Source organism: Streptomyces sp. NPDC048751 (genome assembly GCF_043198595.1).
Classification (GTDB): Bacteria; Actinomycetota; Actinomycetes; order Streptomycetales; family Streptomycetaceae; genus Streptomyces.
Genome location: NZ_JBICUX010000031.1, coordinates 1 through 43,311 on the forward strand (window position 1 = coordinate 1; position 43,311 = coordinate 43,311).

The following is a 43,311-nucleotide window of genomic DNA, read 5'->3' on the forward strand; positions in this document are numbered from 1 at the left end:
GCGTCAGATGCGGTGCATCGCAAGGCGGAGGGACGTCCGCATACTGGATGTATGCGGACGTCCCGACAACGCGGCGAGGTGCCGTAGCTGTCGTCAGCTGTCGTCGCGCGCCCGCCAGGGATTACGGGACAGCCCTTAGGTACAGGAGAATCGCGGGTGGTGTTTCAGGCATGACGTGAGAATTGTTGATGCAGGCATCTGAGAATTGCCTGCTCATTCCACAGAGAATCGCAATATGAAGACGGCTGTGACCTGCTGTTTCGCTCTGAACTGCGAAAACACCGACCAAGTTCGAGCCGCGTTCGACGCCGGACTTGTGAACTTGACGCTCTGCATGGGCGGTTCTTGCAGCGGTTCAACCGGGAGAAGCCGCGTCAGTCGGCGTCTGGGCGACCAGCAGCGCCACCGACGCTTCCTGACCCAAGGCGGACACACCGAGAGGAGCGGCGTCCAGGAGTGCCTCGCTCGTCGCTGTCGACACCCAGCCGCTCAGGGGACGAGAGGGTCTTCCCGGGTCAGTTCGATGGTGTGCATTTGGTCCAACAGCCGTTTGGGGAGCCTGGGCAGGTCGTTGTCGACAGACTGGCGCCGTACGGTGCTACCGGGACCACCACGGTTTCTTGAGCGTGTGCAGGTGCTCCCGGACGGCAGCGATGTAGGCGGTCTCCAGCGTCTGTAGCGCGCTGAGGTCGATCTGCGCCGGCGGGATGTTCATGGCCGTGTCGCTCTCGATCGGAGACGCTTCCCACGCTGCGTGCATGGCCGCTCCAGCCGTCTTGCGCAGCTCTTGGACGAGGTTGGCGTAGGCACGGCCCACCGCTTCGGATTCGATCTTCGTCCAGGCAAGGTGGTAGGAGAGGTTGCCCTGGATCTCCCGCAACGTCTCCGACAGCCGCACGCGTTCCTCGGCCGCGGCGTCGAACCGGCGCCGCCTGATGGCGTAGGGCATCTCCTTGTAGGCGCTGTGGGCGGCGAAGGCCTCGGCGAAGGCGATCCGGAGCCTGCTGATCTCCTCTTCCCGGCTCTTTCGCCGTGCGAGCCAGATGTTTATGGCCGCGGTGAGCGCGGCGGCGAGGAAAGCCCCGGACACCACGGCCGGCCACACCGAGATGGCATCGGCCGCAGCAGGAGCCGCAGGCGGCGCGGAAGGAACCACGGTGGCCGTCGACACCGCCGGGACCGGCACGGAAGGGGCCGCAGGCGTCGCGGAAGGTACCGTTGCGGTCGCCGACACAGAGGGAGCCGGCGGCGCAACCGCCGTCTGCACGGGCGTCATGACGACCTCCAAACTGACACCGGGCACGCCGCTCACGTGCCGTGGGGAGCTTCCTGGCCGGGCCACTCGCCCGTGCTCCGCCACCATTGTTCACGCAGCAGATGGGCCACCACATGCCCCAGCAAGGCCTCCGGCCCGTCCGCGCGGACCCAGCGCTGCTCGGGCGCATCGTACGGGTACCACATGCACAAAGCGCCATCGGAATACCGGTGAGGCGACTTGGACGGCCCGTCGGTGTACACGTGCGGCACGTCGGGGGACCCTGGGCCGAACACGATCGAGACCGTCTGCTCGACGACGTCCGCGACCCGCAGCTGGATGGCCAACGCGAAGCCACCCCGGAAGCGGCGCGGAGGCGGGATGACCCTGACCGCCTGTCCGCAGGCGGCCAGACGGCGCTGGAAGGCGATGCGGGCCGCCGGCCTGGCGAACCAGGCCGGCGCACGCCAGGCAGGACGGCGTCTCACGCGTCATGCCCGGCGCCGTAGGCCCGGGTGGGCCGTACGTCGGCCGCCGGCCCGCTCAACCCCAGCGCCACCGTCGTGACAGGCGTGCGCTGCCGCAGCGCCGCGATCTTGCCCGCGAAACTGTCGGACACCGGGGCCTGCACGTACCGGTAGAACACCCCCGACAGCGCCGACAGCACCGCCTCGCGGTCGTCGTCCATCGCCAGAGCCTCGGCCACGCCGTCCGCCGCCCCGCGCAGCTGGCGGGCCGCAGCCTCGCGCCCCACCAGCAGCTTCACGTTCGGCGAGACCCCCAGCGGGTCCTTGGTAGCCGTCCCGGCCTCCACCCGGGCCGCAGCCTCGGACAGTACCGCGGCCAGCGCCTTCGCCACGCCCATCCCCGGCTCGATGAACTCCCACGCCCAGACCGTCAGGTTGTGCGAGGAGAAGCCCGGCTGGGAGTACTGCTTGTTCCACGCCTTCAGCAGACGCACCACCCTGCGGCGGGTACGGCGCATCGACTGCGTCCCGCTGGTGAAGAGCGCGACGTGTCCCTCCGGGTCGGATGCCTCCCACCGGTCGGTCTCCAGGTTCGGGATCCACAGCCCGCCCCCCTCCTTCCGGGTGAGGGCCACGACCAGGTCCACCGTCGGGTCCTGGCCGTCGACCGGCTCCCCGAAGGTGATCTTCGGGCCGCGCTTGGAGGTGCCGCACCGGGCCTTCGGGTACACCTTGCGTACCGCGGGGCCCAGCAGCGCGCACAGCTCGCCGGTGATCGCCGTCGGCGTCTCGCCGCCTCCGTCCGGCCCGAGCCGCGGATACACGCGCCGGTCCAGGACGACTCCGCCGTCACCGTCGCCGACCGGGTGGATGAAGGTGTGCTGGGGCAGCGAACCACTGCGGTAGGTCCGCAGCGCGCCCGTGAAGCCGATCGCGCTCGAGCAGACCAGGTCCAGCCGCGTCCGGGCCTGCGCCAGCGGCCCGGGGTGGGCGTCGATCTGGCCGCGGATGTCGTTGAGGATGTCCTCGGTGTATCCCATGAAGATGTGTCCGTTCAGGTGAGGGGCGCCGAGCGCCGCACATCGCCCGGGACCTTCCCCGGGCGGAGCCGTCACTCGGCGGCTCACCCTCCTCTGACGTCACACCGCCGAGATCGTCCGGGCACCCCTGGCCCTCGCTGCGATCAGATCAGGAACAGTCCCGGCAGATGGTGCTCGCACCCTCGAACCGGGACGGGGCCAGGACCATGAAGCACTCCTCGCAGGCACGATCGCTCTGCCTCCTGGCGGCCGTGCAGCCACAGTGCTCCTGCCCGCACGAAGGCTCCCCGCACTCCGCACACTCCGGCTCGATGATCTTGAACCACTCCCCGCACGTTTCGCACTCCCACCAGGAACCGAACCGGGAGCTCCCTGTCCGCGGCCGCGGCGCTGTGAAGGTACGCCAGGCCACGCTGTCCTCGGCGAGCACCGCGATCAGATAGTTCTCGTCACACCAGGCCGCCTGCCCGTACAGCAGATCGCTCTGCTGGCCGGACCGGTAGAGCACGAACGTCTTGTCGCGCTCGACCGTGGCGCGGGTCCCCAGAGCCGCGGCCAGGAGCGGGGTGCTCGACTGGTCGGAGCCCTGAGCCGGCGGAATCATGCCGTGAGCCGCGGCGAACCGCACTCGGCCCGCGGCGTCGAACAGGACGACCGCGCCCCCGCCGGCCAGGTACTGCGCCGCACGGACACAGCACGCCTCGCGCGAGGCCCGGGAGGTGCGGAACATGGCGACTACATCGTCGGCGCAGGGCCCGCGGCGACGTACATCCGCGGCAATCTGCGCATCCGGCACGAGGATGCGCGCGGCGAAGGCGTCACATGCGGCTTCCTCGAACGCCTCAGAGTCCTCCCAGTCGAACAGGCGCTGCCCCAGCTCGGGGTCGGTCTGCTGGAGATGGTGGCCCAACTCGTGCAGGCCGGTGAATCCGCGGCGCCGATGTGAGCGGGCCGCCCCGACCACCAGCGTGGGGGGATCGGTCTGGGACCGGTAGCTGCCGGCGACCGAGCACCGGCCACCGCCGTCCGACGCGGCCTCCAGCGACACCTGGAGGTCCGTCCAGCGGCCCAGCTCGGCCAGCGGATCGGCGCGCAGCGCTTCCACGGCGCCGGGGTGCAGCCGCTCAAGAGCCGAGATCATCGCCTCCGCCTGACGCGGAGCCTCTTGGTCGAACCGGCGCCGTGTCACGCGCCGCCCTTCGTAGTGTCCTTGCCGCCGAGGAACTGCCGCAGACGGGCGTCCCAGTCGGCCGCGCCACCGCCTGTTTCGCGAGCGGCCAAGGCGAAGGCGCCGTAACTGCCCAAAAGACGTGCCTGGGCTTCACTGATCTGTAGCTGCTGGGCGCGGCGTACCCATACTGAGCGCCACCGCGGGTGCTCTATGGCCTGGACGAGATCGGCGGGCAGGGGACGGACCGTCCGGGCGATCTGCTCTGTGCTCAGCCCGGTCGCCGAGGCGATAGCGTCGATCCGGTCGGCAGGCAGCGGGGCCTTGCCGCGAAGCAGTTTCATGACCTCGGGCTGCGGCATCTCCAAGGCAGAGCACAGCGTCCTCAAGTCCAACCGGTCGCCGAGCAGCGACGCCAAGGTTCCGGGAGGCCGTCCGTTCTCCTGAACCGGCAGACCGGGCGCATGTTGCAGATGCTCCAGATCATCAGCGAGACCGGCTCGCGTCTCGGCGTCCGGCTCCAGGGCGGAACGGATCATCTGTCCCTGGCGTACCCCTGCAGCGGCGGACGCCGGCCGGCCCTGGGCCCGGGCCGCCGCACACCCCACGATGTCCTCGTCCCAGGCATCGACCACGCGCTCCAGCACGCGCATGGGGACACAGGAGGCCAGTCCTGCCCACACGGTGGCCTCGACGCCGAACGCGGTACGTACCCCGTCCACGACCACGCTGGTCTCATCCTCACCGGGCGGGTCGATTGTAACGGGGACGGCGTTCACCTCATGGGACTCCACCTCCAGGATCAGCACAAGCATGCTGACCTCGTCCCAGCGTGCCCGCCATACCTGACCAGCCTTGATCTCCGCCTGAGCCGGATCACCGAAGCGCTCTCTCAGCCCTGCCTCCGACAGAGCATGCGGCCCACGCCTCTTTCGGGCCAGGTCCAGGAACCGCTGCGGCACTTTCGAGTCACTCATGGTGTCCTCCCGCATCCATCGACTGAGCAGGCCTCCACCATCGACTGACGTCATACCGGCCAGGACGTCCGGCCCCGGCCGCGCTCATCGTGTCTGCGCCGCTTCGCTGCACAGCCGGATCACCTCCGCCCCCACCGAACGTACCTGGTGCCCGTCTTCGTTCCCTACGAGCTGCTGCAGTTTCTCCTTCAGACGTGTTCTGTGGAGATACGCCTGGGACCGGCCGCAGCCCAAATGCGCCTGGAGCTCCCCCGGGCGTTCCAGATACGCGACCATGCCCCGCTCCTGAGGGCTGAGCATGGCCACGATTCGTGCCGCGGCAGACGCCGCACCGGCCTCGTCGTCGCGAGCAAGCACGATCTCCTCTGGGGAGGAATGCGCACTGGCGGTGATCTGCGATCCCGCATCGTCGGGGAGCGGGAGAACTCTCGGATCCAGCGCCACGGGAAAACGAGCGATGAACACCTCGACGAGTTGCGCGACCTCCATCGATCCGGCGGCGGTGGCCAAAACCGCACGGATTACAGCTTCCAGCGACTTCCTGTCAGCGAGAGGGGCACGACGCGTTTCACTGGTCCACTTCGGGATCTTGATGTTCGGCACGGCGTACGCGGCGTCGACGAGCGGGTCGGGGGGACCGGACCAAGGCTGCACCGCCGTGCCGGACAAGCGCCATCTACCGGCCCCCGCCTCGCCCGGCTGCACCGCCTCGAAGGCGCTGCAGTCCGTCAGCACCTCTTCCAGCGAGCGCCTGACCGAACCGAGCGCGGTTTTGCGGGCCTGGTCGATCAACCAGCGCCGGATCGATGTCCGCAGCAATCGTCCGACACTGTCATCGTCGTCGGCCTGAGCCAGGAGATTGGCGGTGACCGCCTGGAGGCGGTCTGCCAGGAACTCATACAGCAGATCCTCCTCGTCGGCCTTCTGCCAGCCGGCCAGCGGAGCCAGAACGGGAAAGCGCCGTGCTTCCTGCCGCACCAGCTTGCCGGTCAGCGTCAGACACGCGGGGCCGAAGCACCCGAGTTCGTGCAATTCGTCGAATACGGAAATAACCGGTACCTCCCCTTGATGGGCGAACCGTACGCCAAGGAGCCCTTCCGGCACAGGGAGTTGCACATTCAGGCTTGCACCGCAACCACGCCCGAGGGCTACATCCACCCCCACACCCGAGGGTTAAATCCAACCTGAGCCAACCCCAGCCGAGCCGGCCCCGCCCGGGTGTTACTCCCAGCGCATTCCGAGCTCGGTCAGTTCTGCGACCCGCTCGGGCGCTAGGTTCTGTCTCTCTGGTCAGCGTCGGGTCCAGATGAGGATGCCCGCGAGGTGGAGTGCGGCCTGGTAGGCGATCGCGAGCTTGTCGGTCCGTGTGGCCAGGCCGCGCCACTGTTTGAGGCGGTTGATGCATCGCTCCACGGTGTTCCGCTGTTTGTAGGCCGCTGCGTCGAAGGTGGGCGGACGGCCGCCGAGCCGGCCTCGCCGCAGGCGGTGGCCGATTTGGTCGGAGGGCTGCGGGATGACCGCACGGATGCCCCGGCGCCGCAGGTGGTCGCGGATGGCGCGGGAGGAATACGCGCGGTCGGCCAGGACGAGGAGAGGCCGGGTCTGTGGCCTGCCCGGCCCGATTCGAGGAACGCGGATGCGGGACATCACCGTCTCGAAGGCGGGTGCATCACCTGCCTGGCCTGCGGTGACGGTGAAAGCGAGGGGCCGTGCGCGGCCGTCTGCGGCCAGGTGGACCTTGGTGCTCAGCCCGCCGCGGGAGCGTCCGAGCGCGTGATCGGCGGGCTCGTGGAGGTGGACCGCCCCTCATTTGAGTGCACCGGCGGCGTGCTGGTGGGCCCGGACGACCGTGGAGTCCACCGACACCGTCCAGTCGATGTCGTCGTCGGCGTCCGCTGCCGCCAGGACCGCGGCGAGGAGCATCTCCCAGGTGCCGTCGACGGCCCATCTGATCAGCCGCTTGTGAGCGGTCCGGAACGAGCCGAGCTCGTCGGGAAGGTCTCGCCAGGGCGAGTTGGTGCGGTACTTCCACCCGATGGCCTCAAGAGTGCGCCGGTGGTCGGCCCATCGCCGCCCGCGGACCGGATCCGCCGGCATCAGAGGCTCGATCCGGGGTCCCACATCGCATCAGTGATCACTAATCGGACAGGCACATCCGATCAACTCACCAATCCATCAAAGAGACACGCGCTAGGCGTGCCTGGCGAGAGCGGCTGTTCGCGATGGACACCCGAGTGCGTGCTCGTCCCCTCTGACCTTCTCGATATGCCGGTGGGGCACCTCCAGGTGCCCTTCCCGCTCCCGGTACTGGCGGGCAGCAACCAGATTCGCTGCCCACACCTGCGCCCGCGTATGCCGCAGCTGCGCCCCGCCCCGCTCACCGTCCTGCACGGGGCCGAACCCGAGAGTTTCCCGCAGCAGCGACTGCTGCGCCACCTCGAGACTGTCCCACTGGCGCAGCTGCCGGCTGGCCCACCGTCCCAGGTCCTCTCCTTGGGCCACCACCTGTCCCGGCTCCTCGGCCAGCGCCTGACTCTCCTGGACGTGCAGCCGGGCCCGCTCTCGCCCGCTGAGTGTGGAGAACCCCGCTCGCGCGGGCTCTACCAAGGCGAGTACAAGTCCCCCATCCGCGACGGCGCGTCACTCCCGCTCGCGCGGGCTCTACACCGTGCGCTGGGACGGCGAGGAGTTGTCGATCGAGTCACTCCCGCTCGGCGCGGGCTCCACGCGTCGGAGACGAAGTTGAAGTAGGCTAGGACCGCGTCATTCCCGCTCGCGCGGGCTCTGCGCCTGTGCGCGGGCCCGGATGATGTCCGCCGCCGCGTCACTCCCGCTCGTGCGGGCTCTGCTGCGCCCCTGGACCACGAATCGCTGGCAGAGTCATTCCTGTTCGCGCGGGCTCTACGCGAGGAGAAAAGGTCCGAGCGGCTGGGCCGTCGCGCCATTCCCGCTCGCGCGGACTCTACGAGCGGGTCCGCACCGAGGTTTTCAACCTGATCGGGTCACTCCCGCTCGCGCGGGCTCCACCTGCTCGAGGCCGTGCAGGGGCGACGGGACACCGGATCATTCCCGCTCGCGCAGGCTCTACATCCGCAACTCATTGTCGGTCAGGCTGCCGTCCGGGTCGTTCCCGCTCGCGCGGGCTCTACGCCGCGGGTGTGAGCTTGTTCCGCTTTGACGACCACACCAATGGTGTCCGTCAAAGCGGACCAAGCTCACGTCCACCGCAACCCCCACGACGTCCGCCAGATCGAGTCACTCCCGCTCGCGCGGGCTACGTCTCAAGCGTGAACCGATGCTGGCGCCACGGATCGAGTCATTCCCGCTTGCGCGGGCTCTACCGCAGAACGGTATGGTCCGGACCGCGAGTGAACGGGTCACTCCTGCTTGTGCAGGCTTGCTTGATCAAGGCCCCGCCGCATCCGCGGTGAGGATCTGGTCGAGCAGGTCACTCCTGCTCGCGCGGGCTCTATGCCCACCTTGACCCTCACGACGTCCGCCAGATCGAGTCGCTCCCGCTCGCGCAGGTTCCAATTTAGCCCCAACTCAGGGGGACTTGCTTCCGGCCGAGCCATTCTGCTCGTGCGGGTTCCGCAACGCGGCGGTTACCGTCCTGGACGGGAAGTCTGGGTCACTCCCGCTCGTGCGGGCTCAGGAACGTGCGGGGCTGTTCGGCCAGGGCGGTCGGGTCACTCCTGCTCGCGCAGGCTTTACGGCGCGGGTGTTGCTAGCCGGGTCTCGGCCCTGAGACCACTCCAGCCCATCGCGGGCCGTGCCCCCTGCGTCTGAACACAGAGGACCGGGAGACGGAGTTACTCCCGCTTGCGCGGACTGTGTAACCCGGTATGGCCGACGGAGTGGCAGCGGCACGGGTCACTCCCGCTCGCGCGGGCTCTAGGAGCTGTTCATCGTACAGGCGTGCCGCCGGGACGGGTCACTCCTGCTCGCGCGGGCTTTACGCCCAGGATATCGACGCCAACCGGGCGCTGAACGCGCCACTCCCGCTCGCGCGGGCTCTACCCGTGCTGGGACTTGTCCAGTCCGCGCAGCAGCGCGTCATTCCCGCTCGCGCGGGCTCTACCGTAGTCGACGCCGTGTATCGCATCGGGGTGGCGGGTCACTCCCGCTCGCGCGGGCTCCACGCCTCCCGTCCCGCGGTCGGATATCTGCCGAGCGGGTCATTCCCGCTCGCGCGGGCTCCACGCGTCGGAGACGAGGTTGAAGTAGACCAGGACCGCATCATTCCCGCTCGCGCGGGCTCCACCCTTCTTGACCTGGGATCTCTGGGGCACTTTGCCAGTCGTTTGCTCGCGACCGGTTAGGGAAATGATGCCACATCAGAGGTTAGGCCCGTACGAGATGTACGGGTAGAGGGTGGATTGTAGCGGGCGCGAGGCTGATTGCTCTGCTTTTGCGTGATCATGTCGTTGTGGGTTCCGCGAGGTGGCAGTGTGTGGAGATGGGAGCTGTTGAGGACGCCCGATACGACGGTGTTAATCGTCGGCCCTGCGGGAAGTTCGATCGTGCGACGCGGAGGGTGTATTCGCTGCTGTTCCACTTGATCGATGTGGGTGCGGTGGCCGCAGTGCTGTGGGACCGGTTCCTGACCCCGAGCCAACGTAAAGTCATCAGCGCCGGGCTCAACGTCTCCCAAGGGCATGCGCGTTCGCTGGTGTCTTTCCTGGCTGCCATGCATGGCATCGGAAAGCTGATTCCGAGTTTCCAGTCCTTTGAGCCCTCAGTGCGCATACGACTGGGGGAGGACCTGCTGGCAGACATGGGCCCGGTGGTGCACGTGCCGCACGCGCGCGCGTCGATGCATGCAGGGCTGCATCTGCTCGGCGAGCTGGGATTCGCCGTCGGCGGTAACGACAGTCCCGCTGTCCGTGCTGCTCAGTGTTTGGGCGGGCATCACGGCCGGTTCCTGCAACTCGACGTGGACGGGGCAGCATCCGTTCACCGGGTGCAGGCCATCCTGGGCGGGCCTGTGTGGCAGGACCTGCGCCGCCGCTACACCCGGCTGCTGTGGCACCTGTTCGGTGTCGACGAGGCTCCGGATCGGGTGTCGGTCGAGGCTGCGGTGCTGATCACGGGTCTGACGATGGTCGCCGACCGGGTCGCGAGCCAGCTCCGGTACTGGGTGCCCAACGCGGACACTCCGTCCTTCGGGGCTGCCGAACACTACAGTCACGCCCGCAGGCAGGCCGAGGAGGAGGTCGAGCGTCTCGGTCTTCCACGCTTCGCGTTGGACCGGGTCCCGTTCACCACCGCCCACCCGGGGCTTGAGGAACCCAACGCTCTTCAGGCCTCCGTGATGGAGGAGCTGCCGCGGCTGGTCGCCGAGCGGGGGAGTGGCATCGCGGTGGTCACGGATGCCATGGGGGCGGGAAAGAGCGTGACCGCCCTGGAGATGGCACGGATCTTCAACGAGCACTGTGGCACTCAGGGGGTGATGTGGCTGCTCCCGGCCACGGCCGCCGCCGACCAGGCCTACGAGGTCCTGGACCGGTACGTGCGCGCCCACCGGCCCGAGTACGCACCCGTGACGCTGGTGCACCACCACAGCGACCTCAACGAGGCCTACACCGGCCGGCGTCTGTCCCCGGCGGACATGTCTGTCCTGGACGGGCCACCCGACAACCCGTTCACCGACGACCCGGACGATCTTGCGGCCGACGACGAGACGGAGTCCGGCCCGGGCATGGCCGGCCCTGACCGATGGCTGCGCGGAGGGGACAACGCGCTCCTGGCCCAGTACACCGTCTCCACCACCGACCAGGCACAGATGGCTGTCCTCCCCGTCCGCTACAGCGCGCTGCGCCTGCTGGCCCTGTCGGGCAAGACAGTCGTGGTCGACGAAGCCCACGCGCTGGACCCGTTCGGCCAGCTCCAGTTACTGCGCCTGCTGCACTGGCTGGGAGCCCTGAACTGCCCGGTTGTCCTGCTGTCGGCAACGATGCCTGCGTGCACCGCCACCGAACTGGTACGGGCCTACCTGGCCGGAGCCGGCCAAACTGGTCTCCACGGTGCGCCGTTCGCCCCCCGCTACCCTGGATGGCTGTTCGCGGACGCGGCAACCGCCACCGCCCACCGCATGTCCGAACCGGCCCAGGACCGGCAAAGGGCCGCCCAGCGCAGGACCGCTCACCTCCGCATCCGCCCGGTCACTTACCGGCGTCTCGAACAGGCGGGCCGCACCGTCGACCCGGGGGAGCGCCTGGCCGTGATCGCCGACACGCTCCAGCCGGTGGCTGGCCACGGCGGATGCGCGGCCGTGGTGTGCGCGACCGTCGCCGACGCGCAGGACACCTACCAGTACCTGCGCCGCACATGGACCGGCCCACCGCACGACCTGGTCCTCGTCCACGCCCGGGTCCGGGGGCGGCGACGCCAGAGCACACTGCGCGACCTCCGGACCCGGCTGGGGCCCACCGGCCCGCGCCCGGCCCGCCTCGTCTTCGTCACCACCAGCCTCCTCGACATGAGCCTGGATCTTGATGTCGACCTGATGGTCAGCGATCTCGCTTCTCTGGCACGCCTGCTGCAGCGCCTGGGGCGCCTGGGCCGCTTCTCCCGTCTGTGGGCCGGGCAGGACCGCCGCCCCGCCTGGTGGGACCGTGACAACAGCCCGACGCTGACGGTGCTGAACCCGGTCAACTCCCGCGGCGCGACCGCTCTGCCGCCCGGATGGGGCACGGTCGAGCCCGCCGTCACCCTCCACGAAACCGCCCGGCTCCTCCTCACCCTGGAGAAAGAGCCCCTTGTTGTACCCGACGATGTCCAGGCCCTCGTCGAACAGGTCCACGGTGTCACCTCCGGTTTCGCAGAGGAAACGACGCGTCTGCAGCAGATGGCAGCCACCCACCAGACCCGCACCCGTCGTCAGCAGCAGCTCAGCGCGCTCCACCTGGCGCCCCCGGCGATACGGGTCTCTTCCCTGGCGGACCTGCACCGTCAGCACCTCACCACCGCGCAAGCGGCCACCCGGCCCGGCATCCTGCCCCGCCGCCTGCTGCCCTGCTACCGCAGCCCCGACGGCACCCTGACCCTCGACGCAGCCGGCCATCTCCCACTCCCGGACCAGGAACACCTCAGCCCGCGCCACCTGCGCACCATCCTGGAAAACACACTGCCTGTCCCGGCCGCCTGGGTCACCCGCGCTTCCGACCGGCATCAGCCGCCCGAAAGCTGGAAGCAGCACCCCCTTCTCGCCGACACCGTGCTGCTGCCCACTGATTCTTCAACACGGGAGAGTGAACAACGTTTCGGCCATCACTGGCTCCGCATGGACGAAGAACTCGGCCTCCTGCACCGCAAAAACCATCAGTGATCACTGCACGTAATATTCAGGGCTGAATGCATTACGCCATCCTTTGATAGTCGGACTTTCTCACCGGTCGCGAAGTGTTGTGGCGACATGATTCGCTGTGCCGCACACCGCCGAACGCTCGGTCGCACATCGCACACCGCTTTGCCTCACAAGGGCGCTGCGGTGTCCCCTTTACAGCACCGGCCGCGCTCGGCCGGCCCGGCCGCCGCGTTGCCCCACACCAGCAAACACCCCGGGAAATGCCCAGCCTCGGCTGCCCCGCACCCCGCCTCCTCACGCTCCTCACTCTTCCCGAAAGACACCCCCTTGCCCCCGTTATCCCCGCCCGCCACGTTCAGCGCAGCCGACAGCCCCTGGATCGACGTCCGCTCAGGTCACCAGTACGACCAAGTGGGCCTGCGGACCCTGTTCCTGGACGCCCACCGCATCGACGATCTCGCCCTGCCCCACCCGCCGGCAGCCTCAGCACTGCTGCGGATCGCGGTCGCCGTCACGGCCCGGATCACCGGCCTGGACGACCCCGAACTCACAGCCTCCCAGTGGAACGCCCTGCGCCGCCGCTGCCTGGGCCAGGGCCGCTTCGACCCGGACGCCGTCCACGCCTACTTCGACCAGCACAGCTGGGGCGTCTTCGACCCGGTCAGGCCCTGGTTGCAGGACCCTTCGCTGCGCACCCAGTGCCCCAACAGCACCGGCATCAACGTCTTCGTGCCCGGGCGCCCCGCCGGCAACAACCTGGCCTGGTTCAGCCCGCACAGCCACCACACCGCCGAACCCGTTCCCACCGCCGAGGCCCTGCAGATCCTGCTCATCCACCGCTACTACGGACGTTCCGGCAAAGGCACCCCCCGCACTCTGGACGGTGCCACCAGCATGAAGCAGACCAGCGGGCCCCTGCGCTCCAGCGTCTCCTTCCACCCCCTGGGCCGCACCCTGCACGAAACGCTCCTCACCGGTGTCCCCGCCTTCACCGGCGACGAGCAGCCACCCGGCGCCGACGCCTGCCCATGGGAAGAACCCGCCCCGCCCGACCCGCAGGCCCCACCCCGCCCGCCGACCTGGCCCGGCCGGCAACTGACCGGACAGAGCCGGCACGCAGTCCTCCTCGTCCCGGGCCAGGGCGGCACCACCGTCACCGACGCCTACATCACCTGGGCCACCCAGCAGCCCAAGCAGATCACCACCGACCCCTACCTCGCCTACCGCTTCACCCCCGAACGCAAGAACGTCGCCCGGCGCCGCACCATCCACCGCGCCGACGCCTCCCGCGCCTGGTGGCGCGACCTGGAGACACTGCTCTTGGCCCCGGACGAACACGGCACGCACCGCCGCCCGGCCATCTTCGACACCCTCAACGACCTTCCCGAACCCGTCCGGCGCAGCCTGCGGATCCGCGTCCACGGATTCGACCAGGACAGCAAGGCCATCGACCGGCAGTGGTACACCGCCCTCACCCCGCCCCTGCTGAACTGGACCCAGGAACACGACCCGGCCAAAGCCCAGCGCATCGCCGAATGCTGCCGGGAAGCCGAACACACCGCGCACCGGCTGGCGACCGTCGCCAAACAGGCCTGGGACACCGTCACCCGCAGCCGCACCACGCAGCCCCCCTGGGCGGGCAAGGCTCTGACCCGGTACTGGCCGAGGGCCGAGACGGTGTTCTGGCAGCTTCTGGACGAGCCCGGCACCGGGGCACCCACCGCCTTCGCGGCCGCAGCCGCGGCCGCTCTGCGCGAGGTCACCGAAGCCGCCCGGATCCGTCACACCGGCGCGGGCCGCGCCGTGGCCCATGCCGTAAGGGACCTCTACCGCCAGCCCTCAGCACCCCGGAAGGCTGCCTGATGCCCACCGCAGCCGAACACCGCGCCTCCTGCGACGCGTTCGTCGCCCACGTCCACCTCCTGTGCGCCGAGCCCGGCGTCCGCGTCCGCCTCAGCAGAGGCAGGGGTCGGCCCGTCGAGGAATGCGCCCCCATGGACCGCTACCTGGCCCGGCGCACCGCACACCGCGCCGGACGCCGCGCCTACTACACCGTCGCGAGCCTCATCGCGACAGCCGGACCCCAGGCGCACACCCCGGGCGTGCGCCCCGACCCGGACGACGACGCCGAACTCATGACCGGGGGAGACGACTCCGGAGTCCTCCTCGTCGCACCCGTCGAACCGGCCCCCGCGCCATCGCCGCCGGATCCGGCGGCCTGGTTCGCCAGGCCGAACTTCGGCGCCACCCTCGCCACCGCCGTACACCGAGCCGGCCACGGAGCGGAGCGCACCGAGGATCTCCTGAGCGTCCTGACCCGCCTCAGCGACGACCAGTTGCACCGTCGCCTGCCCGCACCTGTCACACGGCTGCTGAAGGACGGCATCACCCCCGACTGGGGTGTCCTCCTCCACGACCTGGTGCAACGCCCCCACCAGCGTGACCAGGTCGGATTGCGCTGGCGCGACGCCTTCTACCTCGCCACCCCCGAACCCCGGCGCTCCTGACCCCCCCGCACCGGCCCCGCCCCTCCCTGCCGGCGCTCTCCACCGGGACACCACCCCGGTGCAGGCCGCCCGGCGGGGCCCATGCCCCGGAACCGTCCGGTGCCCCTCGGGCCCCGCCCGACCACCCAGGCCGCCCGATCGCCGGGACCGGCCGGCGGAACACAGACCGGCCCCGGCCCTTCACACGGCGCACGGCGCACGGCACCCCGTATTCCGCGGCCCGTATCAGCGCCATGCCCGCCACCCCAGTGGAAGAAGCACACCCATGCACATCCCGGCACGATTTCTCGACCTGCACATCCTCCACCCCGTGACCGCGGCGAACCTCAACCGCGACGCGGACGGCGATCCCAAGACCATCTCCTTCGGGAACGCGATCCGGGCCCTCGTCTCGCCCCAGGCATGGAAGCGCCCCATCCGCCTCAACGTCGAACAGGACCTGGGCGAGCACGCCGCCCGCACCCGCATGGTGCCGCCCCTCGTCGCCCGGAAGCTGCAGGAAGCCCAGTGGCCCGAGGACCTCGCCGCGTTCGCCTCGGCACAGATCGTCCACTCGGCCAAGAAGGGCGGCTTGAAGCACAACGACAAGGAGGGCTACCGCACCCAGGCCATGCTCTTCCTCCCCACGGACGTCATCGACGACCTTGTCGCCCTGTGCGAAAAACACCGCACCGAACTCGAAGAAGCACTCGCCGCCCACACCCCCAGGAAGAAGATCGACGCGGTTCTGCCCGCCAAAGACCTCGCCGCGCACCTGACCCGTCGCACCGCGAGCATCAACCTGTTCGGGCGGATGCTCGCCGAACTGTCCGCGGGCCACGTCGAAGCAGCCGTACAGATGGCCCCCGCCTTCTCTGTGCACCAGAGCGACCCGCAGCCCGACTTCTTCACTGCGGTGGAAGACCTGCCCGAGGACGCAGACCCTGGCAGCGCCCATCTCCAGACCGCGTTCCTGACCACCAGCGTCTTCTACCGTTTCGCGACCATCAACATCACCGACCTCCATCACAACCTCGGATCCGGCGCCCCCGCCGACACGGTCACCGACCTTGTCGAGCTCTTCGTCCAGCACTTCATCCTGAGCATGCCGGGCGGCAAGAAAACGTCCACCGCACCGCACACCGTCCCCGACCTCGTCCACTACGCCGTCCGCGACCGGCGCTCCGTCTCCTACGGCGCCGCCTTCGAACAGCCAGTCAAAGCCGCCCCTCAAGGCGGCTACACCGCCCCCGCCCGCCAGGCGCTCACCGACTACGCCGCCACTATCACCCGCCTGCTCGGCACCCGCCACCTCGTCGCCCACGGACACACCGGCACCTTCACCAGGCCCATCAAGGACCTCGGCACCCACCACACGTCTTTCAACGACCTCGCCGCCGCCTGCGCCACCGCCGCGACCGCCGCTCTGACCCCCGCAGACCGGGCATGACCGGCCTTGTCCTGCGCCTGGCAGGCCTGCTGCAGTCCTCTGGCGAACGCGGCGTCTTCCACTACCGCGACACGTGCGCCTTCCCCACCCGCTCCCAACTCATCGGCATGTTCGCCGCAGCCCAGGGCCGCCCCCGCGAACACGCCCTCGACCCCTACCCCCACCTGCAGGCACCGGGCGACACCACCTCCCCGAGCCACCGCGACCTGACCCTCACCATCCGCATCGACCAGCCTGGCACCCTGTACCGCGACTTCCACACCGTCGGCGGCGGCCACCCCAAAGACCAGAGCCTCCTTACCGGTGACGGCACCCGGCGCAAGCTCTCCGCCTCCACGCTCGTCTCCCACCGCGACTACCTCACCGGCGCCGTCTTCACCGTCGCCGTCGCAGGCCCCGACCTCCTCATCAGCCACATCGCCGAAACCCTCGAACGGCCCCGCTTCCACCTGTTCCTCGGCCGCCGAGCCTGCCTGCCCGACGAACCCTTCCTCCTCAACCCGGACAGCCCCGACCCCGTCGACGAACTCCTCACCCGCACCCCCCTCACCCGCACCCCGCCCCCCAACCCCGCCGACACACACCTGCCCACCACCTTCGTCTGGGAACACCCACCCCCCGGCGCCGACCCCACCTCCCCACCCGACCGGGAAAGCACCAGCGAACCCGTCAACCTCACGCGCCGCGCCCGCCGCCACCTGCCACGCCCTCTGTGGATGACCACCGAACACCTACCCGCCCACCTCTACGCAGGCCCCCGACCTCTCGACGCCCTCACCGCGTACATGCACGGAGAACCCGCATGACCAGCCTGACCCGCCTCGTCCTCGACCCCCGCCACCCCGCGGCCAAAGCCGACCTCGACGACGTCGACAGCCTCCACAAAACCCTCATGCGCCTGGTCCCCGACCACCTCGGCCCCACCCCCCGAGCCACCGCCGGCCTGCTGTTCCGCGCCGAACCCGGACCCGACCCCGTCCTGCTCGTACAGACGGCCCACACCCCCGACCTGACCGCGCTGCCCACCCACTACGGCACAGCCCGCACCGTCGACCTCACCCCTCTGCTGAACTCCCTCACCCCGGGGCGGACCATGCGCTACCGCATCACCGCCGCGCCCACCGTCGCCCGCTCCGCAGGCAACCCCACCCCCCACCCCGTCAGCGGAAAACGACGCGGCAAGATCACGCACCTCACCGGCGACGACGCCATCGCCTGGTGGCAGCGCCGCGCCACCGCCGCCGGACTCGAACCCGTCACCGTCTCCTCCCTCTCCCGCCCCTTTCCCCGCACCCACCGCGCACGTTCGGCCCCCTACTTCACGCTGACCCAGTTCGACGGCCTCGCCCGCATCACCGACACCACCCACCTCATCCACGCCCTGAAGAACGGCATCGGCCGGGCAAAAAGCTACGGAGCCGGCCTTCTCTCCCTCGCCCCCGCCTGACCCGACCAGGAAGCACACCCCGGATGCCACACCCGCCCGACCTCAACGCCCTGCGCGCAGCCGCCGTCCACCGGCTTTACACCCTCGAGCAGTCAGAGCGGCTCACCCGCAGCCGGATCATCGGCGTCGCCGACGCTTTCGGCGTCGACCCCCGCACCGTCGACCGCTGGCTCGCCAACGCCCGCGCCAACCACGGCACCTACCAACCCTCAGGCCGTACCGGCTTCGTCCTGACCCCACCCATGCTTGACGCCGTGGCCCGCTGGCGCGGCAACGCCACCGCCGCCTGGAGGGAACTGCGCGCCGAAGGCCACCCCGTCCCCTCCCTGGCCACGTTCCACCGCGCCACGAACAGATCCCTCACCCCTGGGATGCGGGCCGGCCTCCGCTCCGGCGAGAAGGCCCGCCGGCGCTTCGACGTGGCCGGTGAACGCGAACGCCACCACCGCAACTACGCATGGGAGACCGACCACGTCGAAGCCAGCGTCAAAGTCCGCGTCGAAGGCCACATCCGCAAACCATGGATCACCTTCTTCGTCGACTGCGCCACCTCGGCCATCTGCGGCCTCGCCATCAGCCCACAACGCCCCAGCCGTGAAGGCGTCCTCGTCGCCATCCGTGACGCCATCCTCATCGACGAACACCACGGCCCGTTCGGCGGCATCCCCACCTACCTGCGCGTCGACGGCGGCAAAGAATTCCTGTGCGCCACCGTCACAGAAGCACTCGGCGTCCTGGGAACCGAAATCATCGCCCTGCCCCCCTTCACCCCCGAAGGCAAAGGCAACGTCGAAGCAGTCAACGGAGCCATCAAAAAGACCCTGTTCGCCGGCATGCCCGGCTACACCCACGCCCCCACCCTGCGCGGCAACAAGCCCGTCGACCCCGACCAGCCGTTGCTTCACTTCGAAGCGTTCGTCGAACAGGTCCTCACCTGGGTCCACCACTGGAACCACGAGAACACCCTCAAGGGCCTGGAAGGCCGCACGCCCCGCCAGGCCTGGGACGCCGACCCCGCACTCATCGACACCGTCACCGCCGAAGACCTCCACACCTACACCCTCGAACGCCACGGCAGACCCCTGACCATCAACAACCACGGTGTCCGCTGGCGCAAACGCAACTACATCGCCGACTGGATGCACGGCCGCGTCGGCGAGCAAGTGCACCTGCGCTACCTCCCGCACCACGACCACCGCGTCGAACTCTACGACCCGCACACCGGACGCCACCTCGGCGCTGCCGTCATGGCCCAACAAGCCACCCGGGAACAAACCCTCAGCCTCAAACAAGCACGGCGCCGCGAAGCCGACCGCCTGCGCGCCCAGCTGAAACGCGCCGAGAAGAACCGCAACCAACGCTACGCGGCCGCAACCCGCCCCACCTCACCCGTCCCCCTGGACGTCATGCCCGAGGAAGAGGCCCTCGAGCACCTGCGCACCCTCGACGGCTTCACCCCGGCCGAACAGGCACTGCCCGACCTCATCCAGCTGCCCGAACCCGACCCCGCACTCACCCGGCCCCTCGACCCCGCCCCCCACCCGACCACACACCCCAAGGACCAGCCGTGAGCTCCGCCCCCACCACCGCGCCCCGCCCCAGCCAGCTCCCACCGCCCAGCCAGGACCACTACCTGGGCCTCACCGGAGCCAACGCCATGGCCACCAAAGCCGTAGCCGAAACCGAAACCCGCATCCTCAAAGCCATCAAGCACAACGCCCTGGTCTGCATCCACGGACACGTCGGCCTCGGCAAAACCTTCGCCGTCCACACCGTCCTACGCCGCCACGCCCCCGAAACCACCGTCCGGCTGCGCTACAACAACGGCGCTAACATGAACGAAATCCGCACCCAGCTCTGGCGCCGCCTCGACCTGCCGGGACAACCCCCGCAATCCGTCGGCCCCTGCGACCAGCAGATCCTCGACGCACTCGAAGCCGAGCCACGCATCCTGCTCATCGACGAAGTCCAAGGCCTCGGAACCAAAGCCCTGGAGTACTTCCGCACCCTGTGGGGCGACGACGCCCGCCGGGCCCCTATTGTCCTCGTCGGCAGCGGCAACGCCCGGCAGAAGATCCTGAACAACCCCGCCCTGCACTCTCGCATCCTCGACTGGTACCAGTTCAGCCCCCTCACCCCCACCGAAGTCCAGTCCATCATCCCCGCCTACCAGCGGACCTGGGCCGAAGCGCAGCCCGAACTGATCCTGTACACCGACGATATGGCGGGCCACGGATCGTTCAGGAACTGGGCAAGAATCACCCTCCTCCTCCACGACGTCCTGGAAGAAAAACCCGACCTGACCCTCAACAAGAACCTCATCCGCTGGGTACTCAGCCGCATCGACCCCACCACTCGCCACGCCTCGCAACACAGATGACCGCTCCGGTCCTCATCTGGGGCGACCAACCGCGTGCGTACGGGCCCACATCACGAACCAGGAGCTTGGCGCGCGGGAGTCGGCCACCTGCGACCTGCGGAGCTTGAAGTCGTCGTGCTGGGTAGTGCGCTGGGGGGAGAGGTGGACGCGGGCCAGGCAGTATGTGCGTGCGTGACCGAGTTTTGGACTGCCCGGGCAGACACGGTTGGTTCTGCGTTCGTGGCGGCCGACATCCGCGGATCCGGGACGATTCTGAGGTGGGTGAGAAGTTGCTGCTGTCCGGGGCTTAGACGACTCTCGATGGTCCGCTTGCGGCAGTCCAAAGGGGTACGTCGGTCGGGGTATCGGGCACCCGATTCCTGTGCGCTGGCACTGGGGGCGCGGGGCGGCGGTGCACCGGTAGTGCCTCCATGGTGGGGCCGCCACAGGCCGGCCGTGTGTGCCTCAGGGCATGGCGCTACTTGCCTCGGAGGTCGTCGATCCGACGCTGTTCCCACCAGTCCAGGACCATGTCGAGGCGTTTGACGGATGGTTCGATACGGCTGAGGGCACGGTCCAGGTTGAGGAAGGGGACCATCAGGCCAGTGAGTGACGAGCTCTTGGACTTCAGGCTCTCTGCCTGCCTCGTCCAAGGCGTCAAGTGTTTGGCTGTATCACCGAGGCCGGTCAGCATACGGGCCATGTCGTCATCTGGGGGTGCCGGGTCCGTTTCACCGGAGTCCTTGAAGCTGAGGAGTTGCTGGGCGATAGCGACGGCCGTGGAGATGGCCTGGACTCGCTTCGCGGCGTGGTCATGGAACCGATGGGCCATCGATGTGAGATCGATGTCGACGCCTTCGGTCAGGCGGCCCCGAAGCTGTTGTGGCGTCACGATGGGGGCGCGGTCCGATGACGCCAGAGTCCAAGCGATCGGTTTGTGCCGGCTGAGGAGGTCGTCCGCCAGCACCCGATAGGCCAGTACGAGGTCTGAGATAAGGTCCGGTTCCAGGGTGTCGCGGTGGTAGGCCGCGTTGCGATATTCGTGCAGCCGGTCGAGTACGTCGCGTTCGTGATCTGTCAGCACACCCCTCTGCTTCAGGAACTTGGTCTTCTGGTCCAGATGGTTGTCCATCTTCGCCCGCCGGTCCGGGCCTACATGCTGGTCGATCAATTGGGTTAGTTGTTCGTCGAGCTGCCCTCCGCTGTCACGGAACTCCCGCATCTCCTCGATGATGCTGTCGGGGAGCTGGAAGGCCAGTTGGGCGTTGACCTCACGGCTGATGATCACCTCGACCAGATGGTCGAGGAGGATGAGAGCTAGGCGGTCGTGTGCTTGGTCGCCTGCCTCGGCACATCGCCGGATCTCGGCTATTTCGACAGCTAGCCAGTTCCACTGTTCGGAGCCCTGTGAGGACGGGCGGTCCCAGTCGGAAGCGAAAGGCTGCATGAGAGGCATGACGACACCCTTTCACCCCTTCTCCGGGCGACCAATCGGGAAGAGGGGCAACCTCGAGGTGGCCTCACTGCTCGCGACCGACTGGGTGGCCCCCCCCCGAAGGCCAGGTCCGCACCAGTGGCCTCCTGTGCCCACAGGTCCGTGCGGCTTCCCAAGCTGTGGCCGCTCAGCGCTCGACCACGTTGCGGGCCTTGTAGAGCTCTCGGTCGAAGGCCGGCGGCCTGCCGCCGGTCTGTCCGCGCCGCACACGGTTGGAGTTCTGATCCGCCTGCTCCGGGATCACCGCCCGGATGCCCTGCGCCGCAGGGAATGGCGGATCGCCCGGGACGAGTACGTGCCTAATAGGCACTGTGGGTTGGCAGTTGTCAGTCCTGGCAGGGGTCGCGTGAGACGTCTGGGCTGTATGCAGCGCCCGGGAGTGCTTCGACAAGAGGGGACGCGTGCACGGCCTCTGCCCCTTCGAGTTCGGTGGTCATACCGTGCCGTGGTTCGAGCCGTTCCCAGGAACACCTCCCGATCAGCCGGAGCCGTGGAGCTCTTCACGAGGCGTGTGCTGCGGCGCTGTCAGGCGTCAGCCGACGCGGGCTGCTCCTGGGGTGCCTCTTCCAGGGCGTCGGGTGCGGTGTAGAAGACAGAGGAGCCCTGCTTGGTGCGATGGGCCTGGCTTTTGGCCACCAGCCCTTCGATCGTGGTGCGCACCACGTTCGTCTTGATCGTGCGTTCGGGATGGGCCTGACTCAGGACCGCGGCGACCTCCGCAGCCGAGCGCGGTTCGCTCTGCTCCGCCAAGTGGCGACGGACCAGGTCGACCAGCGTCGGCTGCGCCGTCTCCTTCACCGCGGTGGTCTTACCACCGCGCTTGCGGGGGGCTGGCTTGCTGTCTCGAGCAGCGCGACCAGTCTCGGTAGCGGCCTTCTTCGTCCCTGGCCGCCTGGCGCTCGCGGAGGGCCCGGCTGTCTTCTTGCGGGGGGCACGCACTGTGGCGCTCTCGGATCCGGCCGCCGGCCCAGCAGGAGCCGGTGCCGCATCGATCGCCTGCTGAATGCTGAGCAGCACTGTGTGGTCGCGCTGGAGGGCTGCCAACTGCTCCTGCAGCACGGAGATTTCGCCGCCGATACGTTCCTGTTCCTTGGTGTTGCGTTCGAGGTCGGCGGTTACTTGAGCGGTGTACTGCGATGTCAGCTCGGTGATTTGGGCGTTCTCAGACATGCGACGCGCAACCTCTCTCGGTTCAGGGCCGAAGGCGCAGAGCCAGCAGGCGTGCGTGCTTCCCGGCCTGATGGGTGCGGGACGACGTAATTGAGCCAACCCGCAGGGGCCTGCTCATAGATAGTACGGACGAGCGGAGCAAGTTGTTCTCCTCCAGCGTTCCGCTCAATCGCCGCACGTATCAATGGGCAGCAGATGGGAGCTGAGGATGGCCGGTCGGGGAAACGCGTGCTCTGAGGGCAGTTGCCAGCCCACTTCATCGGTTTCCCGATCGTGGTGCCAGGAGGCCAGAGCACGGATGGTCACCAGCCGGTCCAGGAGTTCTCCGGTCTGCTGAGGGGATTGCCCGCACAGGCGGGCGAGGAGCTCCATGTCCGCGCCGTGACCGCCATAACCTGCGTCGTGCACTGCCAGTACGAGGGCGGCCAGCCGCAGGACGGGCGGCGTGCCAGGCGGCGGGACCAGCGGCGCGCAGTACAGCGCCCAGTGAGCGGCGCGGCGGCGCGAGCGGCGGCCAGGTGCCTGGTCCACAACCGCGGCGTCGAGCAGCCGTACCGTCACGACGCCAGGCCTCAGATCCGGCATCCTGAGCCAATTGTCCTGGGCCAGCTCCTGCCAGACCTCCTGGCGGCCGTGCAGGCGCATCCCTCGCAGCAGACCCGCAGGCAGCCGGACCTGGCCGTGGGTGTCAGCGCGCAGGGCGCACTGGAGGGCAAGCAGCCGCGCGCCGGGGGAGGTGAACCGGGGCAGTGCGGACGCCAGGTAAGTGAGCATCTCCCGTACGCGCACCCGCTCGCCTTCGCCAGCGGGCGTGGCGGGTGGGGGAGGGGGCGGGTAGACGTCGTGAAGGGCGCGCGGTCTCATCAGCGTGTCGGGCACTACGGCGGTGTGGCTGGTTGCCGCAGCGCAGGCGGCGCAGGTGTCGGCCAGGCGCCAGGTGCGACCGCTGCGGCTGCGGGTGAGGGCGAGCAGTACTGGCCCGGCGCAGCCGCGGTGCCGCGGATGCCAGGTGCAACCCAGCGTCCGGCACTGACAGGTCCGCAGATACCCCGGCACCACGTCACCGCGGGCATGGCAGGCGAGATGCGCCAGGGCCGCGGATCGGGCGGACGCTGCCTCTAGCGGGGCGGTGTGCGCGGTGCAGTGGGCGCACACCAGACGTGGTCCGCCCGCCTGAGGATGCAGGTCCACCGTCCAGATGCGTCGCATCGCAGCATGTGTGCCGGCCAGCCTCATCGGCCCGTTGTCCTCCCGTCTGAACATGCCGCCATGGCAGATGACCCGGCGGCAGGCGCCAGGACGCCTGCACGGTAGTGCAGAACTCTGCACCGCAAACGTCACCCTCATCCCGGCAAATAGTGCAGAAGTCTGCACTGACAGGGCAGGTGTCTGCACCGTCGGATGGTGGGGTGACGATCTTGCCGCCCGACCCCGACCTCACCGCGCTGCGCGTCGAACTCGCGCGCCTGCGGGGCGAGCGCGGCTGGACCTTCGATGAACTCGCCAGCCGCAGCGGCCTGGCCCGCCGCACCCTCATCGACCTCGAGCACGGCCGCACCACCGGCAGCCTCACCACCTGGCACGCCCTCGCACACGCCCTCGACGTGCCCATCGAGCAACTGCTCGGCACCCTCTGCAACGACCACACCCCGCCCGGCCCCACAAACCCCTGACCGCGCGCCGCCCCCGACGGCCCCGCCGCGCGAATCACCCGAACCGACGAGAGCACGCCGAACACCTATAGGTGTGTCCGTTCAGGTGTTCACCTCCGCTGCGCCGTTCGCTGGACACACCGGCGGCCGATCCCGCCATCACGGCGTGCCGCCTGGCACGGTCCCCCGCATGTGCCCCCACCCCGACCGCGCCCGCTGCCACTGGGACGGCAGCCCGCGCACCACCCACCCCCGCCGGCCCCTGCGGGTCTCCGCCACCAGCCCCAGCCGCCTCCTGCGCACCGGCCAGGACAGGCACTGCCGCCGGTGCGGCAACCGAATCGACCTCTACCAGCGTGCCGACCAGCAGCCCATCGCCCTGCACCCCGCCGAACTGGCCGCCACTCAAGTCCCCGAAGCCTGCCGCTGGCACCTGAGCGGAGGCATTGCCCACCCACACGGCGACCGCAGCGACTGGTGCCGTATCTCTCACCACGTGATCTGCCCCCATCACACCCCCACGCCGCACATCGGGCCGTACCTGCAGGCAATGCGCCGCCAACTCGCCCTACACACCCGACGCCTGATCGACACCGGCGCGCTCACCCCGGCCACGCCCACCACACCTCAGGCGGCCACAACCGCCGCATCGCCGGCCCGCCCGGTTGTACAGATCCTCCTCGGCCGCTACCTGGCCGACAGCCCTGTCGACGCCATCCAATGCGTGGCCCAGACCCGCCACCGCCACCGCTGCCCCCGCCCCGTGCTGGACGCCCATCTCCCCGCCGGACGCTGGAAACTGCTGCCCACCGGCCCTCACCGCGGGCAACTCACCCTGCCCGCCGGACTGATGGCCGTCTACGACCTCGGCCGCCTCGCCTACACAGAACAGCTGCGCTGGCGCACCCAGCGCTGCACAGCACACGCCGCCGCCCCCGGGGCAGCCGACCTCGCCCTGGCCGGATGGCAGGTCTTCGACCCCCTCCTGCACTCACCACACATCCACACTCGCCTCCCGCACCCCGCACCGGGCCGTGGCGGAAAGAGGTGAAAATGCCGCACCATGCCCTGGAAATCATCCTGACCCGGCCGGTGGCCCCATCCGAACTCCGCCACGCCACCCGAGCCGTGCCCCTCGCAGCCAACCACGATGCCACCCGCCTCATGACAGTCTGGCCGGCCAAGACACCAAGCCGTGCAGCCCACCGTCTGCGCCGCCACGTCAGCGACCGGCTGCCCATCGACGTGATCACCAGCCACTACCCAGACGCCAGCGGCCAGGTCCTGCTCAACATCGCTTTCCCGCCCGCCGTCCACGCCACGATCCGCCAGGCTGCCCATCAAGCGGGGCAGAGCCCAGACCACTTCGTGAAGCTGGCCCTGCACCGCGCGCTGACCCAGCACGCCAGTGACGAGGCCGACCGGCTCAACCGGGCCGTGCGGCAACTACTCGCCGGCACTACGGCCGCACACCTTCTGACAGCCGTCGGCCACGTCCTGACCCGCACCCCCGGAGCAGCCCCCGCATGAACCAGACCGACGAACAGACGGCCGCGGCCGACGCCTTCCACGCGGGCCAGCACCTTGCCCTGCAGGCCGGCGCAGGCACCGGCAAGACCACCACCCTCACCCTGCTCGCCAGCTCCACCCAGCGCCGAGGCCGCTACCTCGCCTACAACCGGGCCATCGCCCAAGACGCAGGCGCCCGCTTCCCCCGCAACGTGCTGTGCAAGACCGCCCACGCCCTCGCCTACGCAGCCGTCGGCCACCGCTACACCCACCGCCTCAACGCACCCCGCCGCCCCGCCTGGCAGACAGGCCAAGCCCTCGGCATCACCAAAACCATCCGCATCGGCGACCGCGACGTGACACAAAAAGCCCTCTCCAACGCCACCCTGCGTACCGTCACCCGCTTCTGCCACACCGCCGACGAAACCATCACCCACCACCACGTCCCCCACCTGCGCGGACTGGAAGACACCGACCTACACAACCAACTCGCCAACCACATCCTGCCGTTCGCCCGCAAAGCCTGGACCGACCTGCAACACCCCGACGACGGCGCCGTCCGCTTCGACCACGACCACTACCTCAAAATCTGGGCCCTCACCCAACCGCGCATCGACGCCGACTTCCTGATGCTGGACGAAGCCCAGGACACCAACCCCGTCATCGAACAGATCTTCCTCAACCAACGCGACCACGCCCAACTGGTCATGGTCGGCGACTCCGCCCAAGCCATCTACCACTGGCGCGGCGCCAAAGACATCATGACCGGCTTCGACGGCACCCAGCTGACCCTGTCGCAGTCCTTCCGCTTCGGCCCCGACCTCGCCGCGGAAGCCAACCGCTGGCTGCACCTCGCCGACGCCCCCATCCGCCTCACCGGCACCCCCGCCGTGACCACAGAACTCGGCCCCCTCACCCGACCCGACGCCGTGCTCTGCCGCACCAACGTCGGCGCCATGGCCCAAGTCATGACCCTCATGGCTACCGGCTACCGAGTCGCCCTGACCGGGGGAGGAGACAGCCTCCACGCCCTGGCCCTCGCAGCCCGCGACCTGAAAGAAGGCCGCCGCACCCACCACCCCGAACTGATCCTCTTCCCCTGCTGGGGCGACCTGCAGGACTATGCCGCACACGACCCGGCCGGACGCGACCTGCAGCCTCTGGTCAACCTTGTCGACACCCACGGCACTGACGCCATTCTCGCCGCCGTCGCCCAACTGACTCCCGAGCCGCACGCTCAGGTTGCTGTCTCCACCACCCACAAAGCAAAAGGCCGCGAGTGGCCGCGCGTGCTCATCGCAGACGACTTCGCCCGCTCCCAGAACAAGATCACAGACGACCAGACAAACACACCAGCATCAAACCCCATTGATGACGCCGAAGCACGCCTGGCCTACGTCGCCGTCACCCGCACCCGCCAGCGCCTCGACCTAGGAGGCCTGTCCTGGATCCACGACCACCCTGACGGTGCACCGCATTGCTAGAACAGGCCCCCAACCACCCAGCACGTATAAGACGGAAGCACAGGTGTACGACCTGTCAGCTCTCTCCGCGGTACGGGGGGCTGGCTCATGCGGTTGTTGTGCCGTGGGTGCCAGCCATTCGGGTGCCCGAGTGCTTCTGCCGGTCATGATGACCAACCAACTCCACCTTGCATGCAGACAAATGAACACATGCGGTACCTAGCCGCAGGATGCATGCTCTTCAAGGCTATAGCGGTCTTAGTCCAGGGCTCTTCTTTGCTTTTTCCTTGACTTCCGTTGGTCGATGCATGTGTCATTTGCTCACCTGTGAGGATCATGTAAGCAAGGGGTGGGGAAGTGGGGGACGGGGGGCGCCGTGCGCGCAGCGTCGCGCGTGGCAAACGGGGCGGTCTGGCTTGGTTGACAGCGCTTACCGTGCTGGTGTCAGTACCTGTGTTCAACCAGGGCGCGGCAGCGGCATCCGCTGCGGCCGCGGGCAGCCGGAACCTGTCCGCCACGGAGCAGGCGCAGCAACAGGCCGTAGCAGCAGGTGAACCTGTCGAGGTGACCGGGGAGCGCACCGAGCGGGACACGGTGTTTGCCAACCCGGACGGAGAGACGTTCACGCTCAAGAGGTCGATCGTCCCTGTACGCGTGGAGAAGCCAACGGGCGGTTGGACAGCGCCTGACGCGACGTTGGAGAAGCGCGCGGACGGATCGATCGGTCCCAAGGCTGCCACGGTTGACTTGTCGTTCTCGCCCGGCGGTGAGGGCAAGGGCCTGGTGACGATCGGCGAGGACGGTCAGTCCGTGTCCCTGGGGTGGCCGGGCAAGCTCCCGGAACCGCGGCTGGAGGGTGCACGTGCCGTCTACGAAGACGTGCGTCCGGACGTGAATCTGATCCTCACGGCAACAGTGGAGGGTTTCCGGCAGGTGCTGGAAGTGGAGACGCTCCAGGCTGCCAAGGACCCGGCCCTTGCCTCCCTCGAGTACTCGATGGACGTCGAGGGGCTGCAGATCCGCGAAGGGGCGGCCGGAAGCATGGACGCGGTCGACGGCAACGGCCAGGTGGTCTTCCGCTCGCCCTCGGCCCGCATGTGGAACTCCGCCGGAGGCACCGCCGAGTCTGCCGGCAGTCAAGGGCCCAGCACGCAGACGACTGCAGTTCGCCCCGTCTCGCAAGCCCCCCAGGGAGACACGGCAGAAGCCGACTCGCTTCCCGCAGGCCCGGTGGAGGAAGGCGATCCGCTCGCCGGCCCCGGCACCGGCGACGAGGCAGCGGTCATGGACGTGGACGTGACCGAGCAGAAGGTCACCATCACCCCCGACACCGGTCTAATCGACCGGACGGCCAGCACCGAACTGCCGCTGTACATCGACCCGTCGGTCGAGCTGAATTCATCCGAGCGCACGGTTCTGTCGTCTGACGGTGACTCCTTCTACAACTTCTCAGGCGGCGACAATGGCGTCAGCGTGGGCCGCTGCGGCTCGGCGGTGATCGGTAACTACTTGTACTACTGCACGACCGGCAGCCCGTACACCAACCGCATGTACTTCGAGTTCACCCCAGGCAGCCTGAAGGGCAAGCACGTCCTGGACGCCACGTTCGTCGTGACGGAAACCTGGTCGTTCTCCTGCGACGCGCGGTGGGTGGACCTGGAACGTACGGACGGCATCTCCTCGTCATCTAAGTGGCCGGGACCGGGCGGGCCGAAGTCAGACAACTCCTGGGACCAGATGGTCGACAGGAACGTCTCCGCCGGCCGGGGCAGCGCATGCGACCCCTCCCAGCCGCGGGCACCGATCGAGTTCAACGACAACCCCGACGAGGCGGACGAAAACCTCACCCCGACTGTGAAGGCCTTCGCGGACGGCAAGTTCTCCACGCTGACACTGATGCTGAAGGCGAAGGACGAGTCGGACCCCATCGCCTGGAAGCGGTTCGACGATGACGCGGCGATCGTCGTGAAGTACGTCGGCAAGCCCGCCATGCCCGACGAGTACGGGTTGCGCACGGGCAACAGCGTGGTCTGTTCCAAGAACGCATCCGCGCCGACCATGTGGTCGGACCCAACACCCAGCCTGGGAGCCACGCCGCGGACAATGGCGGGCGGATCGGCTTCGGCATCACTGCGCGTCTATTTCGACCTGGACATACGTAGCGGCGACACATGGTCGGACGCGAAGGAACCAACCAGCGGACCGGAAAGTCCAACTACCGGGTATGTGGGCGCCGGGGTTGACCAGACAAAGGTGTGGAACGCGACCCTCACAGACAACAAGCAGTACCGCTACCGGGCCTGGACCCGCTCGTACAGCGGGTCAATCGTCCTGGGCAGCAGCCCCACACCGTGGTGTTACTTCACTGTTGACAGCACTGCGCCCAAGCCGCCATCGATCACATTCAACACCGTCTACAGCGCGTGCCTGCCCGGCGCGTGCACACCCGCTGGAGGACCCGCGCAGGCAGGCAGCGTCACCTTCACACCGGGCAGCGGCGACGTGAATGCCTTCTACCGCTACAAGCTTTCCACGGACACCGCATGGCGGGACTGGAAGCCGGGAACGACCGTCACCGAAACGATCACCCCGGGGGACTCGGGCACCATCACGCTGGACGTCCAGGCCATGGATGCCCAAAAACGGCCGGGTGGACAGAACAGTGTCCGCTTCCTGGTCAAGGAGAGCAACGAGTCGGTGGGCCGTTGGACGTTCAACGAAGCATCTGGCGCAGCCGTCGACGTGTCGACCTCCGACACTGCACAGCGGGACAACGCAACGATCAACGGTGGCACGCGCGTGAAAACAGGCCGCCGCGGCGTGATCACGGAAAACGGGGCGACCAGCGAGGACAAGGCCCTCAAGCTGAGCGGGCAGGCCTATGCCGCCACATCCGGAAAGGTGGTGGAGACCCAGGCCTCGTACACGGTTGCCGCGTGGGTGCGCCTGGACGCCACGGGCACGACTGCAACAGTGATGGGGCAGGACGGCACGTATTACAGCCCGTTCTTCCTCGGCTACTGCGCCGGCGCGAACCGGTGGTGCCTGCGCATGGCGGATGCTGATGCCGCCAGTACCTCGATAGACAACCAGCGGGTCGATTCGCTGGAGGCACCGCAGACCAAGGTGTGGACGCATCTGACCGCAGTGATCGATACCCGCCTGGAGGAGCTCATCCTCTACGTCAACGGCGTCAAACAGGGCAGCGACACCCTGACCACCGGCGCATGGTCGGCTTCCGGACCCCTGCAGATCGGCCGGGTCAAATACAAGGGCGCATACGTCGACTACTTTCTTGGCGACATCGACGAGGTAGCGGTGTGGCAGGAGGCCAAGCTGCCCCCCAGGGTCGCGCGCGAGGCCAGCCCCGTGGACGCCAGCAACAAGGCTTACGCCGAACTTGTCGCCCAGTACACACCCTCAGGCGCTACCGGTACATCGCTTCCTGACCGGTCCGGCTACGGCAACACCCTCAGCCTGTCCTCTGGCGCCTCCCTGGACGGCGAGGCTCTGGTCCTCAACGGCACGTCTGGTGCGGCCAGCGTTTCGCGGCCGTTGGTGGCCGACACCGGCTCCTTCACTGTTGCCACCACGGCTGAAGTGGACACGCAGGCGCTGGCTGGCAAGCCGGACGGCTATCGCGCACAGGTCCTCGGCCAGCGCACGGCGACGGGCTCCTCCTGGAGCCTGTGGGTGGAGAAGACCGGTACCTCGAGCGAGACGGTCGAGGACGGCAACGGCGATCCCGTCCTGGACGACAACGGAAACGTAGTGAAGCGCCCTGTCGTGAAGGCGCGCTGGTACTTCGGCCGCCTCACGGCGGAAGGCACGACCATGTCCGTTGTCAGCGACCAGGAGGCGGTCCTGGACAGCGAAGTAGGCCTGGTCGGAGCGTATGACGCCTACAAGCGTCAGATCACTCTCTTCGTGGGCAGCGACCCCCAGGACGTTCCTCTTGCCTACACAGCCACGGTCGGCAGTGGTGAGTTCGCAGTGGGCAAGGGCTTCACCAACGGCGTCTCGGGCCACTACCTGCCCGGCCGGATCACCGACATCCGCCTGTGGGCGGGCGCGGTGACCGACCCCACCCAGGTGGAAACGCTGATCGGCTACTGACCCCTCGTGGGTGTGCCGTCCCGTGGCGGCACACCCACCAGGCCGAGCCGAGCGTCACCCACCTTTTCATCGAGCTTCCGGCCGCACACCGGCTGCCCTTCACCTTCTGGAGAGCTTTCCGTGTCCCCTCGCCTGTTCCCGGCTCGCCTTCCTGGCCGGCGTGCCGCGCTGACGGTCCTGCTCGCGGCGGTGCTGTCTATACCCGCCACGCTCACGCCACTGGCCTCGGCGGCCGAACTGCCGGGCCGTCCCGATGTGCCTGGCGTCAAGCCGACCCGCGTCGTGCCCGTGACCTCACCCCTCGCCAAGGCCGCGCGTGCCAAGGTGGCCAAGGAGAAGAAGGCCAACCGCAAGCTGGTCGTATCGGCCACGGCCGAGCGCCGCGCCGAGTGGCCGAAGGCCTCCGTCTCCACCACCGACCTGGGCGACACAGGAAACGACCATGCTCTGGTCACGGTGAAAGCGGCCAAAGCCAGCAACACCTCTCGGCAGGCGCGAGCCCTCGCCGGAGGCAAGACGAAGGTCACCGTCCTGGACCAGAAGGCCGCCCGTCGTGCAGGCGTGACCGGAGTCCTCTTCACCATCGCAGCGGACAGTCCGGGAGCCGCTCAAGTCACCGTCGACTACAGCTCGTTCGCCTCGTCGATCGGTGGCAACTGGCCCTCCCGTCTGGGGCTTGTCACTCTTCCCCCCTGCGCTCTGACGACGCCAGAGAAGGCCCAGTGCCGCGCCACCACCATCCAGGCATCGAACAACGACATCCACGCCCAGACGGTCACCGCCCGCACCACGCTCGCAGGAATGACCGCGACTGCACCGACGGTCATGGCTGCCACCGCCACATCAGCTACCGCATCCTCGGCGGGCTCCGGTGACTTCGAGGCGACGCAGCTTTCGGCATCGTCGAGTTGGGAGGCGGGGGGCGCCTCGGGCGCGTTCACCTGGTCGTACCCGATCGCGGCACCGCCTGCGGCGGCCGGCCCGGAACCGTCCCTCAGCCTGTCCTACAACTCGGGAAGCATCGACGGCCGTACCGCCAACACCAACAACCAGTCGTCTCTCGTCGGTGAGGGCTTCGAGCTGACCTCGTCCTACATCGAGCGCAAGTACGGCGTGTGCGAGGACGACGGGCAGACTGACAAGTTCGACCTGTGCTGGAAGTACGACAACGCCTCACTTGTGCTGAACGGCAAGGCGACGGAACTGGTCCTCGACGACACCAAGGGCGTCTGGCACCTCAAGGACGACGACGCCTCCAAAGTCACCCGCCTCACCGACGCGGACAACGATGACAACAACGGTGAGCACTGGAAGATCGTCGCCGGCGACGGCACCACGTACACCTTCGGCCTCAACAAGCTGCCCGGCGCAGGCAGCGGGCGCACCAACTCGGTCTGGACGGTTCCGGTCTTCGGCGACGACGACAAGGAACCCGGCTACGACAAGGGAGCCCAGTTCAAGGACCGTTCCGAGACCCAGGCCTGGCGCTGGAACCTTGACCTGATCGAGGACGTCCACGGTAACGCCTCCACCTACTGGTACAAGGCGGAGACCAACCACTACGCCAAGAACGGCGACAAGACCGACCTGGCCCCCTACACCCGAGGTGGCTACCTCGAAGAGATCCGTTACGGCCAGCGCAACGACACACTGTTCACTGCTCCCGCCTCCGACAAGATCACCTTCACCTACAAGGAGCGGTGCACCGCTGCCGACTGCTCCTCCCTCACCAAGGACACCGCCGACAACTGGCCGGATGTTCCCTTCGACAGCATCTGCTCGGCCAGCGAGGACGACTGCAAGGCCACGGGCCCTGCCTTCTTCACCCGCAAGCGACTGACGAGCATCGACACCCACTACTGGTCACGTGCCGCTGAGCCGGACACCTTCCAGCCGGTCGACTCCTACGCCCTCGACCAGAGCTTCTTCGACGGGCAGGACATCGACAACAGCTCCGACCAGGTCCTCACGCTCGACTCGCTCACCCGCACCGGCAAGAATGGCACCGCTACCAGCGTGCCGCCCGTCGAATTCACGTACCAGCAGCGCCCCAACCGGGTCGACTCCACCAGCGACAACATTCTTCCCCTGACCAGACCGCGCATCGCCTCCGTCGTCTCGGAGACCGGCGCAATCACGTCCGTCACCTTCTCCCAGCCCGAGTGTGTGCGCGGCAGCAACATGCCCGCGGCCGAGGACGACAACGACAAGCCCTGCTACCCGGTCTACTGGCCGATCAACGGCGGGGACCCGGGGCTGGACTGGTTCCACAAGTACCGCGTCACCGCCATCACCACCAACGACCCCGGCGCAGGCAACCCCGGCACTCAGCTGGCATACGAGTACTCCGCGCCGGGCTGGCACTACAACGATGACCCCTTCACCAAGGAGAAGGAGCGCACCTGGTCGATTTGGCGCGGCTATCAGCAGGTCACCACCTATACCGGCGACGTCGGCACCACCCGATCCAAGACCGTGAAGCTGTTCATGCAGGGCATGAACGGCGACAAACGCAAGGACGGCACCACCCGCACCGCCGTCGTCAAGGGCATCGACCTCGACAACGTCACCGGCGTCAGCACGGACGATCTCGACGTCGGCGACTACAACGACCACGACTACTTCGCCGGCCAGGTACGCCAGGAGATCACCTACAACGGTGTCACGGCGATCTCCACCACCATCAACAACCTCTGGGCCCAACAGACCGCCAGCCAGCAGAAGTCGTACGCGAACATCAAGGCCTACTTCGTCAGGGGCGCCCGGACCTACACCGACACGTACCTGACCGCAGCCCAGAAGTGGCGCATCGCCGCGGTCTCGCGGAGCTACGACACCACGTACGGCATGGTCACCAAGGTCGACAACCACGGTGACTGGTCCCTCACCGGCGACGAAACCTGCACCCGCACCTGGTACGCCCGAAACGACGCCAAGGGCCTGACGGCGCTCGTCTCCCGCAACCGCGTCGTCGCCAAGCCCTGCTCCAACACCGACGACACCCTTACCCTCCCGACGTCCGCCACCACACGCGGCGACGTTCTGTCCGACACCGCCACCGTCTACGACACCCCTGCCGCCACCGGCTGGAGCCCGGACCAGACCCCGACCCTGGGCCTGCCCACCTGGACCGGCCGGGCCAAGGCATACCCGGCTGCCTCCGGCACGGCAGACCGAAACCCCCTGCCCACCAGCGGCTGGCAGACCACCGCCACCACCACCTACGACACCGCCACGGCCAAGCTAGGCCGCCCCCTGACCGTGACCGACGCCAAGGGCCGCACCACAACCACCACCTACTACCCGGCAGCGGCCGGGCCACTGTTCACGCTCGCCGTCAAGGCACCACGCTTGTCAGCCAACGACCAGACCCACCAGACAACCACCAACTACGACCCAGCGCGCGGCACGGTCAATTACACCCTCGACGCCAATGTCAACCGCACCGAGCACACCTACGACGCCCTCGGCCGTATCACCGCCACCTGGCTGCCCAACCGCTCTCGTTCCGCGAACGACACGCCTAACGCGAAGTTCGGCTATGGCCTCGCACGCGACAAGGCGCCCTGGACCTCCGTCGCCACTCTCAAGAGCAGCAGCGCGTACCGCACCGTTTACGCGCTCTATGACTCACAGCTGCGTCCGATCCAGACCCAAACGGAATCACCGCTGGGTGGGCGGATCCTCACGGACACACGCTATGACAGCCGCGGCCTGGTCTACGAGACGTACGCTGACGTCTACGACAACACCACCGCCCCTAACGGCGAGTACTCCCAGGTGCCGTACGGCGGGGCGACGCAGAACCAGACGCAGTTCGACGGCGCCGGTCGCGCCACTACGTCGACGCTGCTCGTCGACGGGGTGAAGAAGTGGTCCACCACCGCGACCTACACCGGTGACTCCGTCGCCACCACGGCTGTCCAGGGCGGCAACGCCACACGCACCATCACCGACGCCCTCGGTCGCACCACGGAAACGCGCACCTACGCAGGCACCCAGCCCAACGACACCGGATACGGTGCGACCACCGGCACCTCGTACACCCGGGTCCGCTACACCTACACCGACGACGGCCAGACCGAAACGATCACTGGCCCTGACAACACGCAGTGGAGCTACGAATACGACCTGTTCGACCGCCAGGTGAAGGCGGTGGACCCGGACAAGGGCACCACTCGCACCAGCTACACGGCCCTCGACCAGATCGACACGACGACAGACGCCGAGAACCGCACCCTCCTCTACGGCTACGACGAACTCGGCCGCAAGACCGACCTGTGGCAGACCGCCCGCACTGACGCCAACCAACTCGCCGCCTGGACGTACGACAGCCTCTTCAAGGGCCTGCCCACAGCGTCCATCCGCTACGAGAACGGCAAGGGGGGCAAGGCCTATACCAAGCAGGTCACGTCCTACGACTCCCTCTACCGCCCCACCGCCACCACTCTCACCCTGCCGTCGGACGATGCACTCGTCACCTCCGGCGCGATTGCAGCGGTCAGCACCTTCGAGACCACCTATCGTCTCGACGGCACAGTCGGCACTATCCGGGAGCCCGCCGCTGGGGGACTGGCTTCCGAGCTCCTCGAGTACCGCTACAACAACGCGGGCCTGCCGACTGAGCTCTCCGGTACTACCGGCTACGTGCTGGACACGGACTACACGGCGCTCGGACAAGTCGGCCAGGTGCAGCTCGGCACCTCAACGGCCGAAGGCATCAAGCGGGTCTTCCTTACCAACACCTACGAACGAGGCACCGGCCGCCTGCTGAGCGCCGCCACAGACGACCAGACCCGCGGCCCCGTACAGGACCTCACCTACCGCTACGACCAGGCCGGCAACGTCACCTCCATCTTCGACAGCGCGAACATCGGCACAGGCACAGACAACCAGTGCTTCACCTACGACACACAGCGTCGCCTCGCCGAGGCCTGGACCCCTAAGACAGCAGACTGCGCAACCACGAGCCGCACCACGGCTAACCTGAGCGGCCCCGCCCCGTACTGGACGTCGTACACCTACACGGCATCAGGCCAGCGCAAGACCGAAAAGCAGAACACCGCCACCCCCATCACGACCACCTACTGCTACGACGCGGCACGTCCGCACGCCCTGACCGCCACCACGACCACCAGCACGTGCACGGGCCTGCCACAGCAATACACCTACGACAGCACGGGCAACACCGAAACACGCGTCGAAAAGCCCGACTCCACCACCACCCAGACCCTCAACTGGAACGCAGAAGGCAAACTCACCCGCCTCACCGAGGGGACCGCAGCCACCTCCACCAACTACCTCTACGACGCCGACGGCCAACTCCTCATCCGTCGCGACAACGCCACCAACGGAGAGACCGTCCTCTACCTCGGTGCGACCGAACTCCACCTCAAAACGGGCAAGAAGTGGGCCAACCGCTACTACACCGCGGCTAGCGCCACCATTGCCCTGCGCACCAACGAGTCCGGCACCGAGAAGCTCAGCTTCCTCGCCGCCGACCACCACGACACCAGCTCCATCTCCATCACCAGCGACTCCACCCAGACGCTCAGCAAGCGCTACAGCAAGCCATTCGGCACGAGCAGGGGCCCAACGACAGGCGTCTGGCCGGACGACAAGGGTTTCCTTGGCATGCCGGCTGATGCTGGCACGGGCCTGACCCACATCGGCGCCCGCGAATACGACCCCGTCATCGGCCAGTTCATCAGCGTCGACCCCTTGCTGACCCTGGACCAGCACCAGTCCCTCAACGGCTACAACTACGCCAACAACAGCCCGGTCACGCTGAACGACCCGTCCGGTCTCGGGGTCTGCATGCCCGAAGTCGGCTGCGGTGGTGTGAGCTCTGTCCAGGAGGCAGTGCAGAAGCATCAGGAGCGGAACCCCGAGCAGTACGACGGTGTCGTCGAGGGAAGCGGCTGCGACGCGGCTTGCGACGCCGGCCTGGATTGGGCAGCAAGCCAGACGCCAAGCGTCTCTGGCCTCCAAGGCATGTGCGGCGTTGATGTGTCCAGCGGATGCGACCAAGAATTTCGGCAGCGCGTCGCCAAAGACTATAAGGAATTGACCGTCTTTGACGACTACTGGAATTGCACAGTCCATCACGACGAAACGGCTTGCAATGTGGCGGGATCGTCGTTCTCTTCTGGCGGAGCGACTTGGGCCGGCAGTATCGCCTTTATGTTTCTGCATCGAGCTGAAAATCGGCTCGCAATAACCGGGACGCGAACCGCGGCACAGCTGAGGAACTCGCCCGGCGCTGTTACGGGGGGCGCGCTCCTTAAAGATATTTCTGGTCAATGGCTCAGGGGGAATAAGGCGAACGCTGGCAAGATTCCAGGGCAGGTTGCTCGTCAGCTCCAGGGGCAAGAGTTTGCAAAATTCGGAGATTTTCGTGAAGCCTTCTGGAAAGAGGTCGCAAAGGTCTCAGAATTGGCCAATCAGTTCCCTAAATCAGACAGGACGCGTATGGCGAGCGGAAGGGCACCGTTCGTATTCAAGGGGCAAAACGTAGGGAAGAATTCCAATTATGTACTGCACCATGTCACGCCAATCCAGCGCGGTGGAGGTGTCTACGACCTGGACAACCTGATAGTTGTGACCCCCAGATACCATGAGGAGGTGCTGGACCCGAGTTATCACAAGTGAACGGCCTCATGCAGGGAGCGGAAAGCGAATGAGTATGACCCGCGAGCAGCTCATCGAGTTGGTTAACAAGATCATGGCCGTGGAGGGCACCGAGGAGGAGGAAGCTATTATGATCGAGACCCTCGAAAGTAATGTGCTACATCCTCGAGTGCTTGACCTCATCTTCCATCCGCAATCGGAAGGTCTGCCTGACGAGCCAACTGCTGAGCAGATCGTCGATGCCGCCCTTGCCTATAAGCCCATCGCGCTGTGAAGGGTTTACAGGTCGCGGCTGTACAAGCACGTCACATTCGGTAGGAATGGGCCTGCCTGCAGCAGGCGAGCGTTAGCGATGTGACCGCAGTGCTGATGTTCGCTATCCGCCCGGCTCTCGCCGGGCGGATACGCCAGGACCGGTGTCATTGCGGTCCTCGTAGCGGCGCGGCCACCGGTACGTGGCTGCCGCGGAATGGGGGCGAGAGCGCGGGGATTGCGCCGTCTCGGCTCACCCCCCGTTTTGATTAGTTGGGCTGAGCCGGGCATGCCGTGGCTGTCGGAGGGTGCGCATGCCTGGGACCTGACCTGGGCGAACCAAGGCAAGCCCGACCGGCTCCCGACGCACCCACGGAATCACCTCGCAGCCGGCCCCCAGTGGTAACTGCCCAGCCGGTTGCGGAGCTGCGCTGCCGGGGCCGATGGTGGGTGAACCGCTCCGGCTCTGATGGAGGCTCGATTCCCTGAGAGGATCGAGTCATGGCACGTCCGTCCCCCTACCCTCCTGAGCTTCGTGAGCGTGCGGTGCGCATGGTCGCGGAGATCCGCCCCAACTACCCGACGGAGTGGGCCGCGATGAAGGCGGTCGCCGCGAAGCTGGGCATCGGTGCCGCTGAGACGGTGCGGACCTGGGTGCGCAAGGCCGAAGTCGATGCCGGCCAGCGTCCGGGCGTGACCTCGGACGAGGCTGCAGAGATCAAGCGCCTGAAGGCGGAGAACGCCGAACTGCGGCGGGCGAACGAGATCCTCAAGGCGGCATCCTTAGTGGTCGGCTCCGGAAATCCTTCGGGGGTTGACATCGGGGCGCGATTCCACATCGGTCCGTCGTGTCTGGGGTGGCGAAGTGGGGCTGTCAGGCACAGTCGAAGGTGTCCGCGTGGAGGCGGTCGGTGGGCCCAGCCGGGTTCCGGGGCTTTGATCACGTCGGGGAGGCGGAATATCGGCGGCACTGGCCTTGTTGCTCGCCATCGTTGATCAACAAGGAGGCCCCATGTCTGTGATCCTTCGGCCCCGCACGCTACGTTCCGGCGACCTCGTGGTCGTTACCGCGCCCTCGGGCCAGCTTGAGCCGGGTGAGGAACCACTGCTCGCCCGCGGTGTGGCGATATTGGAGCGGATGGGTTTCCGCGTGCGAGTCAGCCCAATGGTCGACCCAGCGCAGAATCGCTGGTGGGCGTCGGGCACTCCGGCGGAGCAGGCCGCCGAGCTCAATGGTCTACTCCGTGACCCGGAGGTGCGGGCCATCGTCGCGCATACCGGTGGACAGGCGACCATCGGCTATCTCGATTTGATCGACCTGGACGCGATCCGGGCCGACCCGAAGCCGATCCTCGGCTATAGCGACATCTCGGTGCTGCACATGGCGTTGTACGCCAAGACCGGCCTCGTCGGCTTCCACGCCGACATCGTCACCCACGGTTTCGGCAGCGATTGGTACACGTTGGGCGACGAGGCCCGTCGGTCCGAACTCGTCGACCTCTACGCCCGTGTGCTCACCAAGGCCGAGGCGCCGGGCGCGCTGCCGGCAAGGGAGGCTTGGGAAACCTGGCGGCCGGGCCGCGCGCAGGGACCACTGGTCGGCGGCTTGCTGAACCGCCTGGTCCAGCTGCAGGCGACACCGTTCGCCCTGCCCGCCGAACGGTTCGACGGCGCCGTCTTGTTCTGGGAAGAGCTACAGCGGCCGGTCACGCGGATCTGGAACGACCTGCATGTCTTGCGGCTGTCCGGTGTGCTGGACCGGATCGCGGGCATGGTGGTCGGCATCCCGAGAGAGGTCACGCCCTACGAGGGCGGCGGAGACCAGGTGGGTCTGCGCGACGTTGTGCTCGACGTTCTGGCGCAGCGTGACATCCCCGTCCTCGCCCAGGTCGACTTCGGCCACACCTCGCCGAACCTGCCGCTGCCTCTCGGCGTCCGCGCAGACGTGGACGCGGACAACCAAACGCTGTCCCTGCTCGAGTCGGCGGTCGCGGAAAGCTGAGTTCTGTTGGCTGTTGGCGCGGGCCCGGAGAGCCGCGCCCCGTCGTCTTCCGCTTCTCCCGATCGGCCCGTCTGACATGCCCGTTGCGTCGGCCTGCCCGATCGTCCTGACCGCTGCCGAGCGCGAGCGATTGAAGAAGTTGGCCTATGGCCACAAGACCGAGCACCGGCTGCGGTGCCGTGCGCAGATCGTCCTGCACGCGGCACGGGGACGCTCCAACGCGCGCATCGCCCACGAGACCGGCCTGCACCTGGACACGGTTCGTGCCTGGCGCGGCCGGTTCGCCCACGGCGGCCTGTCGGCCCTGGCCGACCGTAAACGCTCAGGACGCCCGGCTCGCTTCACCCCCGTGCAGATCGCCGAGACCAAGGCGCTGGCCTGCCAGTTACCCGCCGAGACCGGTGTGCCGCTGTCGCGCTGGTCCTGCCCGGAACTGGCCACCGAGCTGACCGCGCGCGGGATCACCGACACCGTCTCCGCGTCCACGGTCCGCCGCTGGCTGCGCGAGGACGTGCTCAAACCCTGGCAGTACCGGTCCTGGATCTTCATCCGTGACCCGGACTTCCGCGCGAAGGCCCGGCGTGTCCTTGACCTGTACGCCCGTACGTTCGAGGGTGTCCCGCTCAGGCCGAACGAGTACGTCATCTCCAGCGACGAGAAGACCTCCGTCCAAGCCCGCTGCCGCTGCCATCCGACGCTGGCCCCGGGGCAGGCCCGGGCGATGCGGGTCAACCACGAGTACGGCCGCGGCGGTGCGCTGGCCTACCTGGCTGCCTACGACGTCCACCGTGCGAAGGTCTTCGGCCGCTGCGAGCCGAAGACCGGAGTCGTGCCCTTCATGACCCTGGTCACCCAGGTCATGGCCCAGGAGCCCTACGCGAGCGCCAGACGTGTCTTCTGGATCGTCGACAACGGCTCCTCCCACCGGGGGAAGAAGGCCATCGACCGTCTCACCACGGCCTTTCCGAACGCAGTCATGGTCCACACCCCCGTACACGCCTCTTGGACGAACCAGATAGAGATCTTCTTCTCGATCGTCCAGAGAAAGGTCGTCCAACCCAACGACTTCACGGACCTGTCCCAGGTCCGGAACCGGCTTCGCGCCTTCGAAGACCGCTACAACGCCACGGCACAGCCGTTCCAGTGGAAGTTCACCACCACCGACCTGGACGATCTGCTGGCCCGACTCGACCGGCACGCACCCGCCGACCGGCCAGAAGAATCCTCTGTTGCCCTGGCCGCCTGATCAACCCCCGAAGGATTTCCGGAGCCGCCCACTTAGATTCAACCGGTCAAGGCAACACTCTCGGCTGGTGTGCGGAATCCCAGGCACTTGCGTGGACGGTTGTTGAGCTTCGTCGCGATGGCGTCAAGGTCGTCCTGGCTGAACGTCGACAGGTTGGTGCCTTTGGGCAGGTACTGGCGGAGGAGCTTGTTGGTGTTCTCGTTGGTGCCGCGTTGCCAGGGACTACGCGGGGCCGCGAAGAACACGTCGACACCGGTGTCGGCGGTGAGCCGCTTGTGGGCTGCCAGTTCCATGCCGCGATCCCAGGTCAGCGTGCTGCGTAGTCGGGGGTCCATACGTTCGTAGGTTTCGATGAGAGCGGGAACGACCACGGTGGTGTGGCGGCTGGTGAGTTTCACGACTGTGAGGAACCGTGACTTCCGGTCGACCAGCGTGGCGACCTGACTGTTGTTCGAGCCGATCACCAGATCGCCTTCCAAGTGCCCGGACTTGCTGCGGTCTTCTGCCGCCCGGGGCCGCTCCTCGATCGGTCGGGCATCGGTGATCTGTGAGCGCCACTGGCCTTTCACCGTGTGGTGCTTGTTCTTCCGGATCGGGCGGCCAGTCCGCAGGCGCTTGCACAGCTCGCGCGGGATCACTTTCCAGCGGGTGGTGTAGACCGATCGGTAGATCGTCTCGTGGCTGATCCGCATGACGGGGTCGTCACCGTGATGCCGACGCAGGTGGCCGACGATCTGCTCGGGCGACCACTCCTCTTCCAGCAGCCTCACCACCGTCTGCCTCAGCGCGGGTCTGCGGGCGAGGAGGCACCGCTTCGGGCGTCGAGCGCGGTCAAGTGCGCGCTCCTGTGCAGCAATTGCCCGGTAAATGTCGCGTCCGCCGTTGTTGTTGACTTCACGGCTGATCGTCGACACCGCGCGTCCCAGGAGGCCGGCGATCGTTCGGTAGGACTCACCGGCACAGAGCCGACGCGAGATCTCCTCCCGCTCGTCCATGGTCAGGCTTCCGGCCCGTGTCTTGCGGGATTCAGGAGCGATCCCTCCGTGGTGCTTGAGGACGGTGAACACCGAGCCCGGCGGCTTACCGATCTGCCTGGAGATGACGCTGATCGACTCCCCGGCCCTCCACCGTCGCCACAGGTCGGCCTTCATCTCGTCCGACATCCCCGGCCGACCCAGTCTCGCCACGCATACCGCCCTCAACCAGCACTGTTGCTCTGACCGGTTGAATCTAAGTCGGCTTTCTTCGCGGCCGAGCTCGACCGGCCAGCGAAGCGCTCGTAGCATTCATCGACGCACACCGCCAGGTGTTCGGAGTCGAGCCGATCTGCCGAGTCCTGACCAGCCACGGACTGAAGATCGCAACGAGCACCTACTATGCGGCGAAGAACCGCGTCCCCAGCGCCCGGACGGTCCGTGACATTGAGCTGAAGACGCAGATCAGCCGCGTCCATACGGACAACTTCGGCGTCTACGGCGTCCGGAAAGTCTGGCGTCAACTACATCGCGAAGGCATACCGGTGGCCCGCTGCACCGTCGCACGGCTGATGCGGGACCTGGGCCTGGAGGGCGCCCGTCGAGGGAAGAAGATCCGCACCACTGTCCGGGATGACGGCCATGATCGGGCCACCGACTTGCTGGAACGCGACTTCACCGCATCCCGGCCGAACGAGCGATGGGTCGCGGACTTCACCTACGTCGCCACCTGGTCCGGGATCGTCTACGTCGCGTTCGTCGTGGACGTGTTCTCACGGGCGGTCGTCGGCTGGTCCGCCGCCACCAGCAAGCGGGCCAAGCTTGTCCTCGACGCCCTCGACAT

At 67.7% G+C, this 43,311-nt stretch carries 27 protein-coding genes and 4 pseudogenes; 19 read left to right on the plus strand and 12 right to left on the minus strand.

All coding sequences use genetic code 11. The annotated features are described in order from the left end of the window. Positions 1-598 precede the first annotated feature (598 nt). From ACGFNV_RS45530 to ACGFNV_RS45560, 7 genes and pseudogenes are all read right to left on the minus strand, one after another. Positions 599-1,171 carry a hypothetical protein gene (locus tag ACGFNV_RS45530; RefSeq protein WP_393631442.1) on the minus strand — a complete coding sequence of 191 codons (573 nt, stop codon included), beginning with the start codon at positions 1,169-1,171 and terminating at the stop codon, positions 599-601. Between the two features lie 137 nt (positions 1,172-1,308). After that, entirely contained in the window at positions 1,309-1,743 is a 435-nt protein-coding gene (locus ACGFNV_RS45535; RefSeq protein ID WP_393631444.1) for a hypothetical protein, read from the minus strand. Further along, the gene (locus tag ACGFNV_RS45540; protein ID WP_393631445.1) at positions 1,740-2,762 is read right to left on the minus strand and encodes a hypothetical protein; all 1,023 of its coding nucleotides are present in this window, start codon (positions 2,760-2,762) and stop codon (positions 1,740-1,742) included. Before ACGFNV_RS45540 ends, ACGFNV_RS45535 begins: the two co-directional genes overlap by 4 nt. 148 nt (positions 2,763-2,910) lie before the next feature. Beyond that, a complete protein-coding gene (locus ACGFNV_RS45545) occupies positions 2,911-3,903 on the minus strand; it encodes an ImmA/IrrE family metallo-endopeptidase (RefSeq protein WP_393631447.1) in 993 nt (330 codons plus the stop codon). Positions 3,904-3,947: 44 nt separating this feature from the next. Continuing rightward, positions 3,948-4,907: a hypothetical protein gene (locus ACGFNV_RS45550; protein ID WP_393631449.1), complete on the minus strand. Its 960-nt coding sequence runs from the start codon at positions 4,905-4,907 to the stop codon at positions 3,948-3,950. Between the two features lie 84 nt (positions 4,908-4,991). Next, a complete protein-coding gene (locus tag ACGFNV_RS45555) occupies positions 4,992-6,011 on the minus strand; it encodes a hypothetical protein (protein ID WP_393631451.1) in 1,020 nt (339 codons plus the stop codon). A gap of 186 nt (positions 6,012-6,197) precedes the next feature. Then, positions 6,198-7,030, minus strand: a pseudogene (locus ACGFNV_RS45560) (IS5 family transposase). Positions 7,031-9,366: 2,336 nt separating this feature from the next. On the opposite strand from ACGFNV_RS45560, the gene ACGFNV_RS45565 reads away from it, so the two are divergent. The 8 genes from ACGFNV_RS45565 to ACGFNV_RS45600 all read left to right on the plus strand — a co-directional run bounded on the left by ACGFNV_RS45565 (position 9,367) and on the right by ACGFNV_RS45600 (position 19,979). Continuing rightward, on the plus strand, positions 9,367-12,237 hold the full coding sequence (locus ACGFNV_RS45565; RefSeq protein ID WP_393631484.1) for a CRISPR-associated endonuclease Cas3'': 2,871 nt from the start codon (positions 9,367-9,369) through the stop codon (positions 12,235-12,237). 306 nt (positions 12,238-12,543) lie between these two features. After that, positions 12,544-14,079, plus strand: coding sequence for a type I-E CRISPR-associated protein Cse1/CasA (gene casA, locus ACGFNV_RS45570; protein WP_393631453.1), 1,536 nt, complete (start codon positions 12,544-12,546; stop codon positions 14,077-14,079). Then, the gene (casB, locus tag ACGFNV_RS45575; RefSeq protein WP_393631454.1) at positions 14,079-14,723 is read left to right on the plus strand and encodes a type I-E CRISPR-associated protein Cse2/CasB; all 645 of its coding nucleotides are present in this window, start codon (positions 14,079-14,081) and stop codon (positions 14,721-14,723) included. The genes casA and casB overlap by 1 nt, the downstream gene beginning before the upstream one ends. 265 nt (positions 14,724-14,988) lie before the next feature. Next, positions 14,989-16,152 carry a type I-E CRISPR-associated protein Cas7/Cse4/CasC gene (gene cas7e, locus ACGFNV_RS45580; protein ID WP_393631456.1) on the plus strand — a complete coding sequence of 388 codons (1,164 nt, stop codon included), beginning with the start codon at positions 14,989-14,991 and terminating at the stop codon, positions 16,150-16,152. Beyond that, complete coding sequence (gene cas5e, locus ACGFNV_RS45585; protein WP_393631457.1) at positions 16,149-16,958, plus strand: type I-E CRISPR-associated protein Cas5/CasD; 810 nt, start codon at positions 16,149-16,151, stop codon at positions 16,956-16,958. Before cas7e ends, cas5e begins: the two co-directional genes overlap by 4 nt. Then, entirely contained in the window at positions 16,955-17,599 is a 645-nt protein-coding gene (cas6e, locus tag ACGFNV_RS45590) for a type I-E CRISPR-associated protein Cas6/Cse3/CasE (protein ID WP_393631459.1), read from the plus strand. Before cas5e ends, cas6e begins: the two co-directional genes overlap by 4 nt. A 23-nt stretch (positions 17,600-17,622) precedes the next feature. After that, the gene (locus tag ACGFNV_RS45595) at positions 17,623-19,170 is read left to right on the plus strand and encodes a Mu transposase C-terminal domain-containing protein (RefSeq protein WP_393631461.1); all 1,548 of its coding nucleotides are present in this window, start codon (positions 17,623-17,625) and stop codon (positions 19,168-19,170) included. Next, positions 19,167-19,979 carry an AAA family ATPase gene (locus tag ACGFNV_RS45600; RefSeq protein ID WP_393631462.1) on the plus strand — a complete coding sequence of 271 codons (813 nt, stop codon included), beginning with the start codon at positions 19,167-19,169 and terminating at the stop codon, positions 19,977-19,979. Before ACGFNV_RS45595 ends, ACGFNV_RS45600 begins: the two co-directional genes overlap by 4 nt. Positions 19,980-20,436: 457 nt before the next feature. On the opposite strand, the gene ACGFNV_RS45605 is transcribed toward ACGFNV_RS45600, so the two are convergent. The 4 genes and pseudogenes from ACGFNV_RS45605 to ACGFNV_RS45620 all read right to left on the minus strand — a co-directional run bounded on the left by ACGFNV_RS45605 (position 20,437) and on the right by ACGFNV_RS45620 (position 23,832). After that, a complete protein-coding gene (locus ACGFNV_RS45605) occupies positions 20,437-21,414 on the minus strand; it encodes a hypothetical protein (RefSeq protein WP_393631464.1) in 978 nt (325 codons plus the stop codon). 169 nt (positions 21,415-21,583) lie between these two features. After that, positions 21,584-21,750: pseudogene (locus ACGFNV_RS45610) on the minus strand (IS5/IS1182 family transposase); the annotation flags it as partial. Positions 21,751-21,978: 228 nt separating this feature from the next. Next, a complete protein-coding gene (locus ACGFNV_RS45615; RefSeq protein WP_393631466.1) occupies positions 21,979-22,623 on the minus strand; it encodes a hypothetical protein in 645 nt (214 codons plus the stop codon). A gap of 165 nt (positions 22,624-22,788) precedes the next feature. Continuing rightward, on the minus strand, positions 22,789-23,832 hold the full coding sequence (locus ACGFNV_RS45620) for a hypothetical protein (RefSeq protein ID WP_393631467.1): 1,044 nt from the start codon (positions 23,830-23,832) through the stop codon (positions 22,789-22,791). A gap of 200 nt (positions 23,833-24,032) precedes the next feature. Here ACGFNV_RS45620 and ACGFNV_RS45625 point away from each other — a divergent pair, with 200 nt between their 5' ends. The 10 genes and pseudogenes from ACGFNV_RS45625 (at position 24,033) to ACGFNV_RS45670 (ending at position 41,493) form a co-directional block, all read left to right on the plus strand. Then, positions 24,033-24,296 (plus strand): helix-turn-helix transcriptional regulator, encoded by a 264-nt coding sequence (locus ACGFNV_RS45625; RefSeq protein WP_393631469.1) that lies wholly within the window; start codon positions 24,033-24,035, stop codon positions 24,294-24,296. 169 nt (positions 24,297-24,465) lie between these two features. Further along, positions 24,466-25,326, plus strand: a complete 861-nt coding sequence (locus tag ACGFNV_RS45630; RefSeq protein ID WP_393631470.1) for a DUF6083 domain-containing protein — start codon at positions 24,466-24,468, stop codon at positions 25,324-25,326. Beyond that, the gene (locus tag ACGFNV_RS45635; protein WP_393631471.1) at positions 25,323-25,805 is read left to right on the plus strand and encodes a hypothetical protein; all 483 of its coding nucleotides are present in this window, start codon (positions 25,323-25,325) and stop codon (positions 25,803-25,805) included. The genes ACGFNV_RS45630 and ACGFNV_RS45635 overlap by 4 nt, the downstream gene beginning before the upstream one ends. Beyond that, positions 25,802-27,268 (plus strand): UvrD-helicase domain-containing protein, encoded by a 1,467-nt coding sequence (locus tag ACGFNV_RS45640; RefSeq protein WP_393631473.1) that lies wholly within the window; start codon positions 25,802-25,804, stop codon positions 27,266-27,268. Before ACGFNV_RS45635 ends, ACGFNV_RS45640 begins: the two co-directional genes overlap by 4 nt. A 432-nt stretch (positions 27,269-27,700) precedes the next feature. Beyond that, entirely contained in the window at positions 27,701-31,363 is a 3,663-nt protein-coding gene (locus ACGFNV_RS45645; RefSeq protein ID WP_393631475.1) for a LamG domain-containing protein, read from the plus strand. A gap of 120 nt (positions 31,364-31,483) precedes the next feature. Beyond that, entirely contained in the window at positions 31,484-38,014 is a 6,531-nt protein-coding gene (locus tag ACGFNV_RS45650; protein ID WP_393631477.1) for an RHS repeat-associated core domain-containing protein, read from the plus strand. A 28-nt stretch (positions 38,015-38,042) separates the two neighbouring features. Beyond that, positions 38,043-38,267 (plus strand): bacteriocin immunity protein, encoded by a 225-nt coding sequence (locus tag ACGFNV_RS45655; protein WP_393631479.1) that lies wholly within the window; start codon positions 38,043-38,045, stop codon positions 38,265-38,267. 479 nt (positions 38,268-38,746) lie between these two features. Next, positions 38,747-39,055, plus strand: a pseudogene (locus ACGFNV_RS45660) (transposase); the annotation flags it as partial. A 202-nt stretch (positions 39,056-39,257) separates the two neighbouring features. After that, the gene (locus ACGFNV_RS45665) at positions 39,258-40,247 is read left to right on the plus strand and encodes a S66 peptidase family protein (protein ID WP_355247585.1); all 990 of its coding nucleotides are present in this window, start codon (positions 39,258-39,260) and stop codon (positions 40,245-40,247) included. Positions 40,248-40,323: 76 nt separating this feature from the next. Continuing rightward, positions 40,324-41,493 (plus strand): IS630 family transposase, encoded by a 1,170-nt coding sequence (locus ACGFNV_RS45670; protein WP_393631481.1) that lies wholly within the window; start codon positions 40,324-40,326, stop codon positions 41,491-41,493. 38 nt (positions 41,494-41,531) lie between these two features. On the opposite strand, the gene ACGFNV_RS45675 is transcribed toward ACGFNV_RS45670, so the two are convergent. Then, on the minus strand, positions 41,532-42,644 hold the full coding sequence (locus ACGFNV_RS45675) for an IS30 family transposase (RefSeq protein WP_393631483.1): 1,113 nt from the start codon (positions 42,642-42,644) through the stop codon (positions 41,532-41,534). Between the two features lie 98 nt (positions 42,645-42,742). Between ACGFNV_RS45675 and ACGFNV_RS45680 the strand changes: the two are divergent. Beyond that, positions 42,743-43,311 (plus strand): annotated as a pseudogene (locus ACGFNV_RS45680) (IS3 family transposase); the annotation flags it as partial.

Bases quoted from the DNA above. Each gene is read 5' to 3' on its own strand.
- casB (WP_393631454.1), top strand. From the start codon at position 14,079: ATGCCCACCGCAGCCGAACACCGCGCCTCCTGCGACGCGTTCGTCGCC.
- ACGFNV_RS45675 (WP_393631483.1), bottom strand. From the start codon at position 42,644: ATGAAGGCCGACCTGTGGCGACGGTGGAGGGCCGGGGAGTCGATCAGC.
- ACGFNV_RS45655 (WP_393631479.1), top strand. From the start codon at position 38,043: ATGAGTATGACCCGCGAGCAGCTCATCGAGTTGGTTAACAAGATCATG.
- ACGFNV_RS45605 (WP_393631464.1), bottom strand. From the start codon at position 21,414: ATGCCTCTCATGCAGCCTTTCGCTTCCGACTGGGACCGCCCGTCCTCA.
- cas5e (WP_393631457.1), top strand. From the start codon at position 16,149: ATGACCGGCCTTGTCCTGCGCCTGGCAGGCCTGCTGCAGTCCTCTGGC.
- ACGFNV_RS45550 (WP_393631449.1), bottom strand. From the start codon at position 4,907: ATGAGTGACTCGAAAGTGCCGCAGCGGTTCCTGGACCTGGCCCGAAAG.
- ACGFNV_RS45540 (WP_393631445.1), bottom strand. From the start codon at position 2,762: ATGGGATACACCGAGGACATCCTCAACGACATCCGCGGCCAGATCGAC.
- ACGFNV_RS45565 (WP_393631484.1), top strand. From the start codon at position 9,367: ATGGGAGCTGTTGAGGACGCCCGATACGACGGTGTTAATCGTCGGCCC.
- ACGFNV_RS45630 (WP_393631470.1), top strand. From the start codon at position 24,466: ATGTGCCCCCACCCCGACCGCGCCCGCTGCCACTGGGACGGCAGCCCG.
- ACGFNV_RS45665 (WP_355247585.1), top strand. From the start codon at position 39,258: ATGTCTGTGATCCTTCGGCCCCGCACGCTACGTTCCGGCGACCTCGTG.
- cas6e (WP_393631459.1), top strand. From the start codon at position 16,955: ATGACCAGCCTGACCCGCCTCGTCCTCGACCCCCGCCACCCCGCGGCC.
- ACGFNV_RS45545 (WP_393631447.1), bottom strand. From the start codon at position 3,903: ATGATCTCGGCTCTTGAGCGGCTGCACCCCGGCGCCGTGGAAGCGCTG.
- ACGFNV_RS45615 (WP_393631466.1), bottom strand. From the start codon at position 22,623: ATGTCTGAGAACGCCCAAATCACCGAGCTGACATCGCAGTACACCGCT.
- ACGFNV_RS45640 (WP_393631473.1), top strand. From the start codon at position 25,802: ATGAACCAGACCGACGAACAGACGGCCGCGGCCGACGCCTTCCACGCG.
- ACGFNV_RS45670 (WP_393631481.1), top strand. From the start codon at position 40,324: ATGCCCGTTGCGTCGGCCTGCCCGATCGTCCTGACCGCTGCCGAGCGC.
- ACGFNV_RS45595 (WP_393631461.1), top strand. From the start codon at position 17,623: ATGCCACACCCGCCCGACCTCAACGCCCTGCGCGCAGCCGCCGTCCAC.
- cas7e (WP_393631456.1), top strand. From the start codon at position 14,989: ATGCACATCCCGGCACGATTTCTCGACCTGCACATCCTCCACCCCGTG.
- ACGFNV_RS45620 (WP_393631467.1), bottom strand. From the start codon at position 23,832: ATGCGACGCATCTGGACGGTGGACCTGCATCCTCAGGCGGGCGGACCA.